Here is a 57671-nt window from a genome sequence, read left to right as displayed (position 1 = left end):
ATGCTAAGGTTACAGAATTCTTCACCTTTTTTGCTGCGATTTCGGCTATGGGGATTATTGCGAATATCAGCTGGCTGAAGCGCCTCTTCATTACCGATAAAGATTATTGGACGGCGATAGACATCGTACCTGTCATTACAATTGCGAACCTCTGTTTTGGGGTTTATTATAACTTCTCTACTTGGTATAAAGTAACCGACCGCACGGGGATTGGGACTCTAATCTCTTGGATGGGCGCATTTCTCACCATTGTTTTAAACCTTATCTTCTTAAAAGAATACGGTTTTATGGTTTCCGCTTGGGTTACCCTTATCGCTTATTTCGTAATGATGGTTATTTCCTATTTCCTCGGTCAGAAATACTATCCCATCCCTTACCGAATAGGGAAGATAATGATTGTATTTGCTCTTTTGGGGCTCTTTACTTACCTCAGCGTTTCCGTATTTGATTATAATGTCTGGGTGGGCAATGCTTTCTTCCTTATTCTTATAGTTTATATTGTTGTGAGCAATAGACTTTATGCAGTAAATAGATAGCTCCCACGGGTACAAGTCTTAGTTCTCATCTTGTAAATTGCTGTATTCATAATCTGCAAGGGGATTTTTTGCGTTATTTTTATTTGGATGCTTTATATTTTACTGTAATAATATTAAAACTGACTTTAATCATAATAAGGGATATTGACCTCTTTTAATTTTGCTAGCAAATCTAAATACGATAATGCTATACCAATTATGGTGCATTATATTATTTAGATGGGTGTCTTTTTTCAAATATTAATAAATAAATCTAATTTTTTATGACAGCAAAGAAATTATGGATGTGGTTAGCCATTACGGTACTCGCGTCCTTTATGGTTTTGATTTTTTATGGAGTAGAAATTTACCGAACCGCTCCTCCTTTTCCCTCAAAAATTGTAACTACTGATGGCGAAGTTCTCTATGAAGGGCAAGACATTAAAGATGGGCAGAATGTCTGGCAATCTATAGGGGGGCAAACCGTAGGAAGTATATGGGGGCACGGTGCTTATATAGCCCCGGATTGGACGGCAGATTACTTACACCGTGAATCACTCCTCCTCCTTGAAGAATTAACAAAAAAAGACGGTAAGACCTACAAAGACTTACCAGAAGAAGAGCAGGCAAAATATCGTACCCTGCTACAAAAGGAACTTCGTACGAATACTTTTGATGAAGAAACAGGCATCATTACTTACTCTCCTGAAAGGGCAAAAGTAGCAAAAGAAGTAGGAGAATACTACACGAAACTCTTTATGGGAGACCCTTCTCTGAAGAGTACAAGACTGAGCTATGCTATTCAGGATAAAGCGATAAAAGACCCTCAGCGTATGGAGCAAATGAATGCTTTTTTTGCGTGGAGTACCTGGGTGTGCATTACCAATAGGCCTAATGATGATGTTACCTATACGAATAACTGGCCTCACGACCCTCTCGTTGGCAATACTCCACCTACATCACTGCATATGTGGTCTGGTTTCAGTGTGCTAATGCTCCTTACCTTCGTGGGGATACTGGTTTTCCACCACGCGCGCTCTAATGAAGACGATGAAAATGAAAATTTACCATTGGAAGACCCAATGCGTAATATGAAACCTACCTCCTCTATGAAGGCTACACTTAAATATATATGGGTAGTTTCTCTTCTCATCCTCGTTCAGATGCTTGTAGGGGTTATTACAGCGCATTATGGGGTAGAAGGCGAAGGCTTTTTTGGTATTCCGCTGGATGATGTACTCCCTCAGGCAGTCTCCCGAAGCTGGCATGTACAGCTGGCAATATTCTGGATTGCTACTTCTTGGCTTGCTACGGGCTTATATATTGCTCCTGCGGTATCAGGAGTAGAGCCGAAGTATCAAACTCTTGGTGTGAATGTACTCTTTGGAGCATTGCTTATCGTAGTATTTGGTTCCCTTGCAGGGCAGTGGTTGGGAGTAATGCAAAAGCTCGGGCTGGTAGAAAACTTCTATTTCGGGCATCAAGGGTATGAGTATATAGAGCTCGGGCGCCTTTGGCAGATATTGCTCTTGGTTGGTTTATTCCTCTGGTTGTTTCTTATGGTGCGTGCGCTGCTGCCAGCTCTCCGAAGAAAGGATGAGAACAGGCATATGCTCATTCTTTTCGTTATAGCATCAGTAGCTATTGCAGCATTCTATGGTGCAGGGCTTATGTATGGCAGGCAGACCCATATGGCAATTGCTGAATATTGGAGATGGTGGGTGGTTCACCTTTGGGTAGAAGGCTTCTTCGAGGTATTTGCTACCGTTGTTGCAGCATTTCTTTTCTCTCGTCTGGGGCTATTGCGTATCAAGACGGCGAGCCTATCCGTACTGTTCTCTACTATTGTTTTCCTTGCTGGGGGTATATTAGGAACTTTCCACCACTTGTATTTTAGTGCTACGCCTACAGCAGTCCTTGCTTTGGGGGCTACTTTCAGTGCTTTGGAAATCGTTCCGCTGGTTCTTATCGGTATAGAGGCGTATCATAACTATAAACTCTCAAAATCTACCAAATGGATTATCGCTTATAAATGGCCGATTTACTGTTTCATTGCAATGTGCTTCTGGAACTTTTTAGGTGCAGGTATTTTTGGCTTTGCGATAAACCCGCCAATAGCGCTCTATTATATACAAGGGCTTAATACAACAGCTGTGCACGGGCATACCGCGCTATTTGGGGTGTATGGTATTCTCGGGATAGGGCTCATAATGTTTGTCCTCAGGGGGCTTTATCCTGACAGGCATTGGAATAATAAACTTATCTCTTGGGCATTCTGGCTTATTAATATCGGGCTTTTGGTAATGGTAACCGTGAGTATCCTTCCGATAGGGATAATGCAAGCTGTAGAGTCCATTACGAATGCCTATTGGTCGGCTCGTTCGGTAGAATTTATGCAAACCGAGCAAATGCAGTTCCTCAGATGGCTTCGTATACCGGGAGATGTTCTTCTTGCGGTGGGCGAGCTTCTCCTCGTGTATTTCATCATAGGGCTTAAAACGGGTTGGTCACTAAAAGATGAACGATAATAGGTTTTTCACCTTTTTTTAATTTACTTACAAAAGGAAGCAGAGGTATTTACTACCTCTGCTTTTTTCTGTAGCAGGCAGCTCTGAGCAGTTATTCACTCTCGTAGCAGATACTTGCACCCCAGCTGATAGGGCTTTTAGTTTAAATAATGATTACCTACCCCCCCTCTGCTAAGGGCTTCCCGTAGGGGGATGGGATAAAAAGCTACTTTGCGAAGCAGTAGGTATTTCACGCAAGTGGGGATTAAGATAAAAAAATGGTAGAGAAAGCTAAAAGCTTCTCTACCGTCAGAATCTAATCCTAAAAAATATAATATGAAAAAATATTTTAAAGTTTTAAGTCTCCATTTACGGTTCTTACGGCGTCTGCAGAGGTTGCAAATTTAGCTTTCTCGGCATCGGTAAGAGGGATTTCAATTATTTTTTCAGCACCATTGGCTCCGATAATGGCTGGTACACCGAGGCAGATGTCTTTTTGACCATACTCACCATCGAGGAGGAGGGAGCAAGGAATCATTTTCTTCTGATCACAGAGGATGGATTGTACCAATACGGATACTGCTGCTCCTGGTGCATACCACGCGGAGGTACCGAGCAATTTGGTAAGGGTAGCTCCACCTACTTTTGTTTCTTCTATTACATAATTCTGTTTTTCCTCGCTTAGGAATTCGGTTACGGGAACACCACATCTTGTTGCCTTACTGATGAGCGGAAGCATCCCTGTATCGGAATGCGCAGCGATGACCATACCGTCTATATCCGAAATCGGAGCGTCTAATGCTTCGGCAAGTCTGTATTTAAAGCGAGCGGAATCTAATGCCCCACCCATACCGATGATTCTATTTTTAGGGAGCCCCGAAGTTTTGTGTACGAGGTAGGTCATTGTATCCATAGGGTTAGAAACAACGATGATGATGACCTCAGGTGAGTGCTTGATGAGGTTAGCTGCTACTTCTTTTACGATACCTGCATTGATACCGATGAGCTCTTCCCTCGTCATACCTGGTTTTCTTGGGATACCAGAGGTAATAACGGCTACTTTGGAGCCTGCTGTTTTGGAATAATCTCCCGTAGTACCTGTAATTTTGGTATCAAAACCATTGAGTGAAGCGGTTTGCATTAAGTCCATAGCTTTACCTTCGGCAAAGCCTTCTTTGATGTCTACTAATACAACTTCGGAGGCGAAGTTTTTCATTGCGATGTACTCTGCGCAGCTTGCTCCTACGGCACCTGCACCTACTACTGTTACTTTCATTGGATTTACTGTTTTAAGTGGTTAATAATTATATCCCCAAAGTTAAGAATAAATAGCGGGTGAGACAATAAAAACTAAGGTTATTTACTCTGGAAAGAAAACAACGCTATCGTAATTATAGTTTTTTAGAGTGACTTTCCCGTTATTTATTATGAGGGTGTTATTTATCAGGCTATCTAGGATTTTATTAAACATAGGGACTTGCAGGTTTAGAAGTCCATCATAGCCATATTTTTCAAAAAACTGATAGGAAACTATATTTTGCATAATGATACTTCCTGTATCTACTCCCTCATCTATAAAGTGAGCGGTATTTCCAAGAACTTTTGCACCTGCATTGATGGCTTGGTCTATTGCCATAAGCCCAGGGAACATAGGAAGTATAGAAGGGTGGAAGTTGATAATTCTATTCTCGTAGTCTTTTAGCAATTGTCCCTCTAAAATATGGTCTCCAAAGCAGAAGCAGTAGTCAATATTGTTTTCTTTGAAGAGAGAATTGAGTTTGTCTGATAACACTTTATTTCTCTGTTTTCTTTCTGGGGATAGGGTTTTGTAGTCAAAACTGACCATTTTTATATCGTGTTTGGATAATAGCTGGTGTAAGTCTTCATTTTTGAGATTATCACAAACAACAATTTTAATGAGTTTAAGGGTAGATGGGGAGGCTTCTTCTAATATCTTTCTTAATCTACCTGCTCTTCCAGATACATAAAATGAAATATTCATAGTCTTTTATATTAATTCGTATTTATCCAGCATTTTCTTTATATCGCTTGGGTTATTAAACATCAAAACATCTATAATAGATAGCCACGGTATAAATTCTTCATTAAATTGTTTGTATGGTGTGGAGAAGGGTTTTATAAATTGTAGGTTAATGCCCTTTTCTTTGAAGTAATCTTTATTGTAGAGCTCGGTACCTCCTATTGGATTGATATAATTGTTTGAATTTAACCGCTGAGTGATTTCTATAAGCCTGTCTGCTCTTTCCAGAGATTTTGTTTCTGGGAAGTCCTTGGAGGAGAATAGAAACTTTTTATCTATTCCTAAATACTTGCAAACTTCTATTATACTCTGCGCAGCTAATTCAGATATAAAGGTGTATCGATTCTCTGTAAGTAAATGAGTTATTAGTGGATATACTTTATCAAAGTAAGGAGCTTTCTTATAGTTTTGCTCAATGCTTTTTAATAGTTTATTTATTGTTTTGGGGGTATTCAAAATTTTAGTTTCGTTAATAAGTGTATAAGAGCTGATATTTTCCAGAGGAATTGTAAAATAATTTTCTTTACCGTTTATTAGAATTTTATTTCTATTAATCCACCCACTTTTTATAAAGTTGACATCATCATAAAAAACAAAAATATCAGTAGAATTAATGAGTTGGAAATATCCTATATATGGGAATATATAGGGTTGCATAATAGCGACTTTCATAATTATTAATTGTTTTGAATTCTAAGCATTAGTCTTGAGATATAGTCTATTTCTTCCTCTGTTAAATCAAAGTAGAGAGGCAGGCAGAGGACTCTTCGGGAGATGTCTTCGGTGATGGGTAGCTCGAGTTTTGGGAGATAGGGCAGGGAAGATGCCAAGCTCGGGTAGAAGTATCTACGGGTGAAGATTTCGCAGGTATCAAGTTCCTTTTTTATTTTGAGTAGAAGCTCTTCCGATTCTAATAAGATGGGGTAGTAGGCGTAGTTTTCAGTTGCCTCCTTATGCCATTTTATTTTGGTTGCTTTGAGGTTTTTTAGCTTGTCATCATAGCATTGGGAGAGGGCTTTTCGTTTGTTGTGGATAGCTTCTGTATATTTTAAATTGGCAAGTCCCATAGCTGCGTGGAACTCGGAGTTCTTACCATTTAGCCCCAATTCTGAGAAAGAATCAAAGCCTGAAATCCCAAAATTACGGATATATGCCAGTTTCTTTAAGAGTTCTGAGTCTTTTGTAACGACTAAACCACCCTCTACCGAATGATAAAGTTTAGTAGAATGCAGTGAGCAGGTGGAGATATCTCCATATTCAAAAATAGATTTTCCATTTACCTTTACTCCGAAAGCGTGAGCCGCATCGTAGATGACTTTCAGATGGTGTTTTTTAGCAATAGCTTCTATCTTCACTACATCGCAAGGGTTTCCATAGACATGGGTAGCGAGGATGGCCTCTGTATTTTCTGTGATGGCAGCTTCTATTTTATCGGCATCTATGCAGAGGGATTGTGGGCAGATATCCACAAAAACGGGCGTACATCCTTCCCAAACGATGCTGCTTGTCGTTGCTACGAAAGAGAAAGGCGTAGTGATGACCTCACCTGTAATGTTGAGTGCCTTTATTGCCATTTGGATGGCTACCGTACCATTGGTTACAAATAGCAGATGGCTTAGGTTGAGGTAATCTTTCAGTTCCATTTCCAGTTGGCTGGCGAGCGGCCCCATATTGGTGAGCCATTGGCGCGTCCAGATGCCATCAAGGTATTTTGTATATTCTTCTTTCGGAGGTAAAAAAGGTTTTGTAACGGGTATCATTGGTTTAAAAAATCTTTTAGGTTATGTATTAAAATTTCATTACTAAATAAACGAAGGAAATCTTGCTTTATATTGCTGGAGAATTTCTTTAATAAAGCTCTATCATTATAGAGTTTTATGATGGCTTGTTTCAGTTCTTCTTTATCTCTATTGATAAACAATCCATTTTTACCATCATTGATAACGGAATTAGGAAAGCCTATTTTAGTTGATATACTTGGGACTTTACATAAGGAGGCTTCGGCAAATAGAGAGGGACCAGTATCTGCTGAGGAAGCGATTACTACTAAATCTACATCGGTGTAGAAGGTTAATAAATCATCATAGCTACCAGAGAATTTTGTTTTAAGTTTTATATTAAAGCCATCCTCTTGAAGTTCTTTTATAGCGGGTTCTATTATACTTCGGAAACCTTTCATTTCCCTTTTAGGGTTGCCAGTCCAACCAATTGTGAGATATTCATTATCTCCTATATTATTATTCTCTACAAATTTATCGGCTTTGTATATGGCATTTGATAGAGCAATAGGAAAATTAAATTTTTTATAGTCATTGTATAGATTATAACTCCCTGCAATTAGTCCATTATAGTGACTGATATATCTTTTAAAAAAATCCTCTCTATTTAGAGTTTTAAGGTCTACATTATTTTTGAAGTCGTAGTGAGGGTAGCAATCTGTATATAAGCCTACATACTTCTTATCTGCTGTAAAGGGGAATTCTGCTGTATATTGGAAATAATAAGCTAATTCAATAGTAATGTCAAAATGTGTAAGACTCACTTTCTTTCCAGAGAATACTTCATATACTGGAACTTCCTTATATACAGGATAAGAATACTTTCTTGATGAATGAATCTTATACTTTACCGGAGAAGATTTTAATTGGCTAAATTTATTTTTGAGTATATCTATAAGACTAAATTTTTTAGCTCTAATAGAGTAATCTTTTGTAAAAGCTATGTAACAATTGTATTCTGATAATAATTCTGTCCAAACTTTTATGATGTTGTGATAAGCCCAATCAGGTTTATCTGCTATAAATAAGATAGACTTTTTCATTAATGTAAATAAATATTAGCAAAACTAAGGATAAATTATGGCTAAGACCAAAAGGAAGTCTCATACTCTTCTTATTTAATAACTTAATAAAAAAATCATAAGATAGTCTTAATTTCATATAGAGAATATAATTCAACTACTTAGAAGTAATACTCTTTTGTGGTACAGATTATAATTATTCCCATTATAAAAGCCTCATTTAAATGAGGGATTTTGCTGGACTGATATAAATACAACTTTTCTAAAATACCGTTTAAAGTTAAAAACAATAAATGATGTGAAAAGTATGAGTTTATATTCTTTAATGGATAATATCCTCACATTCTTTATAGTTTATTTAATAAATTCTTGTTTTACAAGTTTTTATGTTAACGATTTTATTAACAATACACAAACTTTTCAAATAAATAATGCTAGACAATTACCTATTATCATACCAACTGATGACCAATTAAAATCATTTAAAGAATTGTTCAATAATGCTTTAAGTACGAAGAAACAACAATTTAATAACTTGATTTCAGAAAGGGAATTAGAGATTCAACTTTCTGAAATACAAAAAGCTTTGGATAAAATGGTAAATGCTTTATATACTATATAGGGAGCTTACTAAATCATCTACTTGAATTTAGATCCTATTTAGTTAAATATCAACATCTTCAATGGATAACAAGTGATCGAACTGTTTCATTTCAAATACTGCCTTATCCTAATATTATATTCCTACTGTAAAGGTTTCTATTTATGGATATTGATAGATGATGAGATTTAAAAATAGAGATCAATATTCTTCCATTCATAATGTTTATGAAATTTATATTTACCATTGTCTTTATTTTTTCTATAAATATTAAATATTGGGGAATTTGCTTTTTTAGATATAGAATCTCCAATGATTAATGTGTCTCCACTTGTTGAGGATGTAGTGATACAATACCTGTCTGTATAATAAAATTGTAAAGATTTATTAGCATAGTTATATACTCTAATAATTTTTGTATTTACAGCATTGTCTACGAAGTATTTACTATTACAATAAACAGAGTGATAATAGTAGTATCCAAAACCAAAGATTCCTATTATCATTGGTAATAGTCTATAGATGTCTGTTTTTTTCATAAAATCAAAATTCGGTATTGTTTATTTAGTATATCTATTAGAAATGTTAAAATTTATAATTTATTATAAATCACACAATGATAAAAAATGTAAAATTCGTATAATGTATATGTATAACAATACTATATATTATTATAAAGCACAAGAGCTATAAAAGATTAAAAACAAGACCATTTGCAAATGGACATACACAATGTACAAATACACAAAATATGACAGAACAGAATGGTCTTAGCTTATACAAATTTTTAGTAATTTAGCTAGAACTCCTAAGTAAAAAAACTTCCTTAGAAAAAGTTCCAAGGAAATTTTTTTAATCAATAATATTTTACTGTTTTATAATCTGCATTACTTTCTGTGTGTTATCGCTCAGAGTGTATCTCAGCAGGTATTTGCCGGATTTCATTTTATCGAGTTGTAGCTCAGTGTATGGGGAATTTATGCTGTATTCAGCTACCTGCATGCCGAGTATTGAGTAGAAAGTTACCGATTTTATTTTCTGATTTGGATTTTTAGTTTTTAGCATTATATAGTCTTTCGTAGGGTTGGGGTAAGCTATCAAGAGACCATCATCTCCCTTTACACCAAGTCCTTGCTGTGCAGAAGCAGACACTGAAAAAGTGAAAAGTATAATATAAGATAAATGTTTCAGCATATTGTGGTTTTGTATTTAATTTGGACAAAAGTATTTAAAATCAAATTAATCTGCAATAGATCTTAACTGAAAATCTATGATTAACTTTGCCACACTTTTACAAATACTATTCCAAAAAATGATTATACACTCTAGAAACCGCCGCCTCAGAATGCACCAGAGCCTCAGAAGCCTCGTGCAAGAGACCACCCTCACTACCAATGACTTTGTTATGCCCCTCTTCGTTATGGAGGGGCAGAATAAACAAGAGCCCATCCCCTCTATGCCCGGTATTTTCAGGCGAAGCATAGACCTCACCGTAAAAGAATGCCAAGAGCTCTACTCCTTAGGCATAAAAGCCGTCAATCTCTATATGAAAGTCCCAGAAAATCTAAAAGATAATACAGGCAAAGAGGCCTATAACCCCGATGGACTAATGCAAAACACCATTAAAGCCATAAAAAATGCCATCCCTCAGATGATTCTAATGCCAGATGTCGCGCTAGACCCATACTCCATCTATGGGCACGATGGTATTATTACTAATGGACAAGTAGATAATGATGCCACCAATGAAGCCCTCGCAAAAATGTCCGTTTCCCTCGCCCAATCCGGCGCCGATATCGTTGCTCCCAGCGATATGATGGATGGTAGAGTCGCCGTCATCCGCCAAGCCCTCGAGGAGAATAGTTTTCCCAATGTCGGCATCCTCAGTTATGCCGCAAAATACGCAAGTTCCTTCTACGGGCCTTTCAGATCGGCATTAGACTCCGCCCCTAAGGCGAATACCGAGATTCCAAAGGATAAAAAAACTTATCAAATGGATTTCCACAACTCCCGCGAAGCACTCAACGAAGTCTTTAAAGACATAGACGAAGGCGCAGACATCATTATGATTAAACCGGGGCTGCCCTACTTAGACATCGTCTCCAAAGTACGAGATGCGATAGACCTCCCCATCGCCGTCTATAATGTAAGCGGCGAATATGCAATGATAAAAGCCGCTGCGCAAAACGGCTGGCTCGATAATGATAAAGCCATCATAGAAAGTCTTACCTCCATCAAACGAGCGGGCGCCGATATCATTTTTACTTACGCCGCAAAAGAAGCCGCAATCCTCCTCAACTCCTAATTTCGAGTTTTGGTTATCTATATCGTAAGCTCTGGCATCTCCAAAAGCCAGAGTTTTTTATTAAAGCTAAGGAAAGAAATAAGTATAATTTGCAATTCTTCAATAGGTTAAGCCTTAGAAGAAAAATATTTTAATTATTTGGAGCAGAATACCTAAATTTTTCTAACTTTGTGCAACATCTAAATTAAGATTAATATAGACCAGAAATAATGGACAGATTTTCATTTTTGAACGCTGCACATTCGCAGTTTATTGAGGATTTATATCAGCAGTACAGAAAGTATCCAGACTCATTAGAGCCTTCGTGGAAAGCCTTTTTTCAAGGCTTTGATTTTGCTTTAGAAAACTATGGAGACGAAGAAAGCTACTCCCAAGCTCCCGTAAGTACCACTACCATCGTACAGCAGGTTTCAAACGCTTCCGCCAATGGAGAAATCCCAGAAGATATCCGCAGAGAGTTTAAAGTCATAGACCTTATCGAAGCATACAGAACCAGAGGCCACCTCTTCACAAAAACCAATCCCGTAAGAGAAAGAAGAAAATACGCCCCTACACTCGCTATTGAGAATTTTGGCTTATCAAATGCAGATTTAAACCGAAAATTTGACTGCGCTATTGAAATCGGACTGCCAGGTGCTGCCACACTCCAGCAAATTATCGATAGATTACAGACCATCTACTGCGATTCTATCGGTGTAGAGTATATGCACATTCATAGCATAGAAGAAAGAAACTTCGTCAAGGCTTTTCTTCAAGTGAATAATAACCACCCAAGCCTATCCGCAGATGAAAAGGTCAATATCCTTAGAAAACTCAACCAAGCAGTTGCATTTGAAAACTACTTAAATACCAAATTCGTCGGGCAGAAAAGATTTTCATTAGAGGGTAATGAATCTCTCATCCCTGCCCTCGACCAGCTGATTTCTAAATCCGCACATTTAGGCGTAGAAGAGGTCGTTTTAGGTATGGCACACCGTGGTCGTCTCAGCGTGCTCTCCAATATCTTCGGGAAGTCTTATAAGCAGATTTTCTCCGAGTTCGAAGGTAAGGAGTTTGAAGATGTTTTCTCCGGCGATGTTAAATATCACTTGGGCGCTACTCATACGACGAAGACTCCAGAGGGTAAAGAGGTTGTCATTAATCTCGTGCCGAACCCTTCCCACTTGGAGACCGTTGCTTCGCTCGTAGAGGGCATCAGCCGTTCGAAAATTGATAATACTTATCACGATTACCATAAAGTTCTCCCTATCGTTATCCACGGAGATGGCGCTATCGCAGGTCAGGGCATCGTATATGAAGTTGCCCAAATGATGACGCTCGATGGTTATAAAACAGGGGGTACTGTACATATCGTGGTGAATAACCAAGTGGCATTTACTACAAACTATCTCGACTCTCGTTCTTCTATATATAGTACAGATATCGCAAAAGTAACCTCTTCGCCCGTCCTTCATATTAATGCGGATGATGTAGAAGCAGTAGTACACGCTCTCCATTTCGCTGCAGAATTCCGTGCAAAGTTTGGCAAAGATGTTTATATTGATCTTTTAGGATATAGAAAGTATGGGCACAATGAGGGAGATGAACCGAGATTTACTCAGCCTCAGCTCTATAAAATTATCTCTAAACATCCAAACCCAAGAGAGATTTATAAAGCCGTTCTTAAATCCGAAGGCGTCCTTTCAGATGAAGTTCTCAAGCAAATGGAGCTAGAGTTTAAAGAACTCCTCGATAAAGACTTCGATGCTTCAAAAGAAATAGAAAAAAATAAAATGGACATCTTTATGAATGAGACTTGGAAATCTTATTCATACACCAAAGGAGAAATTCAAAAGCCAGTAAATACTCAGTTCGACTTAGCTAAGCTAAAAGACTTGGCAGTGAAAATGTCTACCCTCCCAGCCGATAAAAAATTCCTCAGCAAAATTACCCGTCTCTTCGAGGCTCGCCTTAAAATGATAGATAATGATGCCATTGATTGGGCAATAGGGGAGTGGCTGGCTTACGCTACCTTACTTTCCGAAGGGCATAGCGTTAGAATCTCTGGCGAAGATGTCGAGCGAGGTACTTTCTCCCACAGACACGCTGTTCTTAAAACCGAAGATACAGAAGAAGAGTATTCTCCACTCAATCACATCTCTGATGCGAGGTTTGAAGCCTATAATTCCCTCCTCTCTGAGTACGGCGTACTCGGTTTTGATTACGGTTATGCTATGGCAAGTCCCAATAGGCTTACCATCTGGGAGGCACAGTTCGGGGATTTCGTCAATGGAGCTCAAATCGTGATAGACCAGTATTTAGTAGCTGCAGAAGAAAAATGGAAAATGCAGAACGGCTTGGTAATGCTCCTCCCTCACGGCTACGAAGGTCAGGGCGCCGAGCACTCTTCCGCAAGATTAGAACGATTCCTCGGACTTACAGCAAATGAGAATATCGTTGTGGCTAATTGTACTACACCTGCCAATTTCTTCCATATCCTGAGAAGACAGCTCAAGTGGAATTTTAGAAAACCATTGGTCGTAATGTCTCCGAAATCATTGCTCAGACATCCGAAAGCGGTTTCTTCATTAACTGAGTTGGCAAACGGACAGTTCCAACCGATTATAGATGATGCTACTGCAAATCCTTCAAAAGTGAAAAGGCTCGTCCTCTGCTCTGGTAAGCTATACTATGAGCTATTAGCAAAAAAAGAAGAATTAAAAGCAGAAAGTGTAGCATTGGTAAGATTGGAGCAGCTTTATCCTCTTCAAAATAATCAGTTGGAAGAAATTCTTAATAAATATTCAAAGAGAAAGGACCTCATCTGGGCACAGGAAGAGCCAGAGAATATGGGTGCGTGGGCTTATATCCTCCGTCACCTCAGAGATACAGGTATTCAGGTCATAGCACCTGCACCAAGTGGTTCGCCTGCTCCAGGTAGCCATAAAATGTTTGAGAAAAATCAACAAGGAGTAATCAATAGCGTATTTGGAATTAATTAGTAATAAAAAAAAGAATAATAATGTCAGTATTAGAAATGAAGGTTCCATCACCAGGGGAATCTATTACAGAAGTAGAAATTGCAACTTGGTTAGTAAAAGATGGTGATTATGTAGAAAAAGATCAGCCTATCGCAGAAGTAGATTCTGATAAAGCTACTTTGGAATTACCTGCCGAGGAGAGTGGTATCATTACTCTAAAAGCAGAAGAAGGAGATACAGTACAAGTAGGTCAGATTGTTTGCTTAATAGATATGAGTGCTGCAAAACCTGCTGGTGGTTCTTCCGAAGCTCCTAAAACTGAAGAAAAACCAGCTGCAGAAGCTCCAAAACCAGAAACTCCAAAAGTAGAAGAAAAACCAGCAGCAGCTACTACTTATGCTACAGGTACGCCTTCGCCAGCAGCTAAAAAAGTATTAGACGAAAGAGGTATAGACCCTGCTTCCGTAAAAGGAACAGGTAAAGACGGCAGAATCACCAAGTATGATGCAGAAACCGCTGCCGTTCCTGCTATGGGTACCCCTGCTACAAATGGCTCAAGAAATGTAACGACGACTAAACTCTCCGTACTGAGAAGAAAATTAGCAGCAAGATTGGTTTCCGTTAAAAATGAAACCGCTATGCTTACTACTTTCAATGAGGTAGATATGTCCGAAATCTTTAGGCTAAGAAAACTCTATAAGGAAGAATTTGCTGCTAAGCATGGCGTAGGTCTTGGCTTTATGTCTTTCTTCACCAAGGCGGTTACCAGAGCTTTACAGCTTTACCCAGATGTAAATGCTTCCATTGATGGAGATTTCAAAGTAAATTATGACTTCTGCGATATCTCTATTGCGGTTTCTGGGCCTAAGGGATTAATGGTTCCTGTACTTAGAAATGCAGAGAATATGTCTTTCCGAGGTGTAGAAGCAGGGATTAAAGACCTTGCTACCAAAGTAAGAGACGGTAAAATCACCGTTGATGAAATGACGGGAGGTACATTCACTATTACCAATGGAGGTACTTTCGGTTCTATGCTTTCCACTCCGATTATCAATCCTCCTCAGTCTGCTATTTTAGGTATGCACAATATTATCCAAAGACCTGTAGCGGTAGATGGTAAAGTAGAAATCCGCCCAATGATGTACTTGGCATTATCTTATGACCACAGAATTATCGACGGTAGGGAGTCCGTAGGTTTCTTGGTAGCGGTAAAAGAAGCTATTGATAACCCAGTAGAACTCCTCCTCGGTGGCGATGAAAGAAGAGGCTTAGAGCTTTAAATTAATCATTGAATTTATATCTTTAGAAGGCTATTCAATATTTGAATAGCCTTTTTATTTTGCTCAAATATTGAGAAAATTTATTTCCAATCAAGTGTGGGATAAATAAAACTAAAAAATAATTCATTTGAAAAACAGTAATTTATAAATAAATACTAAACTTTTTCATTACTTTGTAATACATAATACCATATTTTATTTATATCTTTGCTTTGTTGAGATTTGAAAATAATAAAACTGAATGAAAAATGAATACAGAAAATACTAAAGCACAAATGCGTAAGGGGATTCTGGAGTTCTGCATTTTGAGTTTGATTAATCAGAAGGAAATGTATGTATCAGACTTAATGGAGGAATTAAGGAATGGACAATTAGATGTCGTAGAAGGCACACTTTATCCCTTACTGACGAGATTGAAAAATGGAGAATTTCTCTCCTATCGATGGGAAGAATCTACAAGCGGCCCCCCAAGAAAGTATTATCAGATTACGGAAAAGGGGAAGGCTTTCCTCTTAGAATTGCAAAACACCTGGAATGAGCTCACCCGATCGGTAAATAAAATCACAAACAATAATAATCTATAAATCCATTCAAAAATGAACAAGACTTTATCAATAGCACTGGCAGGCTACTCTTTTGTAATAGAAGAGCACGCGTATATAAAACTCAACGATTATCTCTCTGCCCTCAGAAATTCTATGGAAGAAGAGGAAGTAGAAGAGGTAATGAATGATATAGAAATCCGAATTGTAGAGATTTTCAGGGAAACCTTAGGAAAGAGAGAAGTGGTAAATATCGCAGATGTAGAAAAGGTTATAGACCAGCTCGGGAGTCCTGAAACCATTGGTGAGCAGGAAGAAATGTACTACTCCGAGAGCACGAGCAAGGGTAAATCATCAGAAAATTACTCTGGATACAAGAGACAACTCTTCCGAGACCCTGAAAAAGCAAAGATTGCAGGGGTATGCGCAGGTTTGGCGCATTATATGGGGATGGATGTGAGCATTATGAGGGCAATTTGGCTGTTTTTTGCCGTAATGGGAATCTTCACAGTCTATATTTCCACTTCGTTTGTAGTGCTGATATACATTATTTTGTGGATTGTACTCCCAGAGGCAAAGACCGCTTCGGATTTTTTGAAAATGCACGGAAAGCCCCTCAATTTTGATAATATAAAGGAAGAATCCACTAAAATCTTTCAGTTTGTGAATGATTCTTCTCGGAAAGCGGGTGATTTCTACAATCAGAATAAGAGTACAATCAATACCATTGCTACCAGTATGCTCAAGGTGCTCAGTTACCTCATAGGCTTTGTATTTGCAGCGATTTCTGTGACTTGCATCGTTGGGGTAGTTGTTGGTTTTTCGGTGATTTTTAGCCTCAATACAGCGCCTATTGAAGATTTTGAATTTTATTTCGGGAGCGATACCAATCTCTATCTCATCGGCTCTATCATCGTTTTATCCGCCCTTATTCCTGCTATTATGTTCGGCTATGTGGCGTCAAAACTCTTTGCTCCGCATATTCAGTACAAAAATATCGGTGGGGTTATCCTCGTGCTATTCCTCTCTCTTTGTGCGATATCGGTATTTACGGGCTTCTCTATTTATAAGACTACGCAGGGCTTTTCCTTCAGTGGTGATAAGATCGAAACCGAAGAAGTGATGATTAATACCCCCTCAGATACCCTTTATATAGAGGAGAAGAAGGTAGAAATCCCTCAGAATTTCAAGGGGTATAACGGAGGGAGAATATTTTCTGATAAGAAAATGATTTATGACAGCGACCGCCCTTATGTATCCATTAGCAGGAAGGAAGATGCCACCCAGCCTTACTTAATCATCAAAAAGAAAGCCTATGGCTACAACCAACCGATAAAAATTTTGGTGCCTATCGAGATTTTGGGTAATAGGATTTCTTTGCCTAACTACCTGAAATACTCCTACGAAGACCGTTTCCGAAGGTATAGTGTGAGGTATGAGCTCGTAGTCCCTAAATCAATGACCATACTGCCGCCGTCTAATACAAAGAATATAATAATTGATAAAGATTTTGATGATTATTTCAACAATACGGAGGGAAATATTGAAAATAATTCGGAATACAAGGAAGTTTCCAGCTTTAATATTAATGGGACAAAAGTGGAATACAACAGCGACCGACCGAATGAAATCCGCATCAATCACAAAGCCCACAGCATAGAGCAGGCAGAGAAAATCCTCGATTCTCTCAACATTGATATTGATGATATTATCAGTAGAAAAGCTGATGAAAACAAACGAAATGAATGATTTAAACACGCAGGGAGGCAAACCACCTCCCTCCTAAAACAAAAAAAATCCGCACGCTATGGTACAGATAATTTTTGAAATAATGATAAAATTTTTAGCCGACTTTTTATCCTTATTTAGTTAAATCTCAGTAGCTCCACCAAGAATCGAACTTGGATCTAAAGTTTAGGAAACTTCTATTCTATCCGTTGAACTATGGAGCCAGCGGTGCAAATATACAATAATTTTGGTACTCATCTCCAAAAATGAGTGCCGTTTTTTGTGGCTTTCTGCTCCCTTTTCTCTCGCGAAATCATGTTTCTTCTTGTAAAATTCTATTTTCTTTACGAATAATATCAGATTTCTTACTAAAATCCATCAACTTTTCAAGTATTTGATTTCCCCCATATTGCGCGTGCAAAAATACTCGTGTATTTTATTACAAACAGGGTTGTTTGTCCTTACCTACACGAGTATTTAATCACAAACAGGGTTGTTTGCCTTTACCTACACGAGTATTTGATTACAAACAGGGTTGTTTATAATCAAATACACAAGAATTTTATTTCAAACACAATGCGCGGAATTAAATATTAAAAAAAGTGGTCTAAGACCCCCTTTTTTAATAGATAAACTTATAATTTTCTTGCGAAATATTATGGATTTAGAATAGAGGCTCTATTGTTTGGTTAGGGTAAATCCTTTTCCAGAAGGTAGGGTTGTTTTGAAATCCCTGCAATCTTGGGTTGTGATATCATAGCTTGGGAGGAAAAGTATTTTCATCTGATGGGGTGTCTTGGGTTTTATAAATAAGTAGATAAGCCCGTAGTCTATACAGTTTAATTTACCTCCAAAGAAATACACCATATAGGCTTTTAGATTTTTTTGTAGCCCATATCCCCAGCTAGCCTTTTCATCAGGGGTATTAAAATTATCAAACTCTATAATGCCTTGCTGATTGATGATTTTCACCCTCGAGTTTCTTAAGACAGACCCAAAAGCAAGATATCAAGGCTACTTGCTCTATTTTAGAGAGGCTTATTTTATATTACAATCGGAATTTTATGTAGGTGATGAGTTTCCCTTTTGCGGAGAAGAGCTCCTCGTAGTGGGTTTGAATACCCCGAAGGAGAGGGGTATCGGGCTCGTATTCTATCGCTCCATAGATGTCGTGATGGGCGGTGAGGATTTCGCAGCCGAGCCCTTGGAGAAGCCCCAAAGTATATCCGTGCAGGAATTCGGAGTCGGTTTTGAGGTGGATTATCCCATCTGGTTTCAGGATTTTCTTGTATCGAGAGAGGAAGTCGGGGTGGGTAAGCCTGTGCTTCGTACGCCTGTATTTTATTTGCGGGTCTGGAAAGGTGATCCAGATTTCATCTACTTCATTTTCCTCGAAGAAGCAGTCGATAAGCTCTATTTGAGTTCTCAGGAAGGCCACATTGTTTATGTTTTCCTGTATTGCTTCTTTTGCTCCGAACCAGAATCTCGCTCCTTTTATATCTAAGCCGATAAAGTTCTTCTCTGGAAATGCTTTTGCAAGCCCTACGGAGTACTCGCCCTTCCCGCAACCGAGCTCTAATACGATAGGATTAGCGTTTTTGAAATGCTCTGCTCTCCATTTTCCTTTGAGGTGGAAGCCGCTGAGTGCTTCGTCTCTTGTGGGTTGTATTACATTGGGAAGGGTTTTGTTTTCCGCAAATCTGGCTAATTTATTTTTCCCCATACTGCTTGCTGTATTAATTCTTTACTAAAAGCCTAAAACCTTCGCCGTGTACATTGATGATTTCTAACCCTTCGTCTGGCCGGAGGTACTTCCTTAGCTTAGCGATGTAGACATCCATACTCCTTGCGGTGAAGTAGTTCTCTTTCTTCCAGATTTTCCTAAGGGCGAGTTCTCTTGGCATAAAATCATTTCTATGGATGCAGAGGAGCTTGAGGAGTTCGTTTTCTTTTGGGGAGAGTTTGTGCTCTTCGTCGTGCACTCTGAGGTGCCTCATCATAGAATCGAAGTAGATGTTGCTAAACTTAAACTGTTCCTGCTCTTCTGTTTCTACTGCTGCACTGCGCTGGAGCATTGCCTTAATCTTGTAGAGGAGGAGCTCGGTGTCAAATGGTTTTGTAATGTAGTCATCGGCTCCTATTTGATAGCCTTTGAGGATATCTTCTCTCATATTTTTTGCCGTAAGGAAGATGATGGGAGTGGTTTTATCCATTTTCTTGATGTCTTCGGCTAGGGAGAAGCCATCTTTTTTAGGCATCATTACATCGAAGAGGCAGAGGTCATAGTCCTTTTCGGTAAATTCTTTTAGTCCTTGCTCGCCATCGGTAGCGAGGTTTACATCAAAATCGTTCATCATAAGGTAGTCTCTTAGCACTACCCCGAAGCTTTGGTCGTCTTCTACTAATAAAATCCTGTTGTTCATATCTATTCTTTTTTGTTTTATACTTATTTCTATTTTGGGTTACATTGGGAGTTTTACCGTAAAGGTAGAGCCTTTCCCTTTTTGGGATTCTACACTAATTTGCCCTTTGTGCAGTTCTATAATTTTTTTTACATAAGATAGTCCGAGTCCTTGTCCTTTTACATTGTGGATATTGCCTGTTTCCTCGCGGAAGAATTTCTCAAATATCTTACCTCTGTTCTCAGTTTCCATACCGATGCCTTTATCGGAGATTTGAATGACATACCAGCTGCCCTCGTTTCGGGTAGAGATTTTTATCTCTGGCTTCTCGGGGGAGTATTTATTGGCATTATCGAGGAGGTTAATAAGCATATTGGAGAAGTGAAATTCATCTATCTTGAAGTGATACTTTGTGGTATTAAAATCTTCTATGAGGGAGCCTCCGCGCTCATCAACTATAAGCCTGAAAGATTCGGAGATTTTGAGGATAAGCTCTCGTACATTGGTTTCTTTCAGGAAGAGTTTTACTTCATTTCTTTCGAGCTTAGACATATTGAGGACATTCTCCACCTGCTTTTTCATTCGGAGATTCTCCTGTTTTATAAGTTGTGAGTAATATTTTACCTTGTCTGGATTGGTAGCAATTCTGTCATTTGCCAGTGAATCGGTCGCTACGGATATGGTTGCTAATGGAGTCTTAAACTCGTGAGACATATTATTGATAAAATCCGTCTTAATATCCGCTATTTTCTTTTGTCTCATCATATAATTAATGGATACAATGTATATCCCCAGTATGGTGAGAAGCGAGAGGAAGGTTCCCAAAAGCATTGGCAGATTGTCCTTAAACAGAGAGAAGTTTTTCCTTGGGAAGACTACCGATAGCGTATAGATAGACTTGCCTTGATTATCGGTAAAGAGGATGTGGGAGTAGTTGGTATTAGACTCATTTGCTTTGTAGGATTTGGTAAAGATATCCGTCATCTTATGGTTTTTATCAAAGATGCTAAACCCAAAGCTGGTATCTACTTTATTTTGTTTAAGCTCCTGAGCGATGATTTTCTGCACCTGTTCTTTATTTACCCTCTTGCTGATGGGGAGGTTGGTTGCGTTTAGCCTTACGAATTCCTTCATTGCATACTCACCAGTTCCGAGGGCATTGCTCAGCTCGGAGGTAAGGATTTGAGGTGTGAGTTTATCGGTTTTAATGCCAATAATCCCCTCATCGGTAAAGAGCTTGGTACGCATCAGGCTGTCCCCTTTATTAGAAATCGGGATATCCTCTGTTTGAATAATATTTTTGGAGTAGATGATCGTCTTCTTCGTTGCCGAATCTTCGGTTTGCTGTATGGTGGTGAGCGAAGGCTGCTTGCTGCTGGCAATTACCGTATTTCCAAAGTCTTTATAATCTTCATTGAGGTACTTCTGGACCTCTGCTTCTTCTATTTTCTTTACTGAGCCTTCCAGTGCGAGGTGTACTTTATTACTGAAATCTTGGTCTAATGCATCATAATACTCCTTGAGCCACTTTATTTGTAAAGTAACGAAGATAATGAGCGATACAGACATCAGAAACGATATAATGGGTATAAATCTTTTATTCATAACAGGTCATCTACTGTGACTAATAGCTATTCTTCTGTGCTTAAACTCTCGTTTTCGTATAAAAATAGAGAGATTTAACACTTATACAACAAACAAAAGTATAAAAAATTATGCCTTTTCTGTTAAAATAGGCTTTTTTAATATAAAATTAACGCTCTTTGCTTACTTCAATCTTTCGGGATTTTGCTTGATAAAGCTTTCCCAACCTGAGTATGATTTCTCCTTTTCTGCATTTCCAGAGTTGAAATAATGGCAGACCGCCACAGCCAGTCCGTCTGAAGCATCGAGGTATTTGGTGGGGAATTCTTTTAGCTCTAAGAGGTTTTTTAGCATTGCGGCAACCTGCTCTTTACTGGCATTACCATTACCCGTAATTGCCATTTTTACCTTCTTGGGAGAGTATTCTGTAATCGGTATATCTCGGTAAAGGCTTGCTGCCATAGCCACCCCCTGTGCCCTCCCTAATTTGAGCATAGACTGTACATTCTTACCATAAAAAGGAGCTTCCAAAGCCACTTCATCGGGGTGATATTCATTTATAAGAGCAAGGGTTTTCTCGAAGATATGTTTGAGTTTAGTAGCGTGGTTAGGATACTTTTTGAGGATAAGCTCGTGTATAGAGACCAGCGACATTCTCCCTCCTCGAATGGCAATAATACCAAAGCCCATCACCGTAGTGCCAGGGTCTATCCCCAAAATGATTTTCTCAGTTTTCATTTTGCAAAAGTAAGGATTTTGCAGTAGGCTATAGACAGTAAGCCCAGAGCGTGGAAAGTGATTACTTAAACTAAATGTGAGATATATCTTCTTTAAAATCTACGGGCGTCCTGAAAGGACGCCCGTAGATTTTTATTATAAACTTAATTGCCAATACCTGTTAGCAAAGCCTACTGCTTACTGCCTGTCGCCTAAGGCTTATAGCGAATAGTTCGGTGCTTCTTGGGTAATGATAACATCGTGGGGGTGGGATTCTTTGAGGCCGCTGCCTGTAATCTTCACCATTTTGCTATCGGTTTGTAGGGTAGGGATGTCCTTCGTGCCGCAGTAGCCCATACCCGCGCGGATGCCCCCTACGAGCTGGAAGACTACATCTTCTATCTTCCCTTTGTATGGCACTCTGCCTTCTATGCCTTCGGGTACGAATTTCTTTGCTTCTGCTTGGAAGTATCTTTCCTTGCCTCCTCTTCTCATCGCTGCGAGGCTCCCCATACCTTGGTAGGATTTAAACTTTCTACCCTGGAAGATGATTTCCTCGCCTGGAGCTTCTTCCGTTCCAGCAAAGAGGGAACCGAGCATTACGGCATTTGCACCCGATGCAAGGGCTTTTACAATGTCGCCAGAGAGCTTAATACCCCCATCGGCGATAACGCTTACGCGTCTGGTTTTGGCGTATTCGTAGACATTGTAGATTGCGGAGAGCTGAGGTACGCCCACACCCGCCACTACTCGAGTAGTGCAGATGGAGCCTGGACCAATGCCTACTTTCAGGACATTGGCGCCGGCATCGATGAGGTCTTTTGCTGCTTCTGCGGTTACGATATTCCCGCCCACGATATCCAAATCTGGATACGCGGAACGAATCTCTCGGATTTTTTCAACCACTCCTTTGGAATGCCCGTGTGCGGAGTCTATGGTGATGATATCTACACCTGCATCTACAAGGGCTTTTACGCGCTCCATAGTATCTACGCCTACCCCTACGCCAGCCCCTACGATGAGCCTGCCGTTTTTGTCTTTATTGGCATTGGGGTATTCCATCTGGTTGTCTATATCCTTTATGGTGATGAGCCCTACGAGGCGATATTCATCATCTACGATAGGGAGCTTCTCTACTCGGTTGCTCAGGAGGATTTCCTTTGCTGTTTCCAGTGTAGCATTCTTATCGGAGGTAATGAGGTTGTCCTTCGTCATCAGTTCTTCTACCTTTATAGATTCATCTTCTTGGTATTTTACATCTCTGTTGGTAATGATTCCTATCAGTCTGTTATTAAAATCTACCACAGGAAGCCCTGAAATCTTATATCGAAGCATCAGTTCTTTTGCTTCGCCCAAAGTATGGTCTTTGGTAAGGGTTACGGGGTCAGAAATCATTCCGTTTTCTGAGCGTTTTACCTTATTTACCTGAGCGGCTTGCTCATCTATCGGCATATTCTTATGAATGAAACCGAGCCCGCCTACGCGTGCAAGGGCAATGGCAAGTTCTGCCTCGGTTACGGTGTCCATAGCTGCAGAGACGATGGGCGTGTTCAGGGTAATCTTGTCGGTAAGTCTTGATTGAAGAGAAACTTGGTTCGGAAGTACTTCGGAGTACGAAGGGATGAGGAGTACATCATCAAAAGTAATGGCTTCCTCTACGATTTTGTTGTGTATAGACATCTTTACTTTCTTGGCAAAATTAAAGGTTTAGGATAAAACTGAAAAATAAATTTGAATTAAATATTTGTTAAAGGACCGATAGCTCGCTTTTTTAATCACGGTTGAATCTCGTGAGTTTTTTTTCTACCCATATCGTAGCAAAGGGGAAGAATGCCGAGAGCAGTGCAAAAACGAAGTCCTCATCATCCCATTTAAAGATTTTCCTTACAGGGAGGCAAAGCAGTAGATATAGCGTGAAGAAGAGCCCGTGAATATTTCCTACAATAATGATAAAGATGGTGGGGAGGAGTCCTTCGCTGTCGTACCGTTTCCAGACCATTGCAATGCAGTAGAGCAAGAAGCAGGAGATTGCTTCGGCGGTGCAGACCTTTTTAAACCATTTGATGATTCGCTCGTCTGGATACTTAGAAAAGAATGTATAGATAAAGTTCATTGGGATGTTTAATTTTCGTAGAAGCCTGTTTTATCAAGATAGTCAAAAACCTCTGGTGGGAGCATAGGGCGTACGCTCTTTTTTTCTTTAATCATTTTTCTGATTTCGGTAGCAGAAAGCTCTATTATGGGTGCTTTTATCCTGTGGATATTCGGGTGATGGGCAAATTGAGCACTCTCCATATCATCATTTGAAATTCTCGGATAGACGATAATCTGATGATTATCTACTAATACATTGGCGTTTTTCCACTTGTGGAGGTGTTTGAGATTATCCTCACCCATTATCAAAGCAAAAGAATGTGTAGGGTATTTCTCTTTTAGGTATGCCAGCGTATCTATCGTATAGCTTGGTTTGGGTAAGGAAAATTCTATATTGGAAGCCCTCATCTTGGGATAATTCTTTATCGCGAGCTCTACCATATCGAGGCGATAGTGGTCGTTGAGCAGAGATTTCTTGTCTTTAAACGGATTCTGCGGACTGATGATAAACCACAGCTCATCCATATCCGAATGTTCCAGAATATAGTTGGCTAAAATCAAATGCCCGATGTGTATGGGATTAAACGACCCGAAGAAAAGCCCTATTTTCATAGCTTAAATAAAAGATATTGGATTAGTGGAATTTTACAGCCCTAAGGTTGAGGTAATAGGTTACATTTCCTTTCCAGTGGTTTTCCTCTACCGTAAAGGCGATATCAAAACTCTCGGTGCGGAACCTCTCTACATACTCCCCGAGTTTAAAGCCCACACATTCTATATTCTTACCCGTAGATTCTTGGCGGATGTAGAATTTTAAGTGGTAGTCTTCCTTGCCCATTGTCTTTACCAAGCCCGTTACTCTCTGGTCTTTCAGAACGAGTATGGGTTTCATATTCTTTGGACCGAAAGGAGCCAGTTTTCTGTGGAAGTTGTAAAACTCTCGGTTGAGGTCATCTATATGGATAATGGTATCTATCTGTATGCTTGGCGTTCGCTGGTGTTCTTTTATTCTTTCGGAGACGATTTTCTCGAAGCGCTCTTTAAACTCCTCGAATTTTTCTTTCTCCATTACAAGGCCTGCCGCAGCCTGATGCCCTCCGAATTTCAGGAAGAGGTCGGAGCATAAATCCAATGCTTCATACACATCAAAATCTGATATTGAGCGGGCAGAAGCGACCAGCTCTCCATTATTCCCTTCGGTAAAGACGAGCGTAGGCTTGTAGTAAGTCTCTATCAGCCGAGAGGCTACAATTCCGATAACGCCTTTGTTCCACTTGGGGTTATAGACTATGGTGGAGTAGTTGTTCTGCTGGTGAGTATCTTCAATCTGTTGGAGTGCTTCTAATGTAGAGTTGATATCCAGCTCTCGTCTTTCATCATTTAGATTCATAATCTCCTGTACGATGTGCTTTGCGCTTTTCAGATTATCGGAAATCATCAGTTCTACGGCTGCTTTAGCGTGGGAGATTCTCCCTGCGGCATTGATTTTCGGGGCGATTTCAAAAACGATATTGGATATATCAAAGGTAGAGAGCCGTTCTTTGGGGATGAGCTGGCGTAGCCCGAGCTTCCTTGTTTTTCTCAGGGTTTTGAGACCAATCTTGGCTAAATGCCTGTTCTCTCCCGTAATCGCTACGATATCCGCTGCTATGGATATGGCAAGCAAGTCGGTAAGCTCGAAGAGTTCATTTTCTGGGATTTTATAGATGGCGTTTAGTCCTTGGCAGAGTTTGAAACCTACGCCACATCCTGAGAGTTCTTTGTAGGGATATCGGCAGTCGGCTCTCTTGGGGTCGAGCACTGCAAAGGCATTGGGGATTTTATCACTGGGCAGGTGGTGGTCGCAAACGATGAAGTCTATTCCCAAGCTATTGGCATAGTCTATTTTATCTCCTGCTTTTATCCCACAATCTAATGCGATGATGAGCGAGAAATCATTCTTCTTCGCAAAGTCAATTCCCTCCGTAGAGACTCCATAGCCCTCCAAATTCCTGTCGGGTATATAGAAGTCGAGGTATTTCTTGTCTACGATTTTGCTTAGGTAGAGGTACATCAAGGATACGGCAGTGGTTCCATCCACATCATAATCTCCATAGATGAGGATTTTCTCACCATTCTCTATGGCGGTAGCGATTCGCTCTACGGCTTTCTGCATATCTGCCATCAGGAAGGGGTTGTGTATATCTTCGAGTTTAGGTTTGAAGAATTCGCGTGCTTTTTGATAGTCATCAATCTCTCTTAGCACAAGTATTTTAGATTCCAATGTCCCAAATCCGATAGAGGCGCTCAGCCCATCTACCACCTCTTCATTGGGTTCTGGAAGGTAAATCCATTTTTGATTCATAATGAGCAAAAGTAAAGAAATATTTTTGATGAGGTAGAACACTCGTTTATCTCTCAGAGTTTAATAATTGTAATGAGCTATGGAGGGAGACAGCCCAAACCTGCTTAGAGCAGTATAGAGGGTAGATTTGAGAGGATTATTTACATTGGGTTTTACTATCTTTGCCTGCCTGTTTCAGCTGTTGGCATTCTGCTTTCAGCTTTTGAGCATTTAAAGAAAGATATGAAGAAAATAAATGAATCTCTTCTGCCAGAGCTTTTAAGAAGAGACTTTGGAAAGGATATTTTTGAAGGATTATCTACTCATCATTATATTAATGTAAAGGGGAGTGCGGGTTCTGTGCCTTCGCTTATTGCTGCAGAGCTTTTTACGGTTCAGAATAAAACTTTGCTCTTCATTACTGATGATAAGGAAGCGGCATTTTACATCACTTCTGAAATGGAGAATCTGGTGGGAGAGGAGCGAGTACTCTATTTCCCAGAGACTCACCTTGAGCCTTATCAGATTGAGAAAACACAGAATGCAAACATCGTATTGCGAACGGAAGTACTCAATAAAATACTCTTGAGCAGCGAGCCAAAAGTCATTGTAGCACATTCAGGAGCGCTCTGCGAGAAAGTAATGAAAAAAGAAGACTTTAAAGCAATCTCACATAAGATAAAGGTAGGCGAGCAGTTGGATTTTAACTTTACAGAAGAACTTCTGCATCAGTTTAATTTTAACCCGACCGACTTTGTTTCCGAGCCTGGTGAGTTCTCCGTACGAGGAGGGATTGTAGATGTATTTTCTTATTCCAATGAAAAACCCTACCGCATCTCTTTCTTTGGGAATGAAGTGGAGAGCATTAGAGAGTTTGATATAGAAACTCAGCTTTCCGTAGGCAAGGTAGAGGAGTTTGAGCTGGTTTCTAATATGAACTTTGCAGTAGTAGGAAAGCGAGTGCCTTTCCTTGATATACTCCCGCCAGATACCCTTATCATCACCCAGCAGGCTTATGCAACTTTTAATAAAATCAAGAGCTTCTATCATCAATCCCTTGAAAAATTCGGCGCGCTAAGTGAGGCTATAAATCATAGCCATCCAGAGGAGCTGTTCGTCTCCGAAGAAGAATTTACCCAGCACTTCCAGAGGTTTAAGGTGGTAGATTTCTCTGCTCAGCCTCTTTCAGAAAAGCATTTGGGTGATGCTAATCGTATGGAATTACAGCTTAGCCAGACGCCTCAGCCGAGTTTTAATAAAAACTTTGAGATGCTTATTCAGGATTTGGAAGACAAGCTGCATCATCAGTATTCCGTCTGGATATCTTTCTCCAACGAAAAGCAAAGGGAAAGGCTTCAAAACATCTTTGAAGAGAAGGAGAAGAATATCCCTTTCCAGAGCTTTACCTCCGAGCTCCACGAGGGCTTTATCGATACCAGCTCTCGCATTTCTGTGTATACCGACCATCAGATTTTTGATAGGTACCAACGCTTTAAGCCGAAGAATACCTTTGCTAAATCAGAACAGCTTACCCTGAAAGATTTGATGTCTCTTAAAATAGGCGATTATATTACCCATATAGACCACGGCATTGGGAAGTTTATGGGTCTTGTAAAGGTGAATAATGACGGCAACATACAGGAATGTTTTAAGCTCTCGTATAAGAATGGAGATTTGCTCTATGTAAGCATACACTCTTTGCACAAGATTTCTAAATATAATGGCGCCGAAGGAAAGGAAATCGTCCTTTCAAAGCTAGGTTCTACCGCTTGGAAGTCATTAAAACAAAAGACCAAGGCAAAGGTAAAGCAGATTGCCTTTGACCTGATAAAACTCTATGCAAAGCGAAAGGCTGCCAAGGGCTTTGCTTTTACCCCCGATACCTATCTTCAAAACGAGCTTGAAGCCAGCTTTATCTACGAAGATACGCCCGACCAAGAGAAAGCTACCATAGAAGTAAAAAAAGATATGGAAGCCGAAACCGTGATGGACAGGCTCATCTGTGGAGATGTGGGCTTTGGTAAAACCGAAGTGGCTATTCGTGCGGCATTCAAAGCTGCAACCGATGGTAAGCAAGTCGCGATACTCGTGCCTACAACCATACTCGCATTCCAGCATTATAGGAGTTTTAAGGAAAGGCTGAAAGACTTTCCCGTAAATATCTCTTACCTCAACCGTTTTCGGACGACAAAGCAGAAAAATGAAACCCTGAAAGGCTTGGAAGAGGGAAAGATTGATATCGTTATCGGTACGCATCAGTTGGTCTCAGATAAAGTGAAGTTTAAAGACTTAGGGCTTCTCATCATAGATGAGGAACATAAGTTTGGTGTATCCGTAAAGGACAAACTAAAAACCCTCCGTACCAATATAGATACGCTCACCCTTACCGCCACTCCTATCCCTCGCACGCTACAATTCTCCCTGATGGCAGCCAGAGACCTTTCTGTCATTAAAACTCCGCCACCTAATCGGCAGCCAGTAGATACTCAGCTCATAGGCTTTGATGAAGAGATGCTGAGAGATGCCATATCCTACGAAATACAGAGAGATGGGCAGGTGTATTTCATTAATAATAGAATAGAAAACTTGCAGGAAATCGCAGGGCTTATCCAAAGGCTTGTCCCTGATGCAAGGGTCATTACAGGACACGGTCAGCTCGATGGAAAGGAGCTCGAAAGCCGTATCCTCGATTTTATGGAGGGTAAGTACGATGTACTCGTCTCTACCACCATCGTAGAAAGTGGGGTAGATGTACCGAATGCAAATACCATTTTCATTAATGATGCTCAGCGCTTCGGTATGGCAGACCTCCACCAGATGCGAGGCCGTGTGGGTAGGGGTAACCGAAAGGCTTTCTGCTACCTCATCACTCCACCGATGGATATGATGACTCCCGATGCCCGCAAAAGACTTGAGGCCGTAGAACAGTTCTCCGACCTTGGGAGTGGTTTCCAAATCGCAATGAAAGACCTTGAAATCCGCGGAGCAGGGGACCTGCTCGGTGCCGAGCAGAGTGGTTTTATCAACGAGATGGGCTTTGATACTTATCAGAAGATTATGCAGGAGGCATTGGAAGAGCTTCAGAATGATGAGCAGTTTGAGCAGTATTTTGAGAATGAAGAAGACCGAAAGAAGCTCTTCAACTCTAAAAAAGAGGTCAATATAGATACCGACCTCGAGCTGATGCTCCCTGATGATTATGTACAAAGTACCGAAGAGCGGCTCCTGCTCTACCAAAGACTGGCAGAGATAGAGACTATAGAGGAGCTTCATAGCTTCCAAGCTCAGCTGATTGACCGCTTTGGAGACCTGCCACAAGAGGCCATCAACCTCCTGAAATCGGTAGAGCTTAAGTGGCTTTCGGCTGATATTGGCTTAGAGCGGCTTATTGTAAAGAAAGGGGTATTCCTTGGATATCTACCCCAAAATCCGCAGGACAAATTCTACCGCAGCGAGAAGTTTGCCCATATCCTCAACTACCTTAGCCAAAACCCTACCTCAGCCGTTCTAAAACAAAAAGATACCCCAGAAGGTACCCAGCTAATAATAAGAAAAGAGAAGGTAAAAAGCATAGAAGAACTCAATGACCTCCTTCACACCGTAGCCAGTGGAGCACGGCTACCAGCCGACGAACTTAGCCGTAGCACAGCAGGCACACTGTAGCCAGTGAGGCGATTATCCACTCGCGTAGCACCTTGCAGGTGATGCACTTATCTACAAACTAATCATACACCGCCAATAGCCAGCCACTAATTAAGCTTACTGCCTATAACCGTCCACAGCTATTAGCTAAAAGCCAGTAGCCAATAAGCAGTTACAGGCGCCCCTTTGGGGCGCCTGTAACTGCTGCAGAGAGCTTTAAGCCTACTGCTTATTACTTGCTGCTTTTTGTAGTACTTCGTCTATCATTCCGAAGCCTTTTGCTTCTTCAGAGGTCATCCAATAATCTCTGTCGGACGCCTTTTCTACCCAATCGAAGCTCTGCCCAGAGTGGGAGGAGATGATTTCGTAGAGTTCTTTTTTGAGTTTTAGCATCTCTCTGAGGTTGATTTCCATATCGGAAGCTACTCCCTGAGCACCACCACTCGGCTGATGAATCATCACTCGTGAGTGTTTTAGTGCTGAGCGCTTGCCTTTTTCACCTGCTACGAGGAGAACTGCCCCCATAGATGCTGCCATACCCGTGCAGATGGTTGCTACATCTGGCTTGATGATTTGCATTGTGTCATAAATTCCGAGTCCTGCATATACACTGCCCCCTGGTGAATTGATGTAAATCTGAATGTCTTTACTTGGGTCTGCACTCTCTAAGAAGAGGAGCTGTGCGGTTACGATGTTTGCCACTTGGTCATCAATCCCCGTCCCGAGGAAGATGATTCTGTCCATCATCAGTCGGGAGAAGACATCCATTTGCGCTACATTTAGTCGCCTTTCCTCCATAATATAAGGCGTGAGGTTTGTGGGGTTAAACGCATTCATATATTGGTCGGTAGCGAGGCCATTATTGCCCAGATGCTTTACAGAGAAATCTCTAAAATCCTTTTTAATATCCATAGTTTTTGTTCTTTTAAGAATAGCGGGGCGGTTTTGGCAAAAAACATACCCAATTGCAAAAGTAGACAATTTGGCATAAAATCTATTATCAAGGCGGTTAATCTTTATTTAAAACCGCTGAGAAGTATTAATTCTGAAAAAATATTTAGTTTTGCGAGGTATGAAGAAAACTAGATTTGCCCTCTATTCCTTTCTGGTATTTATCCTCTTTGCTGTGCTTTTATTCCTCGCTCAGTATTTCTTGCAGGTGCAGGGCATTATTTCTCTCAACTACAGAATACACTTTTTGATATTCTTTACCGCATTTATAGGGGTGATGACTTTTCTTACGCTTTATATATTGGATAAGTCGGCTATCATAGGATTTGCGTTCTTGGGCTTTGTGGTCTTTAAGCTCTTTGCAATGGGGTATATTGCCGTTTTCCAAAAGGATTTTAAGGAGGAAATACTTTCTTATTTTATGCTTTATTGGGCTTATTTGGCGGCGGAGGTTCTCCTGCTGATAAAGCTCTTGAAAAAATAGGATAAAAATCATATAAAATCTATCTAAACAATTGTAGGATTCAATTATTATTTTCTATTTTTGCGAAAATTTTGAAATAGCATTTAGTTATGAATTTTAAAAGACTCTTGATTGCCTTTTCGCTATTGACATTTACACTTGGTTTTTCCAGTGAGAATGGGCATTCAGAAGCAGGGAAAGAGGAGAAGTATAATCCCGTACCATTTATTATGCACCATATTCAAGATGGGCATTCTTGGCACTTTTGGGGAGAAGGAGAAAACTCTGTAACGCTTAACTTGCCAGTTATTCTTTGGGATAATGGTTTAAAGGTATTCAGCTCAGCAGAATTTGGGCATTCTAATGAAGCAGGGAAGAGTGAAGTGGTAGAGAAAGACGGTAAATACTATGTGCTTTTTCACGAAAAAATATACGAAACCAATGCATCAGGAGATTTAAAATTAGATGAACACCATCACCCGACAGATGAAAATCTAAAACCTCTTGACTTATCTATTACTAAGAATGTAGCACAAATGCTTTTAGCAGCCCTTATCTTATTAATAATAGGATTTGCTACTGCATCTTCTTATAAAAAATCACAAGTTCCTTCTGGAATAGCCAAATTTATAGAGCCTCTTGTACTCTTTGTGAGAGATGATATCGCATTGCAAAATATAGGAGCGCTTAGGTATAGAAAGTATGTGCCTTATTTAACTACTCTGTTCCTCTTTATTTGGGTGCTTAATATTCTCGGGCTTTTCCCAGGCGCAGCCAATACTACGGGGAATATCGCTTTTACCTTTACGCTTTCTGTACTCACTTTATTAATTGTAAACCTCAGCGGTAGAAAAACCTATTGGATGCATATGTTTGATCCACTCGGTAAGGGAATGCCTTTCGGAGGAAAGATTTTGATTTATCTTATCCTCGTTCCAGTAGAGCTATTGGGTATTATCACAAAACCTTTTGCATTGATGATTCGTCTCTTTGCTAATATGACGGCTGGGCATATCATTATTATGAGCTTACTTGCACTTATCTTTATTATGAAAACTTATGCAATAGCTCCTGTAGCATTAGGTATGTCTCTCTTTATCTATACCCTTGAAGTATTGGTAGCAGCACTACAGGCGTATATCTTTACAATGCTTACAGCCCTCTTTATAGGCTCAGCAGTAGAGGAACCTCATCACGATCATTAATCAGAGAAATAAATAATTAAATAACTTTTTTAAATTATAATATTATGACAGGTAGTATCGCAGCAATTGGAGCAGGTTTAGCTGTTCTTGGTGTAGGATTTGGAATTGGTAAAATTGGTTCTTCTGCAATGGATGGTATTGCAAGACAACCAGAGCAATCAGGTAAAATCCAAACTGCAATGATTATCGCAGCAGCTCTTATTGAAGGTGCTGGTCTATTCGGTATCGTAGTAGCAATGCTTGGTAACGGATAATAGACAATTTAAAGAACCTCTGCAGACGGTTGGTTTGCAGAGGTCTTTATAAAAAGTTAGAAAAGTAAATCATAAAAACTTATATATATAATGGAATTATTAACCCCATCAATTGGTAATATATTTTGGACGGCTGTTGTCTTCCTCATCTTGGTAGCTCTTTTAGCAAAATATGCTTGGAAGCCTATCCTTTCTGCTGTAAATGAAAGAGAAGTATCCATTACAGATGCGCTTAACCAGGCTAAACTCGCAAGAAAAGAAATGGAGTCCTTGAAAGCTGATAACGAGAGAATCGTCCGTGAAGCGAAAATAGAAAGAGATGCTATCCTGAAAGAAGCAAGAGAATTAAAAGATAAAATTGTAAGCGAAGCTCAAGATGTAGCAAAAGCAGAAGGCGAGAAGCTTATCGAGCAGGCTAAGCAAACCATTCAAGCAGAGAAAGCAGCAGCTATGGCAGATATTAAAAACCAGATTGGTGCTCTCTCTGTAGGCATAGCTGAGCAAATATTAAAGCAGAAATTAGATAATTCTGATGCTCAAAATGCTTTGGTAGAAAACTATTTGAATAACTCTAACCATAACTAATATGCTTACGAGTAAAGTTGCAAGAAGATATGCTCAGGGACTGCTTGATTTTGCAAAGGAATCAAACCAGACTCAGACTATCTACACCGAAATGAAGGATATTATAAAAGTCTTATCCGAATCTAAGGATTTGGTGAGATTTTTAGAGACTCCGTTCATTGACTATAAAAAGAAATTATCCGTAGTTCAAGAGATTTTCAAAGGTTTCTCACCCGTTTCTCAGAACTTTGTAAAGCTGGTGATTTCAAGAGGTAGAGAATCTCACTTGGAAGAGATAGCACAGGAATACATTAATAAAATTAATGCTGAAAATAATGTGCAAAAGGTTACACTTACCACTGCTACACAGCTCTCTTCTCAGTCGGTAGATCATATTTTAAAATCTACAACCCTGGTTCAGGGTTCTCAGTATGAGCTTGAGCTTATCATCAAGCCAGAGATACTGGGAGGGTATATCCTAAGAGTAGGAGATCAGCAGATTGATGCTTCCGTAAAATCCAAGTTAAATCAAATTAAGAAAAACTTTCAGTTAAATTAAAAGATAAAACAACCACACAATGGCAGAAATAAATCCAGCTGAAGTTTCAGCTATTTTAAAACAGCAATTAGCGAATTTTGATACTCAATCTAATATTGAAGAAGTTGGTACTGTACTAACGATTGGTGATGGTATCGCTCGTGTTTATGGGCTTGAAAATGTACAATACGGAGAGTTGGTAAAATTCTCTTCAGATGTAGAAGGTATTGTATTAAACCTTGAAGAAGATAATGTAGGTATCGCTCTTTTAGGTGAATCTAAACTCGTAAAAGAAGGAGATACTGTAAAGAGAACCAATAGAATCTCTTCTATTAAAGTAGGAGAGGGGCTTCTCGGAAGGGTGGTAGATACTCTTGGTAACCCTATTGATGGTAAAGGACCTATCACTGGTGATTTATATGAAATGCCATTGGAAAGAAAAGCTCCAGGGGTTATTTATCGTCAGCCAGTAAATGAGCCATTACAAACAGGTATCGTAGCGGTAGACTCAATGATTCCTATCGGAAGAGGGCAGAGAGAGCTTATCATTGGAGATAGACAGACAGGGAAAACTACTGTAGCTATCGATACTATCCTTAATCAAAAAGAATTTTATGATGCAGGCGAGCCTGTATTCTGTATATATGTTGCTGTTGGGCAAAAAGGCTCTACTGTAGCTCAGATTGTTCAGACTTTGGCAGACAAAGGAGCACTCGCTTATACTGTAGTAGTAGCAGCAAACGCTTCTGACCCTGCACCAATGCAGGTATATGCACCAATGGCAGGTGCGGCTATCGGAGAGTTCTTCCGTGATACAGGGCGCCCAGCCCTTATCGTCTATGATGATTTATCTAAACAGGCGGTAGCTTATCGTGAGCTTTCCCTATTATTGAGAAGACCACCAGGTCGTGAGGCATATCCTGGGGATGTATTCTACTTACACTCCCGTTTATTGGAAAGAGCAGCAAAAGTAATCGCAGACGATGAAATTGCTAAGCAAATGAATGACCTCCCAGAATCATTAAAACCTGTTGTAAAAGGTGGTGGTTCGCTTACCGCTCTTCCGATTATTGAAACCCAAGCAGGGGATGTCTCCGCGTATATCCCAACCAATGTTATCTCCATTACAGATGGGCAGATTTTCTTGGAGTCTGATTTGTTTAACTCTGGGGTAAGACCAGCGATTAATGTGGGTATCTCAGTATCCAGAGTAGGGGGAAATGCTCAGATTAAATCAATGAAAAAAGTATCGGGTACATTAAAACTTGACCAAGCACAGTATAAGGAGCTTGAAGCATTTGCTAAATTCGGTTCAGACCTTGATGCCGCTACACTTTCCGTTATTACAAAAGGTGAGAAGAATGTGGAAATCCTTAAACAGCCTGTAAACTCTCCGCTTCGTGTAGAAGACCAGGTAGCGATGGTATATGCGGGTACAGAAAACTTGCTTAGAAATGTACCTGTAAGAAAGGTAAAAGAGTTTATGAAGGAATATGTAGAATTCCTTAGAGCTAAGCATCCGGATACTATGGCTGCCATCAAAGCAGGTAAGATAGATGGAGACATTACAAGTGTATTGAAAGCAGCTGCAAACGACATCGCTGCGAAGTATAATTAATGGTTCACTGTTGAAGGTTTAAGAGATTAAGCCTTCAACTAATACAATAAAACAATGGCGAACTTAAAAGAAATTAGAGGAAGAATTACATCAATCTCATCTACGATGCAGATCACCAGCGCTATGAAAATGGTATCTGCTGCTAAGCTCAAAAAAGCTCAAGATGCGATTGTAATGCTCAGACCTTATTCTGAAAAGTTACAAGAGCTTATCCAAAATGTAAATTCAAGCTCAAACCCTGATAATATCTCCGTATATGCACAGGCAAGAGAGGTAAAGCGCGTTCTCTTTATCGCGATTACTTCCAACAGAGGGCTTGCAGGGGCTTTCAACTCCTCCGTTATAAAAGAGCTCAACCATCAGATAGCTCTTAAAGAAGGCGTAGAAGTAGAAGTTCTTACAATTGGTAAAAAGGCTTTTGATGCTGTAAAGAAATTGAAGGAAGTATATGCAAACCATAGTGCGATATACGATAACCTCACCTTCGATGCAGTATCCAGCGTAGCTTATTCTGTGATGAAGGACTTCGTAGAAGGTAAATTTGATGAAGTATATCTTATCTACAATAAGTTTATCAATGCAGCTACACAGGAGGTTCAGGCAGAGAAGTTCCTCCCTATATCAATGCCAGAGACCGAAGATGTAGGAGTAGAGAAAGATTATATCTTTGAGCCAAGCCGTGCAGAGATTTTGGATAACCTTATCCCTAAGTCTATAAAAACTCAACTTTTCAAGGCGGTGCTCGATTCTGTAGCGTCTGAGCACGGTGCGAGGATGACGGCAATGCATAAAGCGACCGATAATGCACAGGCACTGAAGAGCGAATTGGTAATTTATTACAACAAAGCTCGTCAGGCAGCGATTACAAACGAAATCCTCGAGATTGTATCTGGCGCAGAAGCATTAAAAAATTCATAATTTTTATTTTTAAATTTATTGAACATTATCATTACCGCATCGGCTCTACTTGTAGAGCCGATGTTTTTTTATCCGCCGTATCTCATCGCAGGTTTAGAATCCCAATTTCCTAGGGCATTTTAGTTATAAAAAAATATATATCTTTGTCCTGATTAATATTTCGTATAAAAATGGACGACTCGGTCAGGATACTATTGGCTTTATTTCTTGTTATTCTCAATGGCTTTTTCGTGGCAGCCGAATTTTCAATCGTAAAAGTACGCTACTCTCAAATTCAAATAAAAGCAGCAGAGGGCAATCCTCTCGCAAAGCAGGCAGAGCATATCATTAAAAAGCTCGATGCCTATCTCTCCGCTACTCAATTGGGGATTACCCTTGCTTCTCTGGCGCTCGGTTGGGTAGGAGAGGCTGCCGTGCACAGCGTTATCGAGCGACTTTTCTTGTCATTCAATATCGGTTTAGATGAAACCCTCCTCACCACCCTCTCTTTGGTGCTCAGTTTTCTTATTATTACCATCCTCCATATTGTGTTTGGCGAGCTGGTTCCTAAGTCTATCGCGATAAGAAAGTCAGAACCCACAGCAATGTTTATTGCCTATCCGCTAAGGATATTTACCACCCTTTTTCAGCCTTTTATCTGGCTGATGAACTCCACTTCCAATGGGTTTTTAAGGCTCATCAACATACCGCCAGCCTCCGACTCCGATATTCATTCCACCGAAGAACTTCAGCTTTTGGTAAAGCAGAGCGCAGATTCTGGCGAGATAGAAGAAGAGAATTACGAAATCATTAAAAATGCTTTTGATTTCACCGATCATTCTGCCAAGCAGATAATGGTGCCGAGGCAGAATATCCATTCCATAGACATAGAAGACCCGATAGACGATATCCTCAATACCATTATGGAAAGTGGCTACTCCCGAATCCCCGTCTATGAAGACTCCATAGATAACATCATCGGGGTGCTCTATACGAAGGAAATCATCCGCGAGTATGTAAAGCGCTCGGGGAATATCAGCCATTCTGACCTTAGAGAACTGATGCGCGAGGCATTCTTTGTTGTCGGGAGTAAGAAGATTTCTGACCTGCTGAAAGTCTTCCAATCAAAGAAAATGCACCTCGCTATCGTCATTGATGAGTTTGGCGGTACGGAGGGCATCATTACCCTCGAAGATATCCTCGAGGAGCTCGTGGGCGAAATCCAAGATGAGGAAGATGACGAGGAGAAAATCGTAGAAAAAGTAGATGAAAACACCTACTGGGTGCAGGCAGCACAACCGTTGGAAGAGATTAACGAGCACCTCCCAGAGGCGCTCCCGCTCTCCGATGAAGGTGATTATAATACCCTTGCGGGCTTTATTCTCCACGAGCTCGAAGATATTCCAGAGGAGAACCAAGAGTTTAACCTGCTGAATTACCATTTTAAAATCCACAAGATGCAAAACAAGGGGGTAGAATTGGTCGAGCTCATCTACCAACCCCCATCCGATGACAGCACCAATAACCAATAGCACCCACTAGCGTGGGGAGCCACTTATCACAAACTAACTGCCAGTAGCCACTAACTACAAACTAATCGCATACAGCCTATTGCCTACCACTTACAGCTTTATTCGGAAGGTAGTGCCTTTGTTTATTTCGGTTTCGGCAATGGAGATTTTCCCTTTGTGGTAGGTTTTTATTACCCTTTGGGCAAGGCTTAGCCCCAATCCCCAGCCTCGTTTTTTGGTGGAGTAGCCTGGGAGGAAGATTCGCTGGGCTTGTTTGCTCGTCATACCACAGCCGGAGTCTTTAAAATCCATAAAAATCGAGTGGTTTTTCTGGTAGAGGGAGATGTGCAGGCTGCCGATACCTTTCATTGCATCTACGGCGTTTTTTACAAGGTTTTCTATCACCCAGCTGAAGAGGATTCTGTTGTGAGGAATGAGGATTTCCTGCTCGGGGAGGCTTAGAGTAAAATTAATTTTGGCGGAGATTCGGCTCTTTAAGTAATCAAAATTGAGGCGTAGGGTTTCGGAGAGGTTGTAGTCTTTCAGCTCGGGTATGGAGCCTATTTTTGAGAACCTCTCGGAGATGGTTTTCAGCCTTAGGATGTCCTTTTCTATTTCGTCTATACCTGTGCTGTTAGGATTTTCGAGCTTTAGAATCTCCGTCCAGCCAATCATAGACGATAGCGGAGTACCAATTTGGTGTGCGGTTTCTTTGGCGAGCCCAGCCCAGAGGAAGCCCTCGTCTCGGCGCTTCATTGTTTGCATAAACCAGATGGAGACGATGAGGTAGGAGAGGATGAAGACCCCGAGGAAGTAAGGGTAATATTGGAGATTGTTGAGCAATGCTGAATTATCGTAGAATACCAGTTGGGTCTCGTTGTTTGCCAGCTTTATTTCAAAGGGAGGATAGTTGCTCTCCATCTGCTGGATGTAGGTTTTCAGATGGTTTTTATCCTTAATGATGTCTTCGGGGATGTTTCTAAAAGTGCCTTCGCTGATGATGGGGCGTTTTCTACTATCGGTTACGATAACGGGCAGCTGGTTATTCTCCTCGAGGATGGATAAAATCAAATCCTGAGTATCGGGAGAGATGCTTGTGGGGTTCTCTTGCAGGAGTTGCATTGCCTTTACGAAGATGCCCATTCGGTTGGTCTCCCTTGCCCTTAATTCTTTTACGAGAAAGATGGAATAGACCACGATGGCGCTAACGATACCCGTAAAAAAGATATAAGTGAGCCAAACATTAAACTTTGATAGATAGAGCCGTCTTTTCATTTTTCTTTGTTGGTTGAGGGTTTTATTTCAGGTGGTTTAATACTTTGTAGAGCGCTTCTGTGGCATTATTCCCTTGGTAATTATTGATGATGATGGAGAAGGTGTAGCCGTTGTGATAGCCCGCGAAAGACTTGGTATTTCTTATGGTGCCGCTCTTCATCTTCATACCGTTTAGGGTGGGTAGGGCGTCATAGAAGGCATTAAACCAGTTTTGCTTTTTTGCCCAGAGGAGCGCCTGTACTTCTGCTTTTGCGGAGACATAGTTCTGTGGGGAGAGCCCACTGCCGTCTGCAAAATTTATCATTGCTTTGTGTATCCCCGCTTTGCTTGCCCAGAAGTTTTTGAGCAATGCTATGCCTGTTTTGTAGTTGCTTTCGCCTGTTTTTTCTTTTGCAATGGTCTTTATAAAGGTCTCCCCGTAGAGATTTACGCTCTTTCTGAGAAACCAGAAGACGATCTTGTCTAGCGTGGGCGAGTAGTACTCCAAAATCTTAGTGCTTGAGGAAGGTAGGGGAGAGGCATTGCCTTTGAACTTTTCACCAGAGGAAGTGAGGATTTCTCCCGAGAAGGAGATTTGCGCTTCTTTGAGCCAGCTTTTCACCTCATAGCCGAGGCTTAGCGGTGGGTTTGGGGTAGCGCCAGATACGGTCATTAGCTTCCCAGAGGGCAGGTTGCCATTGATAAGCGCTACCTCCGAGTGCGGTGCAGTGAAGATGAGGCTTTGGTCTGTACTGCCCTTTGCCTTTAGTTCAGAAGCCCAGTGGAGATTGGGCAAGGGGATGTTGGCGGACTGTATTTCGCTGCCTTTTATGTTCAGGTCAAACTGATTTTCCCTCCAATTGACTCCCCACACACCTGCTCCGTAGTAGTTCCCCAAGTCGTCCCAAGCCCATCCGCCAGGGATAGTCTGCAAATCAAACCAAGAATCATCAATTATGATATTCCCAGAGATTTTGGAGATATTGTTTTGGGTGAGTGAAGAGAGCAATTTTTGTTTAAAGTCTTCGGGTTTGTAGCCTTCGTATCGCCAGCTTCCGAGCGTAGGGTCTCCGTTTGAGGTGATGATAATATCCCCCGAGACATTCCCGCTTTCTACCTTTCCTGAATAGGATACAGTGGTGGTGTATCGGTAGTTGCTCCCCAGAGTCTCCAGCGCTGCACCTGCTGAGAAGATTTTTTGTGTAGAAGCCGTTGAGAGCCCTTTATTCCCTTGATATTCGTAGATGAGGTTTCCCTTGCTATCGCTTACGAAAAAGGAGATATTAGCAGAGTATGCTTCATTTGTATTGAGTAAATTGCTGATGGATTTATCTAATTTCTGGCTGATATTCTGGGCAAAGCTGAAAGCAGAAATACATACTGCCCAGAGAGAAAATCTGTTCATTCGCTATAAAATTGGTCATCAAATATAATAATTCTCTCCAGATTGCAGTGTTTTGCTCTTTCTTGAAACAGGTCTTTTTATAGATTATATCGAGTAGCAAAGCCCTCTGCTCCAAAGGGAGGATTTTCTTATTTTTGCACTTATGAATCAAGATACTATTTGTGCATTGGCTACGGCTAATGGAGTGGGGGCGATCGGCATTATCCGCATTTCGGGTGAGGATGCTGTGAGTATTACCAATAAAATTTTTGAGGGGAAAGATTTAGAGGCGGTGAAGACGCATACCGTTCATTATGGTTTTATAAAAGATAATGATGAGGTGATCGATGAGGTGATGGTCTCTGTGTTTTATGCTCCGAGAACCTTTACCGCTGAAAATTCTGTGGAAATATCTTTCCACGGCTCTCCGCATATTGCAAAAAGAATCCTTGAAGCGCTCATCAATAACGGTGCGAGGATGGCTAAGGCGGGCGAATTTACAATGCGTGCCTTTATGAATGGTCGGATAGACCTTTCGCAGGCGGAGTCCATTGCCGACCTTATTGCTTCGGAGAACGAGGCAGCGAGAAAAATGGCGCTCAATCAACTGAAAGGTGGAATTTCGCAGGAGATTTCTATTCTAAGGAATGACTTACTGAACTTCACTTCGCTGATAGAGCTGGAGCTTGACTTCTCGGAGGAAGATGTAGAGTTTGCCGACCGCTCCGCCCTTAATCAATTGCTTCAAAATCTTAAAACAAAACTTCAAAGCCTTATCGACAGCTTCCAATACGGCAACGCGATGAAAAACGGGATAGATGTAGCTATCATCGGCAAGCCCAACGCTGGGAAATCTACCCTTCTCAATGCCCTTTTGAAAGAGGAAAGAGCCATTGTCAGTGATATTGCGGGTACAACCAGAGACACGATTGAGGAGGTGCTGCACATTAAGGGGACGGCATTTAGGTTTATAGACACGGCGGGTATCCGCGAGACGGTGGACAAAATCGAAGAAATAGGCGTAAAGAAAGCCAAAGAAAAGATTTCCACCGCGAAAATTCTCCTTTATCTTTATGATGAGTTTGATTCCACCGCAGAGGAGGTCATTAGCTTTATAAAAGAGATTTATCGAGAGGATTTAAAGGTAATCTTGCTGCACAATAAGATTGATAAGCTCGTGGATAGGGAAGAGCCTACTCTTAACTCTTTTGATGCACAGCTGAAAGCCGAGCTTGTCCCTTATTATACCGATACGATAATGGGAATTTCCGCTCGTGATAATATCAATATTGAACTTTTGAAAGCTGAACTCGCCAACTATGTTGAAGAGCTCAAAACCGAGGAGAATGCCGTAGTCATCACCAATCAAAGACATTACGAGGCGTTGCAAAAATCCTTTAACTCTGTTCAGAAAGTGGAGGAAGCGGTCTCAATGGGCATACAGACGGAGCTTTTGGCGTACGAACTTCGCACTGCTTTGGAGCATCTCGGCGAAATCTCTGGAGAATTTACCAATGATGAGGTCTTGGGGAATATATTTTCTAAGTTTTGTATTGGGAAATAATCATACATTATTAAAATCAGAATATGATGGAAGTTCAAATAAAAGATAATAAAATTTTTGCACCATTAAAGGATAAATGGTTAGTATTGAAACCTGAAGAAAAAGTACGACAAGAATACATTTGCCGTTTGGTTAATTCCTATGGTTTTGATCTAAAACAAATGGATCAAGATAGTAAAGTTCAAGGAATATATTTGAACTATAGCATTCTTATTTGGAAAAATAAAAATAGTAAAATTAATAATGAAAGTCCTTTAATAGTAATACAATGTAAAGCAGATAGTGTTATCATAAAAAAAGAAGATTATTTTAAAGGGTTAGATTTTTCAAGGGAAATAGGAGCAAAATTTTTTGTTGCAACAAATTTTAAACAAACTAAGATTTATTCAAAAATATACAGAACTGACTCTGAGAATGTAGAAGAAATTTTAGATATTCCTAATAAAGAAGAGGCTCAAAATATTCAAGAAATAGAAAAATTATTAAATAAAAATAATACTTTTCAAAGAGAAAATTTTACTAAAACATTAGATAAGTGTCATTCAATTATTCGAAATAATGATAAGCTCTCACCAGAGGCGGCTTTTGATGAAATTAGTAAAATCCTATTCATAAAAACTATTTATGAGAGGGATAATTCTAAAAATCAAATTTTTTCATTAGATATATATAAAAAAGAGAAAATAGATTTTGAGAAATATAGATTTAATGAAAGAAAAGATTTCTATCAATTTTTATTTGAACAGACTAAAAAAAGTTATATAGATGATGACCTTTTTGAACCTACTGAAATCATTAGAATACGAGAGAATAGCTTTGAAGCTATTGTAAAAGAATTAGAAATATACAATCTTTCCACTACTTCCGATGATGTAAAAGGGATCGCTTTTGAACAGTTCTTGGGAAAAACATTCAGAGGAGAATTAGGACAATTTTTTACTCCTCGGACTATTGTGGATTTTATGGTGGAAGTCTTAGACCCTCAAGAAACAGAAACTATTTGTGACCCTTGTTGTGGTTCAGGTGGTTTCTTAATAAAAGCCTTCGAGTATGTCCGTGCAAAAATAGAAGCTAAAGTCCAACAAGAAAAAGAACTCATTAAACAAGAATATTACACTGAAACCTATGAAAAACTATCGGATGCTGAAAAAGAAAAAATAGACGACAGAGTAAATAAATTCTTCTCTCAGTTAAATGAAGAACTCAATATCAACAATGACAAAAGCCGAATTAGAACATTGAGTTATGATTGTATTTTTGGAACCGATGCCAACCCTAGAATGAGCCGTACCGCCAAAATGAATATGATAATGCACGGTGATGGTCACGGAGGGGTACACCACAATGATGGGTTACTAAACGTAAACGGCATTTTTGAAAACCGATTTGATGTGATTCTTACCAATCCTCCTTTTGGAGCACGTGTAGAGAAATCACTGAAAATTACAGAAGCTGATAAATATACAGATGAAGAACGTATCAAAAAATACCAAAAACGATATGGTGATGAGTATAATAAAGCATTAAAGCAAGTGAATAACAATATAGGGAAACCTCTCGTGAGTCTCTATAAAATGGGGGCGATGAGTACCCTTACTGAAGTGCTTTTCATAGAACGATGCTTGAACCTGCTCAAACCAGGAGGTAGAATGGGGATAGTACTTCCTGAAGGTGTGCTTAACAATAGTAATTTACAAAAAGTACGAGATTATGTAGAAAGCAAAGCAAAAATATTGCTAATCGTATCTATTCCTCAAGATGTGTTTATAGCAAGCGGCGCTACGGTAAAACCTAGTTTGTTGTTTTTTAAAAAATTTACAGAAGAAGAAGCGCTACAATATGCAAGTATTAAGAGCAAAGCAACTATCACGATAGAAGCTAAATATGCAGAGGAAGTAGCAAATATCCAACAGAAATTAGCTAAAAAAGGCAAAGAAGCATTACCTGCAGAAGAGGAAAAACAACTGAAAACTGAAAAGAAAAATATCGAAGCAAAAAAGGAACGAGAAATAAAAGCTATTGTTAAAGAAGAGTTTAACTATACTATTCCTATTGCCGAAGTAGAAAAAGCAGGTATTAGTACCACAGGGGCTCGTATAGATAACGAATTAGAACCCTTGGCTAAAGAATTTAAAAAATATTCTTCTGAAAATCATCTGTGGGGAAAACTTACCGAAAGCGTTCAGTACGATGTAAAAGGTGAGTTTGTATATCGCATTCAAATAGCAGATAAAGAAGTTGGTGAACCCGAAATTTTCTATCAAAAAAGCAAGTATGAAAACTTATAAGAAATTAAAATTTGTAGGATTTAGCAATATAGAAAGTTGGAGTGCTTCTTTTCTATTTGGTACTATTAATAAATTTAATAGAAAATATAGAGTATTAAAAATAAGTCAGCTACTTGTTAAAAATAATGAGAGTATAATAATAGAAGATGAGAAACTATACAAACGAGTAACAGTAAAAATAAATGCTAATGGGGTAGTTCTTCGTGATGAAGAATATGGTAAAAATATAGGGACTAAAAGACAATTTATAGCAAAAGAAGGACAGATGATAGTTTCTAAAATAGATGCTAGGAATGGGGCTTTTGGGCTTATTCCTTCTGAATTAGATGGAGCAATTGTTACTAATGATTTTCCTTTATTTGATATTGATCATCATTTAGTAAATAAAAACTATTTGATTTTGTTAGCTAAAACTAATTTGTTTGTTGGTTTTGCTAAATCTTGTAGCAGTGGGACGACTAATAGACAGAGAATGGATATGGATAAGTTTTTAACTTTAGAAATTCCTCTTCCTTCAATATCCGAGCAAGAAACCATTGTAAAAAACTATTACGATAAAATAACTCAAGCTACAACTTATGAGCAACAAGCTGAAACCTTAGAAAAAAACATTGAAAGCTATCTGTTTGAGAGTTTAGGAATAGAACAAAAAACTGAACAAAAAACAAAAAAGAAAGGATTACAATTTGTTGAATTCTATAAAATGGACTTTTGGGGAGTAGATAAAATAAAGTTAGATAAAGAGCTTCATTCTTCACGATATGAAGTAACTTCAATTGGTGATTTTCCTGAATTACTTGTTACTTGTTTTAGAGGGAAAAGTCCTAAATATACAGAAGTTTCATCTAAATTTATATTGAATCAAAAATGTAATCGTTGGAATTCAATTGATTTTTCTTTTGTAAAAAGTATTGATGAGGATTGGTATAATAATATTGATGAGGATTTTTTTACTAAAGAAGGGGATATATTGGTAAATTCAACTGGAGAAGGGACAATAGGTAGAGCAACTTATATTACAAAGAATTATGAAGGGTTGATTTATGACAGTCATATGTTGTTGCTAAGGTTAAATAGATCTATCTATAACCCGATTTTATTTGTAGATCTTTTTAATAGTTCATATATCCAAACACAAATAGATAAAATTAAATCAGCACAAGCAACAAAACAAACAGAACTAGGAATTAATAATCTATTAAAGATAAGAATACCTATTTTGAGTAACCTACAAGTACAACAAACCATCATTACCCAAATAGACACTTATAAAAATGAAATAAAAATCTTACGAGAACGAGCAACACTCCTAAAACAACAAGCAGAACAAGAATTTGAACAAACTATATTCAGCTAAATTATGAGAATCAAAGAAATTAAAATAGCTAATAAAGCCTTTAAAAACCTTGATGTTTCATTAGAAAACAATACTTCAGGGGTAATGGCTTTTATAGGAAATAATGGCAGTGGAAAAAGTAATTTGTTAGAAGCTATAAGTGCCATTTTTAAGCATTTGTACGACAAGAAGGAAAAGGATATTCCCTTTAATTTTTCATTAACCTATATAATAGGAAGTAGTAAGGATATAGTCAAAATTACCAAAAAGGGCTCTTCTGTTACCACAGAAATAAATAGCCAATCAAAATCTGACCCTTATAACTATCTTCCTAAACAAATTGTAGCTATCTATAGTGGTGAAGAAGATAGATTGTGGAAAAAATATTATTTGCCTACCTATCAAGAATACATTGCAAAAATAGGAGTTGAAACCTATAATAATATGCCAAAAATGTTGTATATCAATAAGTTTTATTGGCATATATCTCTGTTGTGTTTGTTGTTAAATCAGTTCAATAACTTAGAGGATACTTTTTGTAGTGAAATCTTAGGGATAGAAAATACTAACTCTATTAAGTTTTCTTTTAATAAAGCGAATTATAAAAGTTATAAAGATAGTATTGTTAAGCAATTTATCAGTAAAATAGATAAAAAACAAGAGTACACCTTAGAAGAGTTGAGAACGATTATTGAACAAGAAGGATATACACTTATAGATGTTTACAAATTCTTCTATATTGCTTTTACACCTGTTGACCAAAAAATGCTTCAAGACATTGTTATAAAATACAATAATGAAAACTTAGAAATAGAAGATTTTAGTGAGGGTGAAAAGAAAATGATACTCATCAAAGCAGCTTTAGAATTTGCTGCACAAGAGGACAGTCTATTTATCCTTGATGAACCCGATGCCCACATACATCTTAGCAATAAAATGCAAATCAAAAAAGTGTTAGAAGAGTATGAACAAAACAGACAAGTGATCATCACTACCCATTCACCTACCTTAACCGATTGCTTAGAGAATGAATCTATCTATATGCTTGATAGAGGAAAACTTATCTCAGCAGAGAAACAAAAAGTTTTAGAAAGTATCTCTGGAGAATTTTGGAATAGATTTCAACAAAATACATTTATTTCTTCCAAAAGTCCCATTATACTATTAGTAGAAGGTAAATTAGATAAAATACATATCAATAATGCCTATAGAGCATTAAAAGAAGAGTATCCAAATTTGAATTTCGATATCTTCTGTTTAAATAGTGAAACTAAGATACAGCCTTTCTTGTCAGGGTTGTACGAAAGCGATTTTGAAACAGATAAGCTCTATATTGGTTTATTTGATAGGGAGAAGAAATTATTGGATAATTTGAAAAATCCTAAAAATTATCAACCTGTAGAGGGTAAGAATTTCTTCAGGATTATTGAAAATAATAACAAGAAGAATACTAATTATTTTGTTACTGTACTCCCAGAGATAGAAGGTAAAAAGTGTGATTGCTCTATAGAAATGATGTATGAATATCTTAGATGGGAGGAAGCTTATCAGCGAGCAGTAAAAAATACATTAGGTAAAACTCAAAATAAGTCTATTAGTGAATATAGTGAAGATGTATTACAGGATGCAAAAAACATTTTATCAGAGAACTCTAATAGTTTTGAGAAAGGAGATTTTAAGAATTTTAGAAAGCTATTTGATTTAATCAGAGAGATTGCCCAATATGCAAAAACTTTAAAAGATAATACAATCACTAACGAAAAGCCTAAAAATACAGAATCTAATACTCCTAAGTCTGTTCCACAAGCAAATGTGTTACCTCAAAATACTATAGAAAAAACTAAAAATACAGAACCTAATACTCCTAAATCTGTTCTACGAGCAAAAGTGTTACCTCAAAATACTATAGAAGTGGTTTTAAAAACACAGAATGTAGATGCATTAGCTTGGTATAATACCCAATCTGGCGAAATTACATTAAAGAAGGGGAGTAAATTAGCTTTGAAAGTCGTTGATAGCTATAAGAAGCAAGAAAAACAAAGGCTTAAAGAGTTAAAGAAAATTGCAGAACAAACAGAAAATAATTATATTCTTAAGGAGGATAAAAAATGTAAGTCTGTATCAGGAGCTGCTTGTTTTACATTAGGTAGAACTGCTAATGGTTGGAAAGAATGGGTGATTAAAGAGAATAATAAAATCTTAGATGTTGTACGAAATACTAAAAAGGATTGATAATGAAACTAATATTTAAAATAGTTCTTCTTCCTTTTGCAAGTGATCTATGGGGCAATTGTTCGATTGTGACACTAATGCTACAATATAAGGTAGCTGTTTCCTAACCACTATGTGACAGTATCCTACTATCAATGAGGTTTTTGTGTGATGTAGTAAGCTGAATGCAACAAGGTATTTTATAATCATTCTGATGAAGTGCGATTCAGCGCCAATGATGGTAGGTACGAGCTGTTTTATCCCTATATAAAAGATGGGAAAAGAATTGTTCTTTATTTTTCGGAGTATCAGCCATATGGGAAAATAGGAAGTTGATAAATAGATACAAAAAATTAATAATCAAAACATAGAATTTTCTTGGTTAAATTATTATAAATCAGATTGTTTTTAAATATTGTATAAAAATCAGAAAAAAACTTAAAAAATCATTGATAATTATTCCTTTTTGTAGTAGTTATTTTAGCGGATAAATGTAAATTTGCAGAACTCCCTATAATAACTAAAAATGAAAAAGAGAATCTTCGTAGAGAAAAAAGGGATTTTCGATGTAGAAAGTCCTAAAACCTTTTGGACAACTCAGACCAAAAGTAACCTACGCAACTTGCTGTTAAATAAATAATTGCTTTATATTTTTGACACTGCCAACCCTTTTGAGGCTGCTATGGTAGATACTTCTATTACATCATTTAGAAAAGCAGACCACAAAGAATGACATCAGTTGTTATTTTTAGATGGCAGTACAGACTTGTTAAAACCTGAAAAATATGTCATTACACAAAGAAGTTATATTGACACACAAAACAGTGTGATATTCAAGCCTACGGAGTATAATCTAAAAATACAAGCCAAATACGGCAAAAAAGTAAAAGAACTCTATGACCAGTGGTGGGATAAAATCTCGATAAGTAAAAACATTACTAAAAACGCTAAAGAATTAGAAGCATATAGACAAAGCCTAAAACCAGGTGATATAGCTTTATTGGGTTGTCTTACTGAGGGAGGACAAGGCTTGGCAACTGCTAATAATGGTAAATATATTGCTGTAAGAAAATCTACTAAATGGGCAAAAAAGATTATGGAATCTCGACCTGAGAAATTGGCAAAAGCTATAGAGTCTAAAAAAATAGTAGATGAGTGATTGCCACAAAATGAAGATTATAAGTCGTTTTTAGATGGACTCTTAGAAAATAAAATAGCAGAATTATTTGATGATTTAAAAGAAAAATACGGTAGAGATATTTTTGGACAAGGCTACATCTATAAATTAGTAGAAGATAGTGAAATTGCAGATATAGATGGTCTTACACAAGAAGAAAAAGATAATGGAATTGATAGCAATAAAAATTTTATGTGCCTTACGATAAAGGAGATAAGGACGGCAACCGGTGATATTTAGAAACGCCATATGCTATTGCTTGGACTAAAGAAAATGTCCCAATAAGCCGATCTTCATAGATAAGCCCTTTTTATATTAAAATCTGCTTAGAGGTAAGGAGTTTGAGCTTAGGCTATATAAAATCCAATTAAAAATTAGAGCTATAGTAAGGAGGGGAACAGGCTATATGCCTACTTTCATTGGAAATAGTATTGGTTATTCCGTACAAAAGCCTTATTTTAGCAAATTAGAATGAAAAAATTAAGAATTTATTAACAATTCTGGAAAAAAGTTATTTACTTCAAACTAAAATCTGCAAAATAGAGATGGCTTACGACTTAGAGAAAGAGAGCAAGGAGATACTTGCAAGGTACAAAGACCTGATTTCAAATACTTACAGAGCGCTGGATGAGGATAAAAACAGGCTGATAAGAAAGGCGTTTGACATAGCACTCGATGCACACAAAGACCAAAGGCGGAAGACGGGTGAGCCGTACATCTACCACCCAATTGCCGTAGCGAAAATCGTAGCCGAAGAGATTGGATTGGGGGCTACTTCCATCGCTTGTGCACTGCTCCACGATGTGATTGAGGACTCGGAATATACTTATGAGGACTTAAAAAGGCTTTTCAATGAGAAGATTGCTGATATCGTTCGTGGGCTTACGAAAATCTCGGGAATGGCAAACCAGAACCTCTCTATACAGTCAGAAAATTACAGAAAACTCCTGCTCACCCTATCAGAAGATTTTAGGGTAATCCTCATTAAAATTGCCGACAGGTTGCATAATATGCGTACGCTGGACAGTATGGCGCCAGACAAGCAGAAGAAAATAGCTTCCGAGACGGCGTATATCTACGCTCCGCTTGCCCACAGGCTGGGGCTGTATAATATTAAATCCGAGCTTGAGGATCTTTCACTAAAATACAACAACTCAGAGGTGTATTACGAGATTGCCGACAAGCTGGAGCTCGCCAGAGAGCATCGTGAGAAGTATATAGAGGAGTTTAAGACGGAGGTTTCTGAGCAATTGGCAAAAGAGGGGCTAAACTTCTCGATAAAAGGTAGAGCGAAGGCGATTTCTTCGATTTATAGAAAAATGCTGAAGCAGGGTGTGTCCTTTGAGGAGGTGTATGATAATTATGCGATTCGGATTATTTATAAGTCGGATATAAAGAATGAAAAATTCATCGCTTGGAAGATTTATTCTATTGTAACCGACCTCTACCACAGTAATCCATCAAGGATGAGGGATTGGATTACTCAGCCGCGCTCCACAGGTTACGAGAGCTTGCATTTGACGGTTCTGGGACCTGATAAAAAGTGGATAGAAGTGCAGATTCGCTCCGAGAGGATGGACGATATTGCTGAAAAGGGCGTTGCGGCACATTATAAATACAAAGAGGGTTTTAAAGCCTCGTCTGAAGACCGAAATTTGGAGGGCTGGATAAAGGAAATCCGATATATTCTGGAGCACCAGCAGTCGCTCTCCACCACAGATTTTATAGACAATATAAAGCTCAACCTCTACTCAAAAGATGTGTTTGTATTTACCCCAAAAGGCGATGTGAAAACACTGCCGAGAGGGGCATCAGCATTGGATTTTGCTTTCTCTGTACACTCGGGATTGGGGATGAAGTGTATCGGTGCGAAGATACACGGTAAATTAGTGCCGATATCATACATTCTTCAAAATGGAGATCAGATCGAGATACTTTCTTCTCAGAATCAGAAACCGAAAACCGATTGGTTAGATTTTGTAATCACCTCTAAAGCTAAATCTAAAATAAAAGCCTTCCTCAATGCAGAGAAGACTGCCCTTGTAGATGAGGGCAAGGAAATCCTCCAAAGAAAACTGAGACACGCAAAGCTCAACTTTAATGATAATGAGATAAACAAAATGCAGAAGTTCTTTGGGCTTAAAACTTCCCAAGAGCTCTTCCTTGGCTTTCAAGATGGGAGTTTAGATGCTGCCAGCATCAGAAAGTATATTGAAAGCAAGAATGTGCTGAGTAATATCTTCTCGCGGTTTAGGAAATCGCCCTCTAAACAGACTGCAGTGGAGGATCAGCCAGATAAGAACCTTAACCTTATCGTCTTCGGGAAAGATGAGGAGAAGCTGGACTACTCATTTGCGAAATGCTGCACGGTGCTCCCTGGTGATAAGATTTTTGGCTTTGTAACTATCTCCGAAGGGGTAAAAGTGCATAATGAAAACTGCCCAAATGCTGTAAATCTAAGGGCTCAGTACGACTATCGCGTTATCAGAGCGAAGTGGGTAAATGAAGAGAACTTTAAAAATAGAGTAAAAATAGAGCTGGAAGGCTTAGACAGAATGGGAATGATTAATGATATCACTCAGGTGATTACCAATGCAATGCACCTTGATATGAAAGGGATGAGTATAGATTCTAATAATGGGGTGTTCTCGGGTGTTATTCATCTGGAAGTAAAAAACAAGTCTCAGCTGGAAGAAACCTTAAAAAAATTGAAGAAAATCGAGGGGCTTTCCAAAGTGAAGAGAGCGTAAATAAAGAAAAACAAGGCTAAAGATTAGAATGAAACTAACAAGATATTTTAAAAACTTTTTCAACAGTAGCCAGTCCTCTGGCATTATATTAATTTTATGTGTAATTGCCTCACTTCTTACGGCGAATTCCTCTTTTGGAGAGCAATTCCAAGCATTATTAGATGCGGAAGTAGGCACGGAAGTCTTCCACTTGAAATATTCGGTTGCCACTTGGGTAAATGACGGCTTGATGGCCGTATTTTTCCTTCTTGTAGGTTTAGAAATCAAGCGGGAGATTATAGAAGGCGAGCTTTCTAATTTTAAGAATGCCTCGCTGCCTATATTTGCTGCATTGGGCGGGATGATGATTCCCGCTATCATCTATAGTTTCTTTAATTATGGTACGCCCTACGCTGGGGGCTGGGGTATTCCGATGGCTACGGATATTGCGTTCTCGCTGGCGATTGTTTCTATGCTCGGGAATAGGGTGCCACCATCGATTAAGATATTTCTTGCGGCATTGGCGATAGTAGATGATTTGGGAGCGATCGTTGTTATTGCTGTTTTTTATACGGAGAGCCTGCATTGGCTTTATCTTTTGCTTTCTTTGGGAATTGTAGTTCTTCTTGTGCTTCTCAATTATTTTAAGGTAACGAAACATATCTATTATCTCGTACCTGGGGTGTTTCTTTGGTACTTTATGCACCATTCTGGGATACACGCTACGATTGCAGGGGTACTTTTAGCCTTTACTATCCCTACGAATGTGTCTCGGGTGAAGATTTCACCTCTTGAAAAGCTCGAGCAGAAGCTGCATTTCCCTGTAAATTATATGATAATGCCTGTGTTTGCCCTTGCCAATACCAATATAATGTTTAAAGAAGGTATGGTAGATGGGCTTTTTACTTCTATGGGGCTTGGGATTATTGTCGGGTTGTTTCTTGGGAAGGTAGTGGGGGTGTGTAGCTTTTGTTTTATTGCGATTAAAACAAAAATCAGTGCATTGCCACAGAACAGCAGTTGGGGGCAGATGCTTGGGGTAGGTTTCCTTGCGGGGATAGGTTTTACGATGTCTATTTTCATTGCGATGCTGTCGTTTAAGGATGCTTTTCATCAGTCGGAGGCGAAGTTTGCCATACTTTTAGCATCGATTATATCGGCGATAGCGGGTTTTCTTATATTGAAAAGGGCAGGTGATGGTAAGGAGTATTAAAATATCATTAACTCAGAATTATTTATTATTAACTCCGAACAATTTACGATTAAAACAGAATGAATATGCTTGTAGCGAAGAATCTTACGAAGACTTATAACGGTGGTCAGAAAATAGCCCTCAAAGATTTCAGTATAGAAGTTCCTGAGGGCTGTATTTATGGTTTGCTGGGACCTAATGGTGCTGGGAAGACGACATTTATCAGGATGCTTAACCAGATTATAAAGCCAGATGCGGGCTCTATAAGTATTAATGGGGAGGCTCTCTGCCTGAAGCACATTAGGGAAATAGGCTATATGCCCGAAGAGCGGGGTTTGTATAAGAATATGAGTGTGGGTGATCAGCTTATTTATTTTGGGGAGCTGAAAGGAATGAGCAGGAAGGCTGCCCTTGATGAGGCTAAGAAATGGTTTGAGCGCTTGAATATAGACCAGTGGTGGAAGAAGAAGATTACCGAGCTCTCCAAAGGAATGGCGCAGAAGATTCAGTTTGTGGTAACGGTGATTCACAGGCCTAAGCTCTTGATTCTTGATGAACCTTTCTCGGGTTTTGACCCTGTAAATGCCAATTTGATTAAAGAGCAAATCATCAGGCTTAAAACTGAGGGAACGACGATTATTCTCTCTACACACAGAATGGAAAGCGTGGAGGAGATGTGTGATTTTGTAGCACTTATCAATAATTCTCAAAAGGTATTGGACGGCAAGCTCTTCGATGTGAAGGAAAGGTTTAAGGAGAATAGATTTAGTGTGGAGATTTTCAATATCAACCGAGAGATGCTGGCGAAATTTAAGGAAAAATACAGCCTAAATATCTCTAATACTGTAGATATGGGCTTGCCTTTGAGCTTTGAGGTCTCTGGTGAGTACGAGCAAAGTGCGATTCTCTCTGACTTGATGACGGTGGGAGATATCCGCAGGTTTGATGAGAAAATCCCAAGTATGAATGAAGTATTTATCTCTGCTGTAGAGAGAAAAAATCCATTATAAACCAAATAAAAAACGATGAGAAATATTATTTTAATCACGAAAAGAGAATACCTGACGCAGGTAAAGAAAAAATCATTCATTATCCTTACGGTTCTAACGCCGTTGCTGATTATTGCCTTTGGAGGGCTTATTGGTTTTATGTTTAGCATTAATAAATCTACGGCTATTATAGAGGTATCTGACCAGAGTGGGCTGTTCAAAGATGAGCTGAAATCTACTGATGATGTGGTTTATAGGTTTATCTCAGCGCCGACAGAGAAAAGTATAAAGACTAACCTAGAAACTCGAGAGAAGCTCAGTGGAATCTTGGTGATTCCGAAGCTAGAAGCGCAGAATTTTGACCGATTGGAGGAGAATACGACGCTTTGGGTGAATGATAATATTGGTTTTGAGGCGAAGAAGAGCATTGTTTGGGATTTAAAATCCATTCTCCAAAAGCAGAAAATAAAAGCATTGGGATTGAAAGCCAATGAGATGGAGAGTATTACTAAAAAGACCTTTAACCTGAATGTGGAGAGCATTAATGAAGATAATAAGGCGGATACTGACCTTGCTTTTGGGGTGAAAACAGGTCTTGGGATGCTGCTGATGTATGTAACCTTTATGTTTATCCTAATGTATGGCGTGCGTGTAATGCGCAGTGTATTAGAGGAGAAGAATAATAGAGTGGTGGAAATCATCATCTCGTCTGTAAAGCCATTTGAGCTGATGATGGGGAAGATTATTGGGGTTACTTTTGTGGCTCTTACCCAATTTAGCATTTGGATAATGATGAGTGTAGCAGGTGCGGTGTTTTTTAATGCGAGTTTTTATAGATTGCCGATGAATCTGCCGAGTGGGGAGGTGCAAACAGGGAATACCGACCCTAATATTATCATTAGTGAAGTGTCTCATACGCTATTGGAGATGAATTTTCCGCTGATTATCCTTGTTTTTATTCTGTTTTTCCTTTTAGGCTATGTTTTTTACAGTTCTATATACGCTGCTATCGGTTCTGCGGTAGATAATGAGACCGAAACGCAGCAGTTTACCCTTATTGCCGTGCTACCGATGATGATTGGGGTCTATGGTAGCTTTTCTATTATCAATAATCCCGATGGACCGATGGCGTTTTGGCTTTCTATCATTCCATTTACATCGCCTATTGCAATGGTTGCGAGAATCCCTTACGGTGTGCCTGCTTGGCAGATTGCTATTTCCCTTTTTCTGCTTTTGGGCGCCGCTCTTCTGATGGTGTATGCCGCAGGGAAGATTTACCGAACAGGAATCCTAATGTATGGCAACAAACTTAGCCTGAAAAACCTCTATAAATGGTACCGTAGCCGGTGAGGCAGCCACGGCGTGGCAGGCACTTTTTTTTTCATATATCAAATACCGTAGCCAGTGAGGCACTTAGCCGTAGTATGGTAGATACTTACAGCAAATGAGCTATCTATTTATTAGCTAAAACCATTTGCCTATTACTTAAATTTTATAGGTTTATAATGTGTTGATAATACTATGAAAGTGTAAAATTGAAATTTCATAGAGATAAAAGAAAAGTTCGTAGTGATGAAATTAGGATTTCTACTGTAGGAGAATTTATTTGTATGGTTATTAATTAAATAAAGAAAAGGAAGATATTGTCTTTCTATTATTGTAGAAAGAGAGGCATTAATAAAAGAGTGAATACCTCCTCTTTGTTTGTATGCTCATTATTTCGTAGCTTTGGGCACTAAAAAATAATTAAAATATAGTACCGATGGATAGAAGGAAATTTATAAAAGGAACAGCCCTTTTTTCTGGGTTGCTCGCTGTAAATCCACTTGACTTACTCTCTGCAAAAAGTTTAGACCTCCCTCAAAAAGGCAAAAAAGCAAAGAACATTATCTTTATGGTAAGTGATGGGATGAGCTCTGGAACGCTGGCAATGGCAAACCTGTACTCCAATAGAATTCTCGGTAGAAATGGAAACTGGATGAACCTTTACCTTGAAAATAAGGTCTCCCGAGCATTGATGGATACAGCTTCCGCAAGCTCTATTGTAACCGATTCTGCAGCGGCGAGCTCAGCATTCGGTGGAGGAATCCGAGTGAAAAACGGAGTGCTCAATATCGGAGCGAATGGAGAGAAACACCTCCCGATATGGCAAAAATTTAAAATGAAAGGTAAAAAAGCGGGGTGTGTAACAACGGTAACTATAACCCACGCTACACCAGCAGGATTTTGTATAAATTCCCAAAAGAGAAAAGCAGAGCCAGAAATTGCAGAAATGTACGCAAATATAGGCTTTGATGTAATGATGGGTGGTGGAGATGAAAACTTTAACCCTGAAAAAAGAGCGGATAAAAAAGATGTATATGCCCTCTATAAACAGAAAGGTTATCAGATTTTTAAAGATAGAAATGACTTTAAAAAAGTAGATAAAAATAAGCCGATATTGGGGGTTTTTAACCACGGAGCATTGCCTTACTCCATAGACAGAAGTTCGAATAAAGAGCTACAATCTGTACCTACACTGGCAGAAATGGCAAAAGTAGCCATAGACCAGATGAAAGACCACAAGCAAGGTTTTGTACTCCAAGTAGAGGCAGGGAAGGTAGACTGGGCAGCACACGGAAATGATGTCGCTGCATTGATACACGACCAACTCGCATTTGATGAGGCTATTAAGGTAGTAATGGATTTTGCAGAAAAGGACGGAGAGACCCTCGTAATCATCACTACAGACCACGGAAATGCAAACCCTGGAACTATCTATGGCTCTGGTGCGAATAAGGGATTTGACAGTATTGCCGACTTTAAATATACCAATGAGTTTCTCCTCAACGAGATAAAGCCAGACTATACGCCCAACCAAGTGAAAGAATGGGTAAGAGAAGTTAATGGCTTCGCTCTTACTGATGATGAAGCTAAGCATATTATAGGCTTCTACAACGGCTTGGAGAAAGAAGACGGGCTCTATAATTATAAAAAACTTCCGTTTAAATTCTTTGCCGATATACAGAAAAAGTACGATTCCGTAGGCTGGATTAGTATGGACCATTCTGGTGATTATGTGGAGCTTGCTGTGTATGGTCCTGGTATGGAGCTCTTGAAACCATTCGTGAAAAACACCGATCTGCACTATTTAATGCTCAATGCTGCAGGAGTAGAAAATAAGTTTTAACGAAACTGAAGCCGAGAAATGAAAATCTTTTATGGTAAAGTATTTCCTCAGGTAGAAATCAATGAAGATGAGCAGCAGCACATCTTGAAAGTTCTCCGAATGAAAGATGGGCAAAGCCTCTCCATTACTGATGGGAAGGGGAATCTCGCTCACGGGAAACTTATCATAGAAGGGAAGAAAGCTCTGCTCGGAGTAGAGGACATACAGGCTGACTTGCCCGCCTTTACTCCGAGTTTGCACATCGCGATAGCTCCTACAAAAAATATAGACCGTACAGAGTTCTTCGTAGAAAAAGCTACAGAAATGGGCATTTCCGAGATTACATTTCTCCAAACA

48 protein-coding genes and 1 tRNA gene (2 of these 49 cut by a window edge) are annotated in these 57671 nt (G+C 39.2%); 29 read left to right on the top strand and 20 right to left on the bottom strand.

Features of this window, described 5'->3' with window-relative positions:
• Both DBX24_RS01850 and DBX24_RS01845 read left to right on the top strand, forming a co-directional pair.
• Positions 1 to 536: the final stretch of an oligosaccharide flippase family protein gene (locus DBX24_RS01850; protein ID WP_120488618.1), read on the top strand. The gene continues 874 nt to the left of window position 1, outside the view; 536 of the gene's 1410 nt are visible here — the last part of the coding sequence; its start codon lies off the left edge, out of view; it ends in the stop codon at positions 534 to 536.
• A 263-nt stretch (positions 537 to 799) separates the two neighbouring features.
• Positions 800 to 3043 (top strand): nitric-oxide reductase large subunit, encoded by a 2244-nt coding sequence (locus DBX24_RS01845; RefSeq protein WP_120488619.1) that lies wholly within the window; start codon positions 800 to 802, stop codon positions 3041 to 3043.
• 328 nt (positions 3044 to 3371) lie between these two features.
• Here the strand turns inward: DBX24_RS01845 and DBX24_RS01840 are convergent, their stop codons facing one another.
• From DBX24_RS01840 to DBX24_RS01820, 5 genes are all read right to left on the bottom strand, one after another.
• Positions 3372 to 4298: a malate dehydrogenase gene (locus DBX24_RS01840; RefSeq protein ID WP_160223793.1), complete on the bottom strand. Its 927-nt coding sequence runs from the start codon at positions 4296 to 4298 to the stop codon at positions 3372 to 3374.
• Positions 4299 to 4382: 84 nt separating this feature from the next.
• The gene (locus tag DBX24_RS01835) at positions 4383 to 5024 is read right to left on the bottom strand and encodes a formyltransferase family protein (RefSeq protein ID WP_120488621.1); all 642 of its coding nucleotides are present in this window, start codon (positions 5022 to 5024) and stop codon (positions 4383 to 4385) included.
• Positions 5025 to 5030: 6 nt separating this feature from the next.
• On the bottom strand, positions 5031 to 5720 hold the full coding sequence (locus DBX24_RS01830) for a WbqC family protein (RefSeq protein WP_260392853.1): 690 nt from the start codon (positions 5718 to 5720) through the stop codon (positions 5031 to 5033).
• A gap of 20 nt (positions 5721 to 5740) precedes the next feature.
• A complete protein-coding gene (locus DBX24_RS01825) occupies positions 5741 to 6823 on the bottom strand; it encodes a DegT/DnrJ/EryC1/StrS family aminotransferase (protein ID WP_160223791.1) in 1083 nt (360 codons plus the stop codon).
• Positions 6820 to 7884 (bottom strand): glycosyltransferase, encoded by a 1065-nt coding sequence (locus tag DBX24_RS01820; RefSeq protein ID WP_160223790.1) that lies wholly within the window; start codon positions 7882 to 7884, stop codon positions 6820 to 6822. Before DBX24_RS01820 ends, DBX24_RS01825 begins: the two co-directional genes overlap by 4 nt.
• 277 nt (positions 7885 to 8161) lie before the next feature.
• Here DBX24_RS01820 and DBX24_RS01815 point away from each other — a divergent pair, with 277 nt between their 5' ends.
• On the top strand, positions 8162 to 8485 hold the full coding sequence (locus DBX24_RS01815; RefSeq protein WP_160223789.1) for a hypothetical protein: 324 nt from the start codon (positions 8162 to 8164) through the stop codon (positions 8483 to 8485).
• Between the two features lie 167 nt (positions 8486 to 8652).
• Here DBX24_RS01815 and DBX24_RS01810 read toward each other — a convergent pair whose 3' ends face one another.
• Both DBX24_RS01810 and DBX24_RS01805 read right to left on the bottom strand, forming a co-directional pair.
• Positions 8653 to 9003, bottom strand: a complete 351-nt coding sequence (locus DBX24_RS01810) for a hypothetical protein (RefSeq protein WP_160223788.1) — start codon at positions 9001 to 9003, stop codon at positions 8653 to 8655.
• Between the two features lie 328 nt (positions 9004 to 9331).
• The gene (locus DBX24_RS01805; RefSeq protein WP_120488628.1) at positions 9332 to 9658 is read right to left on the bottom strand and encodes a T9SS type A sorting domain-containing protein; all 327 of its coding nucleotides are present in this window, start codon (positions 9656 to 9658) and stop codon (positions 9332 to 9334) included.
• Between the two features lie 118 nt (positions 9659 to 9776).
• Here DBX24_RS01805 and hemB point away from each other — a divergent pair, with 118 nt between their 5' ends.
• From hemB to DBX24_RS01780, 5 genes are all read left to right on the top strand, one after another.
• A complete protein-coding gene (gene hemB / locus DBX24_RS01800; RefSeq protein ID WP_160223787.1) occupies positions 9777 to 10769 on the top strand; it encodes a porphobilinogen synthase in 993 nt (330 codons plus the stop codon).
• A 209-nt stretch (positions 10770 to 10978) separates the two neighbouring features.
• Positions 10979 to 13750, top strand: a complete 2772-nt coding sequence (locus tag DBX24_RS01795) for a 2-oxoglutarate dehydrogenase E1 component (protein WP_160223786.1) — start codon at positions 10979 to 10981, stop codon at positions 13748 to 13750.
• 20 nt (positions 13751 to 13770) lie between these two features.
• Positions 13771 to 15009 carry a 2-oxoglutarate dehydrogenase complex dihydrolipoyllysine-residue succinyltransferase gene (gene odhB, locus DBX24_RS01790; protein ID WP_120488631.1) on the top strand — a complete coding sequence of 413 codons (1239 nt, stop codon included), beginning with the start codon at positions 13771 to 13773 and terminating at the stop codon, positions 15007 to 15009.
• A 248-nt stretch (positions 15010 to 15257) separates the two neighbouring features.
• Positions 15258 to 15593, top strand: coding sequence for a PadR family transcriptional regulator (locus tag DBX24_RS01785; protein ID WP_120488632.1), 336 nt, complete (start codon positions 15258 to 15260; stop codon positions 15591 to 15593).
• A gap of 12 nt (positions 15594 to 15605) precedes the next feature.
• A complete protein-coding gene (locus DBX24_RS01780) occupies positions 15606 to 17300 on the top strand; it encodes a PspC domain-containing protein (protein ID WP_160223785.1) in 1695 nt (564 codons plus the stop codon).
• Between the two features lie 131 nt (positions 17301 to 17431).
• Here DBX24_RS01780 and DBX24_RS01775 read toward each other — a convergent pair.
• The 10 genes from DBX24_RS01775 to recJ form a co-directional block, all read right to left on the bottom strand.
• Positions 17432 to 17503: transfer RNA gene (locus DBX24_RS01775), tRNA-Arg, on the bottom strand.
• A 454-nt stretch (positions 17504 to 17957) separates the two neighbouring features.
• Entirely contained in the window at positions 17958 to 18251 is a 294-nt protein-coding gene (locus DBX24_RS01770; RefSeq protein ID WP_120488634.1) for a hypothetical protein, read from the bottom strand.
• Between the two features lie 76 nt (positions 18252 to 18327).
• A complete protein-coding gene (trmB, locus tag DBX24_RS01765; RefSeq protein ID WP_120488635.1) occupies positions 18328 to 19002 on the bottom strand; it encodes a tRNA (guanosine(46)-N7)-methyltransferase TrmB in 675 nt (224 codons plus the stop codon).
• A 13-nt stretch (positions 19003 to 19015) separates the two neighbouring features.
• Positions 19016 to 19702 carry a response regulator transcription factor gene (locus tag DBX24_RS01760; protein ID WP_120488636.1) on the bottom strand — a complete coding sequence of 229 codons (687 nt, stop codon included), beginning with the start codon at positions 19700 to 19702 and terminating at the stop codon, positions 19016 to 19018.
• 39 nt (positions 19703 to 19741) lie between these two features.
• A complete protein-coding gene (locus DBX24_RS01755; protein ID WP_120488637.1) occupies positions 19742 to 21286 on the bottom strand; it encodes a sensor histidine kinase in 1545 nt (514 codons plus the stop codon).
• 162 nt (positions 21287 to 21448) lie between these two features.
• Entirely contained in the window at positions 21449 to 22003 is a 555-nt protein-coding gene (gene ruvC, locus DBX24_RS01750) for a crossover junction endodeoxyribonuclease RuvC (protein ID WP_120488638.1), read from the bottom strand.
• 198 nt (positions 22004 to 22201) lie between these two features.
• Positions 22202 to 23662, bottom strand: coding sequence for an IMP dehydrogenase (gene guaB / locus DBX24_RS01745; RefSeq protein WP_120488639.1), 1461 nt, complete (start codon positions 23660 to 23662; stop codon positions 22202 to 22204).
• A 91-nt stretch (positions 23663 to 23753) separates the two neighbouring features.
• Positions 23754 to 24095: a DUF3817 domain-containing protein gene (locus tag DBX24_RS01740; RefSeq protein ID WP_120488640.1), complete on the bottom strand. Its 342-nt coding sequence runs from the start codon at positions 24093 to 24095 to the stop codon at positions 23754 to 23756.
• 8 nt (positions 24096 to 24103) lie between these two features.
• Positions 24104 to 24688, bottom strand: a complete 585-nt coding sequence (nadD, locus tag DBX24_RS01735) for a nicotinate (nicotinamide) nucleotide adenylyltransferase (protein ID WP_160223784.1) — start codon at positions 24686 to 24688, stop codon at positions 24104 to 24106.
• A 22-nt stretch (positions 24689 to 24710) separates the two neighbouring features.
• A complete protein-coding gene (gene recJ / locus DBX24_RS01730; RefSeq protein ID WP_160223783.1) occupies positions 24711 to 26420 on the bottom strand; it encodes a single-stranded-DNA-specific exonuclease RecJ in 1710 nt (569 codons plus the stop codon).
• Positions 26421 to 26642: 222 nt separating this feature from the next.
• Between recJ and mfd the strand changes: the two genes are divergently transcribed.
• Positions 26643 to 30062 (top strand): transcription-repair coupling factor, encoded by a 3420-nt coding sequence (gene mfd / locus DBX24_RS01725; protein WP_160223782.1) that lies wholly within the window; start codon positions 26643 to 26645, stop codon positions 30060 to 30062.
• 201 nt (positions 30063 to 30263) lie between these two features.
• On the opposite strand, the gene clpP is transcribed toward mfd, so the two are convergent.
• Entirely contained in the window at positions 30264 to 30953 is a 690-nt protein-coding gene (gene clpP / locus DBX24_RS01720; RefSeq protein ID WP_120489675.1) for an ATP-dependent Clp endopeptidase proteolytic subunit ClpP, read from the bottom strand.
• A 160-nt stretch (positions 30954 to 31113) separates the two neighbouring features.
• Here clpP and DBX24_RS01715 point away from each other — a divergent pair, with 160 nt between their 5' ends.
• From DBX24_RS01715 to DBX24_RS01680, 8 genes are all read left to right on the top strand, one after another.
• The gene (locus DBX24_RS01715; protein WP_160223781.1) at positions 31114 to 31476 is read left to right on the top strand and encodes a hypothetical protein; all 363 of its coding nucleotides are present in this window, start codon (positions 31114 to 31116) and stop codon (positions 31474 to 31476) included.
• 89 nt (positions 31477 to 31565) lie between these two features.
• Complete coding sequence (gene atpB, locus DBX24_RS01710) at positions 31566 to 32660, top strand: F0F1 ATP synthase subunit A (protein ID WP_120488645.1); 1095 nt, start codon at positions 31566 to 31568, stop codon at positions 32658 to 32660.
• 44 nt (positions 32661 to 32704) lie between these two features.
• Entirely contained in the window at positions 32705 to 32914 is a 210-nt protein-coding gene (atpE, locus tag DBX24_RS01705; protein ID WP_120488646.1) for an ATP synthase F0 subunit C, read from the top strand.
• A gap of 90 nt (positions 32915 to 33004) precedes the next feature.
• On the top strand, positions 33005 to 33499 hold the full coding sequence (locus DBX24_RS01700; protein WP_160223780.1) for a F0F1 ATP synthase subunit B: 495 nt from the start codon (positions 33005 to 33007) through the stop codon (positions 33497 to 33499).
• A 1-nt stretch (position 33500) separates the two neighbouring features.
• Complete coding sequence (atpH, locus tag DBX24_RS01695; protein ID WP_160223779.1) at positions 33501 to 34037, top strand: ATP synthase F1 subunit delta; 537 nt, start codon at positions 33501 to 33503, stop codon at positions 34035 to 34037.
• Positions 34038 to 34056: 19 nt separating this feature from the next.
• Positions 34057 to 35634 carry a F0F1 ATP synthase subunit alpha gene (gene atpA / locus DBX24_RS01690; protein WP_120488649.1) on the top strand — a complete coding sequence of 526 codons (1578 nt, stop codon included), beginning with the start codon at positions 34057 to 34059 and terminating at the stop codon, positions 35632 to 35634.
• Positions 35635 to 35688: 54 nt separating this feature from the next.
• The gene (gene atpG, locus DBX24_RS01685; RefSeq protein ID WP_160223778.1) at positions 35689 to 36552 is read left to right on the top strand and encodes an ATP synthase F1 subunit gamma; all 864 of its coding nucleotides are present in this window, start codon (positions 35689 to 35691) and stop codon (positions 36550 to 36552) included.
• A 170-nt stretch (positions 36553 to 36722) separates the two neighbouring features.
• Positions 36723 to 38063: a hemolysin family protein gene (locus DBX24_RS01680; RefSeq protein WP_120488651.1), complete on the top strand. Its 1341-nt coding sequence runs from the start codon at positions 36723 to 36725 to the stop codon at positions 38061 to 38063.
• A 90-nt stretch (positions 38064 to 38153) separates the two neighbouring features.
• Here the strand turns inward: DBX24_RS01680 and DBX24_RS01675 are convergent, their stop codons facing one another.
• Both DBX24_RS01675 and dacB read right to left on the bottom strand, forming a co-directional pair.
• Positions 38154 to 39317, bottom strand: a complete 1164-nt coding sequence (locus DBX24_RS01675; protein WP_160223777.1) for a sensor histidine kinase — start codon at positions 39315 to 39317, stop codon at positions 38154 to 38156.
• Between the two features lie 22 nt (positions 39318 to 39339).
• On the bottom strand, positions 39340 to 40701 hold the full coding sequence (dacB, locus tag DBX24_RS01670) for a D-alanyl-D-alanine carboxypeptidase/D-alanyl-D-alanine endopeptidase (RefSeq protein WP_160223776.1): 1362 nt from the start codon (positions 40699 to 40701) through the stop codon (positions 39340 to 39342).
• Positions 40702 to 40843: 142 nt separating this feature from the next.
• Between dacB and mnmE the strand changes: the two genes are divergently transcribed.
• The 12 genes from mnmE to DBX24_RS01615 form a co-directional block, all read left to right on the top strand.
• Positions 40844 to 42244, top strand: coding sequence for a tRNA uridine-5-carboxymethylaminomethyl(34) synthesis GTPase MnmE (gene mnmE / locus DBX24_RS01665; RefSeq protein WP_160223775.1), 1401 nt, complete (start codon positions 40844 to 40846; stop codon positions 42242 to 42244).
• Positions 42245 to 42270: 26 nt separating this feature from the next.
• Complete coding sequence (locus tag DBX24_RS01660) at positions 42271 to 44532, top strand: N-6 DNA methylase (protein WP_160224674.1); 2262 nt, start codon at positions 42271 to 42273, stop codon at positions 44530 to 44532.
• Positions 44519 to 45889 (top strand): restriction endonuclease subunit S, encoded by a 1371-nt coding sequence (locus DBX24_RS01655; protein ID WP_160223774.1) that lies wholly within the window; start codon positions 44519 to 44521, stop codon positions 45887 to 45889. The genes DBX24_RS01660 and DBX24_RS01655 overlap by 14 nt, the downstream gene beginning before the upstream one ends.
• A gap of 3 nt (positions 45890 to 45892) precedes the next feature.
• Positions 45893 to 48100, top strand: a complete 2208-nt coding sequence (locus tag DBX24_RS01650; RefSeq protein ID WP_160223773.1) for a DUF4357 domain-containing protein — start codon at positions 45893 to 45895, stop codon at positions 48098 to 48100.
• A gap of 718 nt (positions 48101 to 48818) precedes the next feature.
• Entirely contained in the window at positions 48819 to 49238 is a 420-nt protein-coding gene (locus DBX24_RS09320; RefSeq protein ID WP_185123854.1) for a hypothetical protein, read from the top strand.
• Entirely contained in the window at positions 49239 to 49496 is a 258-nt protein-coding gene (locus DBX24_RS09315; protein WP_185123855.1) for a hypothetical protein, read from the top strand.
• A 305-nt stretch (positions 49497 to 49801) separates the two neighbouring features.
• Positions 49802 to 52006, top strand: a complete 2205-nt coding sequence (locus tag DBX24_RS01640; protein ID WP_160223772.1) for a RelA/SpoT family protein — start codon at positions 49802 to 49804, stop codon at positions 52004 to 52006.
• 28 nt (positions 52007 to 52034) lie between these two features.
• Positions 52035 to 53198 carry a Na+/H+ antiporter NhaA gene (nhaA, locus tag DBX24_RS01635; protein ID WP_160223771.1) on the top strand — a complete coding sequence of 388 codons (1164 nt, stop codon included), beginning with the start codon at positions 52035 to 52037 and terminating at the stop codon, positions 53196 to 53198.
• Positions 53199 to 53263: 65 nt separating this feature from the next.
• Entirely contained in the window at positions 53264 to 54187 is a 924-nt protein-coding gene (locus DBX24_RS01630) for an ABC transporter ATP-binding protein (RefSeq protein WP_160224673.1), read from the top strand.
• Positions 54188 to 54202: 15 nt separating this feature from the next.
• Positions 54203 to 55516 carry an ABC transporter permease gene (locus DBX24_RS01625; protein WP_120488659.1) on the top strand — a complete coding sequence of 438 codons (1314 nt, stop codon included), beginning with the start codon at positions 54203 to 54205 and terminating at the stop codon, positions 55514 to 55516.
• A gap of 412 nt (positions 55517 to 55928) precedes the next feature.
• A complete protein-coding gene (locus DBX24_RS01620) occupies positions 55929 to 57335 on the top strand; it encodes an alkaline phosphatase (protein WP_120488660.1) in 1407 nt (468 codons plus the stop codon).
• Between the two features lie 18 nt (positions 57336 to 57353).
• Positions 57354 to 57671 carry the 5' end (the start) of an RsmE family RNA methyltransferase gene (locus DBX24_RS01615; protein ID WP_120488661.1) on the top strand. It continues 375 nt past the right edge of the window, so the window shows 318 of its 693 coding nt (coding positions 1–318); the start codon lies at positions 57354 to 57356; the stop codon falls past the right edge of the window.

The sequence above is a fragment of the Bergeyella cardium genome (assembly GCF_009914665.1).
GTDB lineage: Bacteria > Bacteroidota > Bacteroidia > Flavobacteriales > Weeksellaceae > Bergeyella_A > Bergeyella_A cardium.
This window is presented reverse-complemented; position numbering and strand designations above follow the sequence as displayed.

Excerpts from the sequence above, each read along its gene's own strand:
- DBX24_RS01845 (WP_120488619.1), top strand. The coding sequence starts at position 800 with ATGACAGCAAAGAAATTATGGATGTGGTTAGCCATTACGGTACTCGCG.
- DBX24_RS01640 (WP_160223772.1), top strand. The coding sequence starts at position 49,802 with ATGGCTTACGACTTAGAGAAAGAGAGCAAGGAGATACTTGCAAGGTAC.
- DBX24_RS01780 (WP_160223785.1), top strand. The coding sequence starts at position 15,606 with ATGAACAAGACTTTATCAATAGCACTGGCAGGCTACTCTTTTGTAATA.
- mfd (WP_160223782.1), top strand. The coding sequence starts at position 26,643 with ATGAAGAAAATAAATGAATCTCTTCTGCCAGAGCTTTTAAGAAGAGAC.
- DBX24_RS01785 (WP_120488632.1), top strand. The coding sequence starts at position 15,258 with ATGAATACAGAAAATACTAAAGCACAAATGCGTAAGGGGATTCTGGAG.
- DBX24_RS01805 (WP_120488628.1), bottom strand. The coding sequence starts at position 9,658 with ATGCTGAAACATTTATCTTATATTATACTTTTCACTTTTTCAGTGTCT.
- atpB (WP_120488645.1), top strand. The coding sequence starts at position 31,566 with ATGAATTTTAAAAGACTCTTGATTGCCTTTTCGCTATTGACATTTACA.
- clpP (WP_120489675.1), bottom strand. The coding sequence starts at position 30,953 with ATGGATATTAAAAAGGATTTTAGAGATTTCTCTGTAAAGCATCTGGGC.
- DBX24_RS01660 (WP_160224674.1), top strand. The coding sequence starts at position 42,271 with ATGGAAGTTCAAATAAAAGATAATAAAATTTTTGCACCATTAAAGGAT.
- DBX24_RS01835 (WP_120488621.1), bottom strand. The coding sequence starts at position 5,024 with ATGAATATTTCATTTTATGTATCTGGAAGAGCAGGTAGATTAAGAAAG.
- odhB (WP_120488631.1), top strand. The coding sequence starts at position 13,771 with ATGTCAGTATTAGAAATGAAGGTTCCATCACCAGGGGAATCTATTACA.
- dacB (WP_160223776.1), bottom strand. The coding sequence starts at position 40,701 with ATGAACAGATTTTCTCTCTGGGCAGTATGTATTTCTGCTTTCAGCTTT.
- atpH (WP_160223779.1), top strand. The coding sequence starts at position 33,501 with ATGCTTACGAGTAAAGTTGCAAGAAGATATGCTCAGGGACTGCTTGAT.
- DBX24_RS01625 (WP_120488659.1), top strand. The coding sequence starts at position 54,203 with ATGAGAAATATTATTTTAATCACGAAAAGAGAATACCTGACGCAGGTA.
- DBX24_RS01715 (WP_160223781.1), top strand. The coding sequence starts at position 31,114 with ATGAAGAAAACTAGATTTGCCCTCTATTCCTTTCTGGTATTTATCCTC.
- DBX24_RS01825 (WP_160223791.1), bottom strand. The coding sequence starts at position 6,823 with ATGATACCCGTTACAAAACCTTTTTTACCTCCGAAAGAAGAATATACA.
- DBX24_RS01830 (WP_260392853.1), bottom strand. The coding sequence starts at position 5,720 with ATGCAACCCTATATATTCCCATATATAGGATATTTCCAACTCATTAAT.
- DBX24_RS01650 (WP_160223773.1), top strand. The coding sequence starts at position 45,893 with ATGAGAATCAAAGAAATTAAAATAGCTAATAAAGCCTTTAAAAACCTT.
- guaB (WP_120488639.1), bottom strand. The coding sequence starts at position 23,662 with ATGTCTATACACAACAAAATCGTAGAGGAAGCCATTACTTTTGATGAT.
- atpA (WP_120488649.1), top strand. The coding sequence starts at position 34,057 with ATGGCAGAAATAAATCCAGCTGAAGTTTCAGCTATTTTAAAACAGCAA.
- DBX24_RS01675 (WP_160223777.1), bottom strand. The coding sequence starts at position 39,317 with ATGAAAAGACGGCTCTATCTATCAAAGTTTAATGTTTGGCTCACTTAT.
- mnmE (WP_160223775.1), top strand. The coding sequence starts at position 40,844 with ATGAATCAAGATACTATTTGTGCATTGGCTACGGCTAATGGAGTGGGG.
- DBX24_RS01820 (WP_160223790.1), bottom strand. The coding sequence starts at position 7,884 with ATGAAAAAGTCTATCTTATTTATAGCAGATAAACCTGATTGGGCTTAT.
- DBX24_RS01630 (WP_160224673.1), top strand. The coding sequence starts at position 53,264 with ATGCTTGTAGCGAAGAATCTTACGAAGACTTATAACGGTGGTCAGAAA.
- atpE (WP_120488646.1), top strand. The coding sequence starts at position 32,705 with ATGACAGGTAGTATCGCAGCAATTGGAGCAGGTTTAGCTGTTCTTGGT.
- DBX24_RS01655 (WP_160223774.1), top strand. The coding sequence starts at position 44,519 with ATGAAAACTTATAAGAAATTAAAATTTGTAGGATTTAGCAATATAGAA.
- trmB (WP_120488635.1), bottom strand. The coding sequence starts at position 19,002 with ATGGGGAAAAATAAATTAGCCAGATTTGCGGAAAACAAAACCCTTCCC.
- DBX24_RS01620 (WP_120488660.1), top strand. The coding sequence starts at position 55,929 with ATGGATAGAAGGAAATTTATAAAAGGAACAGCCCTTTTTTCTGGGTTG.
- DBX24_RS01680 (WP_120488651.1), top strand. The coding sequence starts at position 36,723 with ATGGACGACTCGGTCAGGATACTATTGGCTTTATTTCTTGTTATTCTC.
- DBX24_RS01795 (WP_160223786.1), top strand. The coding sequence starts at position 10,979 with ATGGACAGATTTTCATTTTTGAACGCTGCACATTCGCAGTTTATTGAG.
- DBX24_RS01840 (WP_160223793.1), bottom strand. The coding sequence starts at position 4,298 with ATGAAAGTAACAGTAGTAGGTGCAGGTGCCGTAGGAGCAAGCTGCGCA.
- hemB (WP_160223787.1), top strand. The coding sequence starts at position 9,777 with ATGATTATACACTCTAGAAACCGCCGCCTCAGAATGCACCAGAGCCTC.
- nhaA (WP_160223771.1), top strand. The coding sequence starts at position 52,035 with ATGAAACTAACAAGATATTTTAAAAACTTTTTCAACAGTAGCCAGTCC.
- DBX24_RS01740 (WP_120488640.1), bottom strand. The coding sequence starts at position 24,095 with ATGAACTTTATCTATACATTCTTTTCTAAGTATCCAGACGAGCGAATC.
- DBX24_RS01755 (WP_120488637.1), bottom strand. The coding sequence starts at position 21,286 with ATGAATAAAAGATTTATACCCATTATATCGTTTCTGATGTCTGTATCG.
- recJ (WP_160223783.1), bottom strand. The coding sequence starts at position 26,420 with ATGAATCAAAAATGGATTTACCTTCCAGAACCCAATGAAGAGGTGGTA.
- DBX24_RS01760 (WP_120488636.1), bottom strand. The coding sequence starts at position 19,702 with ATGAACAACAGGATTTTATTAGTAGAAGACGACCAAAGCTTCGGGGTA.
- ruvC (WP_120488638.1), bottom strand. The coding sequence starts at position 22,003 with ATGAAAACTGAGAAAATCATTTTGGGGATAGACCCTGGCACTACGGTG.
- DBX24_RS01700 (WP_160223780.1), top strand. The coding sequence starts at position 33,005 with ATGGAATTATTAACCCCATCAATTGGTAATATATTTTGGACGGCTGTT.
- nadD (WP_160223784.1), bottom strand. The coding sequence starts at position 24,688 with ATGAAAATAGGGCTTTTCTTCGGGTCGTTTAATCCCATACACATCGGG.
- DBX24_RS01810 (WP_160223788.1), bottom strand. The coding sequence starts at position 9,003 with ATGAAAAAAACAGACATCTATAGACTATTACCAATGATAATAGGAATC.
- atpG (WP_160223778.1), top strand. The coding sequence starts at position 35,689 with ATGGCGAACTTAAAAGAAATTAGAGGAAGAATTACATCAATCTCATCT.